A 46,965-nucleotide genomic window follows, 5' to 3' on the forward strand; every position below is an offset into this window, starting at 1 on the left:
CCCCCCCCCCCGGGGGCCCCCCCCCGGGGCGCCCCCCCGGGGGGGGCCCCGCCGCCGTTCGCTCGTACGCGGGGTGGTGCCGCGGGAACCGGGCCGGACGGGGGTGTGGCCGGCCCGGTCCCGCGCCCGGCGTCAGGAGTCGCGTCGAACAGCCTCGACGCGACGGCGCCGGAGCACCATGCCGGCCCAGCCGACGCTGATCGCGGCGGCACCCGCGAGCAGCAGCGGACCGGTGGCCGAGGTACCGCCCACGGCCGCCGAGGCGGTCGGGATCACCTGGCCGGCCGGGGAGTCCGGGTCCCCGCCGTGGCCGTGGTGGGCGACCGTGGACTTGGAGGCGTCGGCCGCGATCTGGGCGTCGCTGGGCGCGGCCGGGGCCTGGGCGGTGAGCGCCGACGCGGCGGTGGCGGAGGCGCCGAAGTCGACGTCGGAGCAGGCGTAGAAGGCCTCCGGGCTGTCGCTGCGCTGCCACACCGTGTACAGCACCTGGCGGCCGGTGCGCTGCGGCAGGGTGCCGGAGTAGCTGTAGGAGCCGTTGACGGCGTTGCGGTCGACCTGCACCTTGGCCACCGGGGTCGGGTCGAGGTCCGACCACTTCAGCGGCTTGGTGGGGTCGTAGCCCGCCTTGGTGATGTAGACGGTCTGGGTGCCGACGTGCGGCGCGGTGGTGCGGAACTGGAAGGTGAAGGCGCCGGACTTCACCGCGGTGGCCGGCCAGTCGGTGCGCGGCCAGTCCAGCGCCGCGTACTTGTCGCGGTTGGCCGAGCAGAGCTTGCCGTCCGGGATCAGCGCCTGGTGGTTGCCGTTGGCGTTGGCGATGTTGACCTCGTTCCAGTCGTACAGCGGCTGGGTGCCGCTCGCGGCGACGAGGTCCTTGCAGATCTGGGACACCGGGTGCTCGGGGCCCTCGGCGTAGCAGGCGGCGACCCGGCTCACGGGGTTGGTCATCGTGCCGTGGGCGCTGGCGGTGCCGGCGGTGGCACCGGCCACCGCGACGACCGCGGCGCCGATCACGCCGACGGACAGGGCACTTCGCTTGATGGACATGGGGTGGGGACTCCTTGACCGTCGTTCCGGGCGTGCGTGGGGGAACGGGCACGCCTGCCCGTTCGGGAGCCGCCGGCCCGGCGCGCGGCTCCCGGCCAGAGCGTAGGATTGGTCTGGACCAGAAGGCAATAGCCGCGCGTACTGTGCTTGTTGACGGACTGTAGGCCCCGGAGCAGGAGAAAGGCCCGACGGACGGCCGTGGTTAGCCGTTCCATCGGGCCCCGTTAAGGCTCCGGAAAGGTCAGTGCCGCATGTCGTGGATGATGCCGGCCTGGATCACGAGATCGCTGTTGACGGTCGAGCTGCCGCTGATGGTGTTGATGATGTAGGTCCCGCCGGGCGCCTTCTCGAACTGCCCGGGCAGGAACTCCCGGAGGATGTCGAAGAGTTCCTCGGCCGCCTGCGGGTTCGTCCGGAACAGCGCGCGCAGCCGGTTGCGAAGGGCGGCGGCCTGGTCGGCCAGGACCTCCTCGTCGCCGTCGGCCTCCAGCACCTCGGCGCGGATCACCTCCAGCTCGGCGCTCGCCTCCTCGTCCCGCTCGCCGCGCCCGAACAGCCGGGCGATCCGCGAACTGGCCTGGTTCCAGGCGGCCGTGGCCATCAGTCCGGCCACCGAGGTCGCCCCGGACCTCACCATCTCCTGCACGAGCTCGGCGTCCATGCCGCCCCCTTCACGTTCGCAGTGTCGCCACCACGGTAGGGCAAAGGCGGACGAAGCGTCAGAGGAACGTCTTCCCCTCGCCCCGGTACGTCGGCACCGTCCGCACGACCCGGTCGCCCTCGACCAGGTGCAGCTCGGCGAAGCGCTCGCACAGCTCGCCCGCCTTGGCGTGCCGGAACCAGACCCGGTCGCCGATCAGCAGGTCGTCCGCGGCCGAGCCGAGCAGCGGGGTCTGCACCTCCCCGGCGCCCTCCATCGGGTCGTAGCGCAGCCCGGCCGGCAGGTACGGCACCGGCGAGCGGTCCGGGCCGGCCGCGCCGGAGGCCGGGTAGCCGCCGCCGAGCACGGTCACCACGCCGAGGCCGGGGCGGCGCACCACCGGCTGGCCGAACAGCGCGGCCGGGCGGCCCCGGAAGGAGCGGTAGTTGTCGAACAACCGCGGCTGGTACAGCCCGGAGCCGGCCGCCACCTCGGTGACGGCGCGCTCGGCCACGGTGGACTCCACGCTGCCGGTGCCGCCGCCGTTGACGAACTCCAGGTCGGCCACCTGCCGCAGCCGTCGGACCGCCGCCGCGCGCCGCTCGGCCAGTTCGGTCCGGGACCTGGCCTGCATCAGCCGGATCAGCTGCGAGCGCACTGGCCGTCCGGGCACCCGGTCGCCCACCCCGGCGACGTGTCCCTCGTACGCCATCAGGCCGACGACCCGGAAGCCCCGGCGGCGCTGGACGAGTTCGGCGAAGGCGCCGAGGTCCTCGGGGGTGCGCAGCGGCGAGCGCCGGGCGCCGACCCGGACCCGGCCGCCGAGCAGTTGCAGCGAGGTGTCCAGCTCCAGGCAGACCCGCACCTCGGCGTCGCCGCCGCGGGCCTCGTCGATCAGGTCCAGCTGGGCCGGGTCGTCCAGGACGACGGTGATCTCGCGGGCGGCCTCCGGGTCGGCGGTCAGTTCGGCGTAGCCGGCCCGGTCGGCGGAGGGGTAGGCGAGCAGGATGTCGCGAACGCCGGTGCGGGCCAGCCAGAGCGACTCGTCCAGGGTGAAGCTCATCACCCCGAGGAAGCCGTCCACGGCGAGGGCCCGTTCCAGCAGCGCCCGGCAGCGGATCGACTTGCTGGCCAGGCGGATCGGCTTGCCGCCGGCCCGGCGGACCAGGTCGGCGGCGTTCGCGTCGAACGCGGCGAGGTCCACGACGGCCACCGGCCCGTCCAGGTGGGCGGTGGCGCGGTCGTACCGGAGGCGGTCGGAGACCGGGGCGGGTGCGGTCGCGGGCGCGTGGAGGATCACCATGGCCGCAGGGTGCCACACCGCGCTACCGGTGGGTAGGCCCCGTGCGCGGGGAGCGTGCAGGGAAATGGGGCCGCTCGCGCGCGGTGGCATAGGGTCGGGCGGGTGGACCGCAAAGACTTCTCCAACCCGGCGTTCGTCGGCAAGAGCATCCCGAATCCCGGCTTCTCCGACGACGACGGCACCGCCGACCAGGCGCTCACCGAGGCCCTCGCCCGCTGGTCGCAGGACCGCGCGGCCGAGCCGGAGGTGCTGGCGGCGCTGACCCCCACCCGGCTGATGGTCCCGATCGTCGCGATCCTCGGCGAGGTCGAGGTGGACGCGAACGGGCACCGGCACGAGAAGACCAGCGACATGGCCGTCCCGGTGCTGGAGGCCCCGGACGGGCGCCGCGCGCTGCCGGCCTTCACGTCGTTGGAGTCGCTCGCCCGCTGGCGCGCCGACGCCCGCCCGGCGCCGACCGCGGCCCCGCAGGCCGCGATGGTGGCCTTCTCGGAGCGCGCCGACACCCTGCTGATCGACCCGGCCGGGCCGGTGCCGTTCCTGCTGAGCGGTGCCCGGCTGCGGGCGCTGGCGGAGAACCGCGCGTTCCTGCCGCCGGTCCGGGACCCGGAGGTGCGCGAGGCGGTCCGCGGGCTGCTGGCGGCCGAGCCGCAGGTGGTCACCGGGCTGCTGGCGGCCTCGGAGGACTCGGACGGTGTGCTCGCGGTGGTCTTCGACCCGGCGCTGGACCAGGCCGGGCTGCAGGCGGCCGCCCAGCGGGTCGGACAGGCCGTGGCCGCCGACCCGGTGCTGCGGGTGCGGCTGGACCGGGGGCTGGACCTCGCGGTGCTGCCGGCCGGCGCGGAGCTGCCGGGGGAGCCGCTCTACAAGCGGTAGACGTGAGAAAGGAGCGGCACACGTGTGCCGCTCCTTTCCCCGTCCGGACGTCAGGAGTAGACCGGCCCGGTGAACTTCTCGCCCGGCCCCGCGCCCGGCGCGTCCGGGACGACGGACGCCTCGCGGAACGCGAGCTGGAGCGAGCGCAGCCCGTCGCGCAGCGGCGCGGCGTGGAAGTTGCTGATCTCCGGGGCGCCGGCGGTGACCAGCCCGGCGAGCGCGGTGATCAGCTTGCGGGCCTCGTCCAGGTCCTTGTCCTTGTCGCCGCCCTCGGCGAGACCGCACTTGACCGCGGCGGCGCTCATCAGGTGCACGGCGACGGTGGTGATCACCTCGACGGCCGGGACCTCGGCGATGTCGCGGGTGAGGTCGTCGAAGCCGATCGCGTCGTCGTCCGCGCCGGGGTTCTGGGTGGGCTCGCTGCTCAAGGGTGGCTCGTTCCGTTGTGCCGTGTGGGTACACGTGGAGCGTACAAGGGGGTCCGCGCCGGGGCGGAATAGCGTTCGACCGCGTGACGCTGTAAGCTTCGAGACTGACCGGCCGGGATCCCGTATGGGCACTCGGCCAGCAAGTGGAGGCTCCACTGAGGAGGCCCGAGAGGGCAACCGCGAAAGTCTCCCACCTTGTCGGCCTCGCGGCCGACGGGTCCCGGTCCGCGACGGGCGCCCCTGGCGCCGAGTCGCCGCAGCGCCCCTCACCGGGCGCAGCCCCCGGTTGTGTGGAGCCCCGCTTGTACCGAGCGGGGCTTTTTTCGTGTGGCGGTGTACGTAGCCGGACAGCGCAGCACGAATGAAGCCCCGCCCAGTGGTCGAGTCCACTACGTGCGACCGCCGTCCGACGGCCGCATCGCAGAAGGTGCAACCGAGGAGGCCCCATCAGCACCGAGCCCCGCATCAACGACCGGATTCGCGTCCCCGAGGTGCGACTCGTCGGTCCCAGCGGCGAGCAGGTCGGCATCGTGCCGCTTGCCAAGGCGCTGGAGCTCGCGCAGGAGTACGACCTCGACCTGGTCGAGGTCGCGGCGACCGCCCGGCCGCCGGTGTGCAAGCTCATGGACTACGGCAAGTTCAAGTACGAGTCGGCCATGAAGGCCCGTGAGGCGCGCAAGAACCAGGCGCACACGGTCATCAAGGAGATGAAGCTCCGGCCGAAGATCGACCCGCACGACTATGACACCAAGAAGGGTCACGTCGTCCGGTTCCTCAAGCAGGGCGACAAGGTCAAGATCACGATCATGTTCCGCGGTCGTGAGCAGTCCCGCCCCGAGCTGGGCTTCCGTCTGCTCCAGCGGCTCGCCGACGACGTCCAGGACCTGGGCTTCGTCGAGTCCTCGCCCAAGCAGGACGGCCGTAACATGATCATGGTTCTTGGCCCGCACAAGAAGAAGACCGAGGCGATGGCCGAGGCCCGCGCCCTCGCGGACGCCCGCAAGGCCGAGCGTCAGGGCCGCACCGGCGGCCCCGACGCCGCTGCGGACATCGAGGACGAGGACGTCGTGACCGACGTCGAGGACGTCGTGACCGAGGCCGAGGACGCCCCGGCCGAGGCGCCGGCCGTCGAGGCCGACGCTCCGGTCGAGCAGCCGGCCGCCTCCCAGGGCGCCTGAGCCCTCACCGGCCAGGAGGCCCGGGAGACCGGCCCCCAGGGTGACGGGGCGTCCCGCCCGGTCACCGCAGATCCATCCAGTTCACGCCCGCGCGGCGCACGTCGCGCGGGCGCGGACGGGACTGACGAGGAGATACGGCGAAATGCCGAAGCAGAAGACGCACAGTGGCGCCAGCAAGCGCTTCAAGATCAGTGGCTCTGGCAAGGTGCTGCGCGAGCGCGCCGGCCGCCGCCACCTCCTGGAGCACAAGCCCTCGACGCTGACCCGCAAGCTGGCCGGGACCGTCGAGCTGGCCCCCGCTGACGCCAAGAAGATCAAGAAGCTTCTCGGCAAGTGATCGCCCTCCCGCCCGGCGCGAGCCGTGAGCGGGGCAGCTGATCCTTCCCGACCCATTCGAATGACGGACCACGTGAAGTAGTCCGTGGTCCAACCCAAGGAGTAATCAAGTGGCACGCGTCAAGCGGGCAGTCAACGCCCACAAGAAGCGCCGGGTCATCCTGGAGCGCGCCAGCGGCTACCGTGGCCAGCGTTCGCGCCTGTACCGCAAGGCCAAGGAGCAGGTCACCCACTCGCTGGTCTACAACTTCAACGACCGCAAGAAGCGCAAGGGCGACTTCCGTCAGCTGTGGATCCAGCGCATCAACGCTGCGGCCCGTGCCAACGGCATCACCTACAACCGCTTCGTGCAGGGCCTGAAGGCCGCCAGCGTCGAGATCGACCGCAAGATGCTGGCCGACCTGGCCGTCAACGACCCGGGTGCGTTCGCCTCCCTGGTCGAGGTCGCCCAGAAGGCGCTGCCGGCCGACGTGAACGCCCCGAAGGCCGCCGCGGACGCCGCCTGATCTTCCGAGATCGGTTGAGCTCTGACCGGACCCGCAGGCTCGCCTGCGGGTCCGGTCCTGCTTTCGCCCCCCTCCTTCAGCGCCCTCAGAGATCGAGACCATGCCGAGCACCGACACCCCCCTGCTGACCTCCCTGCGCTCGCCGCGCGTCGTCGCCGCCCGTCGGCTGGCCAAGCGAAGCCAGCGCGGCAAGGAGCGCCGCTTCCTGGTCGAGGGCCCGCAGGCCGTCCGGGAGGCCGTCGCCTTCGGCAGGCTGCCGGGCAGCGGCGAGCACGCCGTGGTCGAGGTCTACACGACCCAGGAGGCCGCCGAGCGGCACGCCGGCATCGTCGAGGCCGCCCTGGCGGAGGGGCTGCCGGTGCTGACCGCCACCGACGAGGTGATCGCCGACATCTGCGACACCGTGACCCCGCAGGGCATCGTGGCGCTCTGCCGCTTCATCGACACCCCGTTCGACGAGGTGCTCAGGGCCCGCCCCAAGCTGGTCGCGGTCCTCGCCCACGTGCGCGACCCCGGGAACGCCGGCACGGTGCTGCGCACCGCCGACGCGGCCGGCGCGGACGCCGTGGTGCTCACCGACGCCTCGGTGGACCTCTACAACCCGAAGGCCGTCCGGGCCTCCGTGGGCAGCCTGTTCCACCTGCCGGTGGCGGTCGGCGTGCCGGTCGAGGAGGCCGTCGGCAGGCTGCGCGAGGCCGGTGTCCGGGTGCTCGCCGCGGACGGCGCGGGGGAGCGCGACCTGGACCAGGAGCTGGACGAGGGCACGCTGGGCGCGCCCGGCGCATGGGTGTTCGGCAACGAGGCGTGGGGGCTTCCGGAGGAGACCCGCGCGCTCACCGACGAGGTCGTGCGCGTTCCGATCCACGGCCACGCCGAGAGCCTCAACCTGGCCACGGCCGCGGCCGTCTGCCTGTACGCCTCGGCCCGGGCGCAGCGTTCGCCCGGCGGCTGCCGCTCGAACGCCTGACGCACCCGGGGGCGCACCGGGATCTCCCCGTTGCAAGCCCTACTACACCCGCCTGGGAGACGCTAGGGTCTGCCTCTGTGGGGGGAACGGCACGGTGGGTAATCGGGGAGGCAACCCATGGTCGGCAGCGGGCCAGAGCTCGACCCGGACGACCTGCCGGACGGCCTGGTGGTCGCCGACGCGCTGGGCCGGGTGGTCTGCTTCAACCGGGCCGCGGCCCGGCTCACCGGCGTGCTCCCGCAGGCCGCGCTCGGCAGCGGGCTGGAGGACGCCCTCCCGCTGGAGGACCTGGACGGCCGCCGCTGGTGGCAGCTGACCGACCCGTACGGCGGCCTGGCCATCCGCACCGGCCAGCCGGAGCGCAACCTGCTGCTGCCCGGCGGGCGTGAGGTGCTGGTCTCCGCCCGGTACGTGCGCGGCGCCCCGGGCGGGCCGCTGGAGCGCCTGGTGATCGCGCTGCGCGGCACCGAGGCCCGGCGCCGCACCGAGCGCAGCCACGCCGAGCTGATCGCCACCGTGGCGCACGAGCTGCGCTCCCCGCTGACGAGCGTCAAGGGCTTCACGGCGACGCTGCTGGCCAAGTGGGAGCGGTTCACCGACGGGCAGAAGCGGCTGATGCTGGAGACCGTGGACGCCGACGCTGACCGGGTCACCCGGCTGATCGCCGAGCTGCTGGACATCTCCCGGATCGACGCCGGTCGGCTGGAGCTGCGCAAGCAGGTGGTGGACCTGGCGGCGGCGGTGCGCCGGCACGTCGAGCGCAAGGTCGCCACCGGCATCCCCGAGGACCGCTTCGACATCCGGATCAGCGAGCCGCTGACCGTCCTGTGGGCCGACCCGGACAAGGTCGACCAGGTGCTGGCCAACCTGCTGGAAAATGCGGTGCGGCACGGTGAGGGAACTGTCACGATCGAGGTGGCACCGGCCAAGGAGGTCGTCGAGGCGCCCGTCTGGGAGCGCAACGGCACCCCGCCCCGCATCGTGGAAGGTACGGCGGTCACCGTGAGCGACGAAGGCAGCGGCATCCCCGAGGAGGCGGTGCCGCGCGTCTTCACCCGCTTCTGGCGCGGCTCCAAGCGCGGCGGTACGGGCCTGGGCCTCTACATCGTCAAGGGCATCGTGGAGGCCCACGGCGGCTCGATCCGCGTCGACCGCGCGCCCGGCGGCGGCGCCCGGTTCCGATTTATCCTGCCCGCCGGGGTGCCCGACTTCATGCTCTGAGAAAGTGCGTGAACGCCATGCACAGCCTGCTTCGGGATCCCGAGCAGGTCGGACGTCGTTCCCCCCGGACGGGCTTCGCGGCAGCGGTGATACACGCTGCGACTACACTCGACCTTTGGCGTTGGCCCAAAGACCTTGAGCACGGACGAGCAGGAGCACGGGAAAGATAGAGATGTCGGCACCCAACAAGTCGTACGACCCGGTCGAGGTCGAGGCCCTCAAGCCCGAGGTGGTGGAGCAGGCGCGGGACGAGGCGGTCGCCGCGTTCGCCGCCGCCGGCTCCCTGGACGAGCTGAAGCAGGCCAAGGTCGCCCACACCGGCGACCGCTCCGCGCTCTCGCTCGCCAATCGCGAGATCGGGGCCCTGCCCCCGCACGCCAAGGCGGCCGCCGGAAAGCTGATCGGTCAGGCCCGCGGGGCCGTCAACAAGGCCCTCGCCCAGCGGCAGGCCGAGCTGGAGGCGGAGCGGGACGCCCGCGTGCTGGTCGAGGAGGCGGTGGACGTCACGCTGCCGTACGACCGCGCCCCGCGCGGCGCCCGGCACCCGCTGACCACCATGGCCGAGCGCATCGAGGACACCTTCGTCGCGATGGGCTACCAGGTCGCGGAGGGCCCCGAGGTCGAGGCCGAGTGGCTCAACTTCGACGCCCTCAACCTGGGCCCGGACCACCCGGCCCGCTCGATGCAGGACACGTTCTGGGTCCAGGCCCCGGACGGCTCCGCCGACTCCGGCGTGGTGCTGCGCACCCAGACCTCCCCGGTCCAGGCCCGCACCATGCTCGACCGCGAGCCCCCGCTCTACGTGGTCTGCCCCGGCCGGGTCTACCGGACGGACGAGCTGGACGCCACCCACACCCCGGTCTTCCGCCAGGTCGAGGGCCTCGCGGTGGACGAGGGCATCACCTTCGCGGACCTCAAGGGCACCATCGAGGTGCTGGTCGAGAAGCTGATCGGCGGCGGCCTGGAGCTGCGCTGGCGCCCGTCGTACTTCCCGTTCACCGAGCCGAGCGCGGAGATCGACCTCCAGTGCTTCGTGTGCCGCGGCGAGAGCGTCGGCAACCCGGACCGCCCGTGCCGGACCTGCTCCTCCGAGGGCTGGATCGAGCTCGGCGGCTGCGGCGTGGTCAACCCGCGGGTGCTGGTCGCCTGCGGTGTCGACCCGAACCGCTACAGCGGGTTCGCCTTCGGCCTGGGCCTGGAGCGGATCCTGATGAATCGTCACAACGTCGCCGACATGCGCGACATGGTCGAGGGTGACGTCCGCTTCACCCTCCCGTTCGGGATGGAGATCTGATGCGCGTCCCGCTTTCCTGGCTGCGCGAGTACGTCGACCTGCCGGCCGGCGAGACCGGCCGTGACGTCGCGGAGCGCCTGGTCCGGGCCGGCCTGGAGGTCGAGACCGTCGAGCAGATCGGCGCGGACTTCAAGGGCCCGCTGGTGGTCGGCGAGGTGCTCTCCATCGAGGAGCTGTCCGGCTTCAAGAAGCCGATCCGGCACTGCTTCGTGAACGTCGGCGACGCCAACGGCACCGGCGACCCGCAGGAGATCGTCTGCGGTGCGACCAACTTCGCCGTCGGCGACAAGGTCGTGGTCGTGCTCCCGGGCGCCGTCCTGCCCGGCCCGTTCCCGATCGCGGCCCGCAAGACCTACGGCCACACCTCGGCCGGCATGATCTGCTCCGCCCGCGAGCTGGGCATGGGCGACGACCACAACGGCATCATCGTGCTCCCGCCGGAGTACGAGCCCGGCACCGACGCCATCGAGCTGCTCCAGCTCGTCGACGAGGTGCTCGACATCGCCGTCACCCCGGACCGCGGCTACTGCCTGTCCATGCGCGGTGTGGCCCGTGAGGCCGCCGCCGCGTACGGGCTGCCGCTGGCCGACCCGGCGCTGCTCGACGTGCCGCCGGCGAACTCCTTCGGCTACCTGGTGAAGGTCAACGACCAGACCGGCTGCGACCGCTTCGTGGCCCGTACGGTCATCGGCGTCGACCCGAACGCCAAGTCCCCGATCTGGCTGCAGCGCCGGCTCCAGAAGTCGGGCATCCGCCCGATCTCGCTGACCGTCGACATCACCAACTACGTGATGCTGGAGGTCGGCCAGCCGCTGCACGCCTACGACAAGCAGCGCGTGGACGGCCCGATCACGGTCCGCCGGGCGGCGCAGGGCGAGACCCTGACCACCCTCGACGGGGTCGAGCGCAAGCTCTCCGCCGAGGACCTGCTGATCTGCGACAACAGCGGCCCGATCGGCCTGGCCGGCGTGATGGGCGGCGCCTCCACCGAGATCCTCGACCCGGCCGCAGGCCCGGGCACCACCGAGGTGATCATCGAGGCGGCGCACTTCGACGCGGTCGCCATCGCCCGCAGCGCCAAGCGGCACAAGCTGCCCTCCGAGGCGTCCAAGCGCTTCGAGCGCGGCGTCGACCCGGAGGCCACCCGCGCCGCCGCGCAGCGCGCCGTCGACCTGCTGGTCCTGATCGCCGGCGGCACCGCCGAGGCCGGGGTCACCGACATCGCGGCCCCGCACCCGGTGCGCACCATCACCATCGCCGCCGACCTGCCCGACCGGGTCGCCGGCACCGGGTACGGCCGCGAGACCGTCACCCGGCGCCTGCAGGAGATCGGCTGCTCGGTCTCCGGCGCCGACATCCTGGAGGTCACCCCGCCGACCTGGCGGCCCGACCTCACGGACCCGTACGACCTCGCCGAGGAGGTCATCCGGCTGGAGGGCTACGACAACGTCCCCGCCCGGATGCCGAACGTCCCCCCGGGCAAGGGCCTGACCGAGGCCCAGCGGGTGCACCGTCGGATCGGCGTCGCGCTGGCCGCGGCCGGCTACGTCGAGGTCAACAACTACCCGTTCCTCGGCGAGCCCGCCTTCGAGGCGCTCGGCCTGGAGGCGGACGACCGGCGCCGCCGCACGGTGAAGCTGGTCAACCCGCTGAACGACGAGGAGCCGGCGCTGCGCACCACGCTGCTGCCGGGCCTGCTCGGCGCGCTGCGCCGCAACGTCGGCCGGGGCAACACCGACCTGGCGGTCTTCGAGACCGGCACGGTCTTCCTGCCCAAGGGCGAGCTGAGCGTGGCCCCGCGTCCGGCGGTCGACCACCGGCCCAGCGACGAGGAGCTGGCCGCGCTGGACGCCGCGCTGCCGGACCAGCCGCGCCGGATCGCCGTCGCCCTCGCGGGCGAGCGGCTGCCGTCGGGCTGGTGGGGCAAGGGCTCCCAGGCCTCCTGGGCGGACGCCGTCGAGGCGGCCCGCACGGTGGCCCGTGCGGCCGGCGTCGAACTGACCGTCCGCCAGGGCCAGTTGGCGCCGTGGCACCCGGGCCGCTGCGCCGAGCTGCTGGTGGCCGGCACCGACCGGGTGGTCGGCCACGCCGGTGAGCTGCACCCGCGGGTGGTCAAGGCGCTCGGGCTGCCGGCCCGTACCGCCGCGATGGAGATCGACATCGACCTGCTGACGGCGGACGGCGCCGAGCGCGTCAACGGCCCGGCGGTCTCCGGCTTCCCGGTGGCCACCCAGGACGTCGCGCTGATCGTCGACACCGCCGTCCCGGCGGCCGAGGTCGAGGCCGCGCTGCGGGCCGGCGCGGGCGAACTGCTGGAGGCCATCCGGCTGTTCGACGTGTTCACCGGCGAGCAGGTCGGCGAGGGCCGGAAGTCGCTGGCGTACGCGCTGCGCTTCCGCGCGGTCGACCGCACCCTGACCGCCGACGAGGCCACCGCCGCCCGTGAGGCGGCCGTCGCCGAGGCCGTCGCCCGCACCGGCGCGGTGCTGCGCGGCGCCTGACGCGGCAGCGCCCGAGGAGGGCCCCGTCCCGGACCACGCGTCCGGGGCGGGGCCCTCTCCGTTTCCCCGGTGTTGTCCCGGCCGTTTCCCCGGCTCGACCGGACGGTCGCCCGGGCGTCGCGACCCGGCCGCCGGCCTTCAAGATCTCTTGAAGAGGTTCGGTCAAAACCCTTGCGGGAGCCGGGCCGAGAGCGTTTCCTTTTTCTCGTTAGGAAAGTTTCCTAACCCCACGAGGAATCGGAGCGTCCCATGCGCCCTCAGCCCCGTCGTGCCCTCCGCATCGCCCTCGCCGCCGCCCTGGTGGCCGCGCCGCTGACCCTCGCGGCCACCTCGGCGGCCCAGGCCGCCCCGTCGCCCGCCGCCGCCGTCCAGCTCAAGGGCGTCGGGCTGGACGACCCGCACAAGAAGGACATCGCCATGCAGCTGGTGTCCAGCGCGGAGAACTCGTCGCTGGACTGGAAGGCCCAGTACAAGTACATCGAGGACATCAAGGACGGCCGCGGCTACACCGCCGGCATCATCGGCTTCTGCTCCGGCACCGGTGACATGCTGGACCTGGTCCAGCACTACACCGACCTCAAGCCCGGCAACATCCTGGCCAAGTACCTGCCGGCCCTGAAGAAGGTCAACGGCAGCGAGTCGCACGCCGGGCTGGGCTCCGCGTTCGAGAAGGACTGGGCCACCGCCGCCAAGGACACCGTCTTCCAGCAGGCCCAGAACGACGAGCGCGACCGGGTGTACTTCAACCCCGCCGTCAACCAGGCCAAGAGCGACGGCCTGCGCGCGCTCGGCCAGTTCGCCTACTACGACGCCATCGTCATGCACGGCCCGGGCAACAGCTCGGACAGCTTCGGCGGCATCCGCGCCGCCGCCCTGAAGAAGGCCAAGACCCCCGCCCAGGGCGGCGACGAGGCCACCTACCTCAAGGCCTTCCTGGACGCCCGCAAGGTGGTCATGAAGAAGGAGGAGGCGCACTCCGACACCAGCCGGGTCGACACCGAGCAGCTGGTCTTCCTCAACGCCAAGAACTTCGACCTCAACCCGCCGCTGAAGTGGAAGGTCTACGGCGACAGCTACGCCATCAACAGCTGACGCCGGCAAGGCGAAAGGGCCCGGCGGCTGGTTCACAGCCGCCGGGCCCCGCCGTTCGGTCGCGCCGGGGTGTCAGGCGCTCGCGGTGTAGTCGTAGAAGCCCCGGCCGGACTTGCGGCCCAACAGGCCCGCGTCGACCATCCGGGAGAGCAGCGGGGGAGCGGCGTACAGCGGCTCCTTGTACTCGTCGTACATCGACTCGGCGATCGAGACGATGGTGTCCAGGCCGATCAGGTCGCACAGCCGCAGCGGGCCCATCGGGTGGGCGCAGCCGGCCTCCATGCCCTTGTCGATGTCGGAGGCGGTGGCCACGCCCGTCTCGAACATCCGCACCGCGGACAGCAGGTACGGCACCAGCAGCGCGTTGACCACGAAGCCGGCCCGGTCGCGGGCGCGGATCGGCTCCTTGCCGAGCACCTGGGAGGCGAAGGCCTCGACCCGCTCGGTGGTGGTCGCCGAGGTGGTCAGGGTCGGGATGACCTCGACCAGCTTCTGCACCGGCGCCGGGTTGAAGAAGTGCAGGCCGATCACCTGCTCCGGGCGGGTGGTGGCGGCGGCCAGCTTCACGATCGGGATCGAGGAGGTGTTGGAGGCGAGGATCGCGTCGCGGCGCTCGACCACCCGGTCCAGGGTCTCGAAGATCTTGACCTTGACGTCCTCGCGCTCGGCGACGGCCTCGACCACCAGGTCGCGGTCGGCGAAGTCGGACAGCTCGACGGTGAAGGACAGCCGGGCCAGCGCCTCGTCCCGCTGCTCGGGGCTCAGCTTGCCCCGCTTGACCGCCGTCTCCAGGGAGTTGGTCAGCCGGGTGCGGCCGAACTCCAGCGCCTCACCGCTGGCCTCCGACACCAGGACGTCCAGCCCGGCCCGGGCGAAGACCTCGGCGATGCCCGACCCCATCAGACCGCAGCCGATCACTCCGACGCGCGCGATGTCACTCACTCAGTTGCCCTTCGACGGTGCTGGGGGTCGCCCAGCTTTCGGGTGGCCCAGCGAGCTGCTGGACGACGGGCCGGTGTGCCGGAATGGGTGCACCGGTCACCGCCCCGACGACGTTACTACTCCGTACCGGCCAGTAGGTCACCCCCTCCCCGGCGTAGTGCCAGGGTCGGGCTTCACCCGAACGAGTGAGGCAGCGGCCCCGGACCCGTGTGCCCGGGGCCCGCTCCGCCCGGCTGCCGACAGAATGCCGCAGACGGGGGCCGGGGGCGGACGCGGACAGGGCCGGGGACGTGAAGGGAGCACAGGGTGTCGACGGGATCGCTCGCAGGACAGGTCGCCCTGATCACCGGCGCGGGCCGGGGGATCGGCCGGGAGCTCGCCATCGGCCTGGCCGCCGAGGGGATGTCCGTCGGCCTGGTCGGCCGCACCCACGAGACGCTGACCGACACGCTCAAGGAGTGCGTCAAGCGCGGCTCCCGGGGCGTCGCGGTGACCGCCGACGTCACCCGCCCCGGCTCGGTGCGCGAGGCCGTCCGGCTGGTCGAGCGCGACCTCGGGCCGATCGACCTGCTGGTCAACAACGCCGGCCTGGTCGACCGCGCCGAGGTGCCGATCTGGGAGACCGACGCGAACCAGTGGTGGCAGGTGATCGAGACCAACCTGCGCGGCCCCTACAACCTGCTGCGCTGCGTGCTCCCCGGCATGGTCGCCCGCCGGAGCGGCCGGGTGGTCAACCTCAACTCCGGCTTCGCGCTGCGCCCGGACGGCAACTACACCGCGTACGCCACGTCCAAGGGCGCGCTGCTCCAGCTCTCCGACAACATGGCGGACTCGCTCGCCCGCAACGGCGTCGTGGTCCTCGACGTCAGCCCGGGCGCGGTGGCCACCGACATGACCGCCGCGATGCCGATGTTCAAGGAGACGACGACCTGGGGCTCCATCCCGTACATGGTCGCGGTCACCGTGGACGCCGCCCGGGGCCGCTTCGACGGACTGCACGGGCGGTTCATCCACGCCGGCCGGGACGACCTGGAGGAGCTGGTCAACCGGGCGGACGCGATCCGCGCCGCGGACGCCCGTACGCTGCGGCTGCGCCCGTACAAGGACGACGATCCGATGGTCTGACCTGGGGCGTTCCCTGGGGCCCGTCAGACCGGTCCCGGCCGCTCAGGCGCAGAGCTGGCTGGCGGTCACCGGCTTGAGCCCCGCCTTGGCCAGGCCGTCCAGGACACCGGGCAGCGCGTCCACCGTGCACTGGTGCCCCATGTGCAGCGCCACCACCGAGCCGCCGCGCACCGAGTTCAGCACCCGGCGCTGCAGCTCGGCCGCCGAGGGGTCGTTGTAGTCGCGCGGGTCGACGTCGAAGGACAGCACGTGCTCGTACCCGACCGCCCTGGCCTGCTCGCGCACCATCGGGGTGGCGTACTGCGCGGCGGAGGGCCGGAACCAGCGGCCGATCGAGCCGGTGAGCCGCTGCAGGCGCTCCGCGCACTGGGCGATCTCGGCGCGCGCCTGGTCCGGTGTCATGGCGGAGATGTTGAGGTGGTTCTGGGTGTGGTTGCCCAGCTCGTGGCCGCCGTCCAGGATCCGCCGGGCCATCTGCGGCTGCTGGTCGAGCCAGCTGCCGACGACCATCACGGTCAGCTTGGCGCCGCGCTGCTCGGCGATCTCCAGCAGGGCGGTGGCCAGCTTCGGGTCGCCGCTGCCGTGGACGGTGAGCGCCACGTTCTTCCCGGTGCGCGGCCCGTACGCGACCTCGACCGGGGTGCCGGGCGCGAGCGGCGGCAGCGCGGGCGGGGCCGGCGGGGCGCTGGGCTGGGCGGCGGCCGCGGCGGCGGTCGGCTCGGCGTCGGGCCGGGGCTCCGCCGGGGCGGTGGGCTCGGGGGAGGCCGGGCCCTCGCCGCCGTTCCAGGCCGGGTCGGTGGTGTGCTGCGGGTCCACCGTGCCGGGGTGCGCGGCGAGTGCCCCCGGGTCGGCCCGGCGGAGCGTGCCGGTGCCGCAGGCAGCCAGCAGCCCCCCGGTGGCGGCGAGGGCGGCGAGTCGGGCAGTGGTGCGCAGCACGCTGCGGCGGTCGGCAGTCATCGGCAGCCAGCATAGAGAGGACGGCTCGGGCGGGCGATCCGGGCCGAGCGTCCGGACCCTTCTTGACGTGCACACACTCCGTCACCGGGTGTTGCGTAAACCTGAACTCCCGCTGTTTCCACGGCGTGTCCTTGGATACGATCACCGCGCACCGCGTGTGGACGGGCGGTGGCCGAACTCTTCCGGCATGGCGCATTGGGGGCGGACAGGATGTACGAGGACAGCGCGGCGACCGGCCGGAGCACGGACACCGAGTGGGACTGGGGCAGGACCGGCGACTGGCAGCCGCCGAGCGAGCTGGACACCGGCGTCCCGCACACCGCCCGGATGTACGACTACTACCTCGGAGGCAAGGACAACTTCGAGGCCGACCGCAAGGCCGCCCAGGCCGCGATAGCCGCCTACCCCGCGCTGCCGCTGCTGGCCCGCACCAACCGGCAGTTCCTCGGCCGCGCGGTGGAGTACGTGGCCGGCCGGGGCGTGCGCCAGTTCGTCGACATCGGCACCGGCATCCCGGCGGTCGGCTCCACCAGCGAGGTCGCCCAGCGGGTCGCCCCGGACGCCCGGGTGGTGTACGTGGACAACGACCCGATCGTCGCCACCCACGCCCGCGCCCTGCTGGCCGGCCACCCCGCCGGGCACACCTCGGTGATCGAGGCCGACCTGCGCGACCCGGCCACGATCCTCGGCCACCCCGGGCTGGCCGGCGCCGTCGACCTCTCCCAGCCGGTCGCGCTGATGCTGGTCGCCGTCCTGCACTTCATCCGCGACGAGGAGGGCGCCCAGCAGATCGTCCGCACCCTGCGCGACGCGCTCGCCCCCGGCAGCGCGCTGATCCTCTCCCACGGCAGCCCCGACTTCGCCTCCCGCGAGAGCGCCGCCGAGGGCACCCGCATCTACCGCAGCGCCAGCGCCCCGCTCGTGCTGCGCCCGCGCTCCGGCGTCGAGCCCTTCTTCGGCGACTTCGACTTCGTCGGCCCCGGGCTCGTCCAGCTCCCGCTCTGGCGCCCCGTCGCGGGCCACGTGCCGACCTCCGAACTCCCCGAGGGCTGGCAGGACGTCTCCGCGTACGCCGGCGTCGCCTTCAAGCGGTAGTCGTCCGCTTGGAACGGCAGCCGTCCGCCTCGAACGGCAGCCGTTCGCGCGCCCGGTCCCGGCGCCTCCCTCCTACGCCGGGACCGGACCGTCGAAGGCTACGGAACCCCACTGACAACCCCTCACCCCCGCGGCTACCCTGCGGCGTGACCACCACCGCCCTGCCGCCGCTGCCCGCCGACGTCGCCGAACTGCTGCGGGCCGTCGACGCCCCGCCCCGCCTGGTCGCCCACCTCGCGCTGGTGCACCGGGTCGCCGAGGAGATCGCCGGGTTCTGCGCCCGCGAAGGCCTGGCCTTCGACCGCGCGGCCGTCCTCTACGGCGCCGCCACCCACGACATCGGCAAGACCGTCCACCCTGAGGAGCTCTCCGCCCCCGGCTCCCGGCACGAGCCCGCCGGGCACGCCCTGCTGCTCGCCCACGGCGTCCCCGAGCACCTCGCCCGCTTCGCCCGCACCCACGCCAGCTGGGACGAGCCCGGCACCACCGTCGAGGACCTGCTGGTCGGCCTGGCCGACAAGGCCTGGAAGAACAAGCGGGTCCAGGACCTGGAGGACCTGGTCGTCGACCGCCTCGCCGCCGCCGGCGGGAAGGAGCGCTGGGAGGCCTTCCTCGCCCTGGACGACCTGCTCACCCGGATCGGCGAGGACGCCCCGCGCCGGCTCGCCGTCCAGGCCGCCCACCCGGTACGGACCGGGTGAAAACGGCGCGACAGGCCCGGCCGGCCGGTGTTAGCGTCCGCGGCATGGAACCCCTGAGCGAGAACGAGATCCGCGCGTCCTTCGTCAACTGCTCCAAGGGCGAGGCCCGCCGGCTCCACCTGCCCCGGGGTCTGGCCGAACTGCCCTGGGAGCAGCTGGACTTCCTCGGCTGGCGGGACCAGGGCGCGCCCGACCGGGCGTACCTGGTGGCGCCGTACGAGGGCGAGCCGGTCGGCGTGACGCTGCGCTCCTCGGTGATCCGGCGCAGCCTGACCAAGACCAACGTGTGCTCGCTGTGCATCACCGCGCACGCCGGGTCGGGGGTCGCGCTGCTCGCCGCCCGCCGGGCCGGGGCGGCCGGGCGCGAGGGCAACACGGTCGGCACGTACATCTGCGCCGACCTGGCCTGCTCGCTCTACGTGCGCGGGCTGAAGAAGTCCACGCTGGTCACCCGGCCCGACGAGTCGCTGCCGCTGGAGCTGCAGATCGACCGTACGGTGGGCAACCTCGGCGGCTTCCTCGCCAAGGTGCTCGCCACCGCGGACGTCGCGTAGCGGCTCCGCGCCGCTCAGTGCCCGCGCAACTGGTCCAGGTCGCGGCGCTCCCGCTTGGTCGGCCGCCCGGCCCCGCGGTCCCGCGTCCCGGCCGCCGCGACGAACTCGCGCGGCGGCCGCGGCGGGCTGTTGTCGACCAGGCACTCCGCCGCGACGACGGCGCCGACCCGCTTGCGGATCAGCTTGCTCACCACCACGACCCGTTCGTGGCCCTCCTCGCGGAGCCGCACCTCGTCCCCGGGCTTCAGCGTCTGGGCGGGCTTGGCCCGCTCGCCGTTCACCCGGACGTGCCCGGCCCGGCAGGCGGCCGCCGCCAGCGCCCGCGTCTTGACCAGCCGGACCGACCAGATCCAGCTGTCCACCCGCACGCTTCCCTCGTGTTCAGCCATCCTGGGAGCCTACCCAAGGACGGCCTGCCCGCCCGCGGGCGGCGCCTCCTGGATCGCCCAGCCGTTCCCGTCCGGGTCGTTGAAGAACAGGAAGTTGTTCCACGCCTCGCCGTGCCCGTCCACCCGGGCCCCGGCCACGAAGTGCTGGACCGGGCTGACCTGCACACCGCGGGCCACCAGTTCGGCGTGCGCCTTCTCGATGTCCGGCACCACCAGCTGGAGTCCCTTGACCGATCCGGGCGGCGAGTCGATCACCCCCTTGCCCACCACGATGGAGCAGGCCGAACCCGGGGGCGTCAGCTGGATCACCCGGATCCCGTCCCGCAACAGGGTGTCGTGGTCGACGGTGAACCCGGCCTGCTCCTCGTAGAAGAGCTTCGAGCGGTCCACGTCGGAGACCGGGACCACCACGACTTCGAGTTTCCACTCCATCGCCCTCACCTCTCTCGGCCGGGCCCTTCCAGTATCCGTCCGTAACCGCCCCCCGGGCCGTCGGATAGCCTGAGAACACGATGAATCCCCAGACCACGCCCGCCGCGACCCCGCCGGACACCTCCTTCACCACCCCGTGGGGCGCCTTCGCGCTCACCCGCTTCCCCGAGGACCCGCGCGAGCGGCTGCGGGCCTGGGACGCCGCCGACGAGTACCTGCTGCGCCACCTCGCGGGCGAGGCCGACAGTGCGGACGGCACCGCGACGGAGCTGGCCGGCCGGACGGTCGCCGTCCTCGGCGACCGCTGGGGCGCGCTGACCACCGCGCTCGCCGAGTACCGGCCGGTCCAGATCACCGACTCCCACCTCGGCCGGCAGGCCACCCTGGCCAACCTGGCCCGGGCCGGCGCCGCCGTCGACGAGTCCCGGCTGCTCACCACCCGTGACACCCCGCCGGAGCGGATCGACGTGCTGCTGGTGCGCGTGCCCAAGAGCCTGGCCCTGCTGGAGGACCAGCTGCACCGGCTCGCCCCCGCCGTCCACGAGGGCACCGTGGTGATCGGCACCGGCATGGTCACCGAGATCCACACCTCCACGCTCCGGCTCTTCGAGCGGATCCTCGGCCCGACCCGCACCTCGCTGGCCGCCCGCAAGGCCCGGCTGGTCTTCTGCACCCCGGACCGGGCGCTGGACCCCGGCCCCAACCCGTGGCCGCACCGCTACGCGCTGCCGCAGGACATCGGCCCCGCCTCCGGCCGTACGGTCGTCAACCACGCGGGCACCTTCTGCGCCGACCGGCTCGACATCGGCACCCGCTTCCTCCTCGCCCACCTGCCCGTCCCCGCCCCCGGCGCCCGGGTGGTGGACCTCGGCTGCGGCAACGGCGTGGTCGGTACGGCCGCCGCGCTGGCCGGGCCCGGCGCGGAGCTGGTGTTCGTGGACGAGTCGCACCAGGCGGTGGCCTCCGCCGAGGAGACCTTCCGCGCCAACCTGGGCCCGGACGCCCCGGCCGAGTTCCTGGCCGCCGACGCCCTGGCCCGGGACGTGGTCGCCCCCGGTTCGGTGGACCTGGTGCTCAACAACCCGCCGTTCCACTCCCACCAGGCCACCACCGACGCCACCGCCTGGCGGATGTTCACCGGCGCCAAGCGGGCGCTGCGCCCCGGGGGCGAGCTCTGGGTGGTCGGCAACCGCCACCTCGGCTACCACGTCAAGCTGCGCCGCCTCTTCGGCAACTGCCAACTCGTCGCCGGGAACCCCAAGTTCGTGGTGCTGCGGGCCGTCAAGCGCTGACCCGGGCACCCCGCCCCGGCGGGGGTCCGGCGCAACCTCCTTGCATGAATTTTCCGTCACGCGTATATTCATGCCAAGACTAAGGAGGAACGCCATGGCATTGCGAGTCGCCGTCGCCGGCGCGAGCGGTTACGCGGGCGGCGAGGTGCTGCGCCTGCTGCTCGGCCACCCGGAGATGGAGATCGGGGCGCTGACCGGCGGCTCGAACGCGGGCACCAGGCTGGGCCAGCTCCAGCCGCACCTCCGCCCGCTCGCCGACCGCGTCCTCGAAGCCACCACCCCCGAGGTGCTGGCCGACCACGACGTGGTGTTCCTGGCCCTGCCGCACGGTCAGTCCGCCGCCGTCGCCGAGGAGCTCGGCCCGAACGTCCTGGTGATCGACTGCGGCGCCGACTTCCGGCTCAAGGCCGCCGCCGACTGGGAGCAGTTCTACGGCACCGCGCACGCCGGCACCTGGCCCTACGGCCTGCCCGAACTCCCCGGCCACCGCGCCGCGTTGAAGGGCAGCAACCGGATCGCCGTACCCGGCTGCTACCCGACGGCCGTCTCCCTGGCGCTGTTCCCCGCCTACGCCGCGCAGCTCGCCGAACCGGAGGCCGTGGTGGTCGCCGCCTCCGGCACCTCCGGCGCCGGCAAGGCCGCCAAGCCGCACCTGCTGGGCAGCGAGGTGATGGGCAGCGTCAGCCCGTACGGCGTCGGCGGCGTCCACCGGCACACCCCGGAGATGGCGCAGAACCTCTCCCCGGTCGCGGGCGAGCCGGTCACCGTCTCCTTCACCCCCACCCTCGTCCCGATGCCGCGCGGCATCCTCGCCACCTGCTCGGCCAAGGCCAGGCCCGGGGTGACGGCCCGGAGCCTGCGCGCCGCCTACACCGAGGCGTTCGCGGACGAGCCCTTCGTCCACCTGCTGCCCGAGGGGCAGTGGCCGCAGACCAGCAGCGTCTACGGCGCCAACACCGCCCTGGTCCAGGTCGCCCTGGACGCCGCCGCCGGGCGGATCATCGCGATCAGCGCGATCGACAACCTGGTCAAGGGCACCGCCGGCGGCGCGGTGCAGAGCATGAACATCGCCCTGGGCCTGCCCGAGGAGCTCGGCCTGCCCGTGAACGGAGTCGCACCGTGAGCAAGAGCACCGACGTCGGAGTGACCGCCGCCAAGGGCTTCCGGGCCGCCGGTGTGACCGCCGGCATCAAGGCCTCCGGCACCCCCGACCTCGCCCTGGTGGTCAACGACGGCCCCTCGCTCGCCGCGGCCGGCGTCTTCACCGCCAACCGGGTCAAGGCCGCGCCGGTGCTCTGGTCCGAGCAGGTCCTCAAGGGCGGCCAGGTCTCCGCCGTCGTCCTCAACTCCGGTGGCGCCAACGCCTGCACCGGCCCGCTCGGCTTCCAGGACACCCACGCCACCGCGGAGAAGGCCGCCGCGGAGCTGGGCCTCAACGCGGGCGAGGTCGCCGTCGCCTCCACCGGCCTGATCGGCGTCCGGCTGCCGATGGACCTCCTGCTGCCCGGCGTCGCCCTGGCCGTCGGCGCGCTCGGCGAGGACGGCGGCGAGGCCGCCGCGATCGCCATCAAGACCACCGACACCGTGCACAAGACCGCCCAGTACACCAGCCCGGCCGGCTGGACGGTCGGCGGCATGGCCAAGGGCGCGGGCATGCTCGCCCCGAGCCTCGCCACCATGCTGGTCGTCCTCACCACCGACGCCGACCTGGACAGCGCCGCCCTGGGCGACGCGCTGCGCGGCGCCACCCGCACCACCTTCGACCGGATCGACTCCGACGGCTGCATGTCGACCAACGACACCGTGCTGCTGCTCGCCTCCGCCGCCTCCGGCACCGTCCCGGACCGGGCCGAGTTCGCCGAGGCCGTCCGCACGGTCAGCGCCGACCTGGCCCGCCAGCTGATCGGCGACGCCGAGGGCGCGAGCAAGGAGATCCGGATCGACGTCACCGGCGCCGCCACCGAGGACGACGCGGTCGAGGTCGCCCGGACGATCAGCCGCAACAACCTGCTCAAGTGCGCCATCCACGGCGAGGACCCCAACTGGGGCCGGGTGCTGGCCGCGATCGGCACCACCTCCGCCGCCTTCGACCCGGACGGGCTGGACGTCGCCATCAACGGCGTCTGGGTCTGCAAGTCCGGCGGCGTCGGCGAGGACCGCGACCTGGTCGACATGAAGGGCCGCGAGGTCGTCATCACCGCGAACCTCAACGCCGGTACGGCGGGCGCCACGCTGTGGACCAACGACCTGACGGCCGACTACGTCCACGAGAACAGCGCCTACTCGACCTGATCCGCGCCGCTCCACCCGAGCCCGCCTGATCCGCGACATCCCCCCGGCCCGCGGCCGGGGGGACCCCCATCGACGAGGGAAACCCGTGCAGATCGCACCCAAGGGCGAACAGGCCCGCAACAACACCGCGTTGCCCAAGGCCATGACGCTGATCGAGGCGCTGCCGTGGCTGGAGCGCTTCCACGGCAAGACCGTCGTGATCAAGTTCGGCGGCAACGCCATGGTGGACGACAGCCTCAAGTCCGCCTTCGCCCAGGACGTCGTCTTCCTGCGCTACGCCGGGCTGCACCCCGTCGTGGTGCACGGCGGCGGCCCCCAGATCAGTGCCCAACTCGACCGGCTGGGCCTGGAGTCGAGCTTCACCAACGGCCTGCGGGTCACCACCCCGGAGACCATGGACGTGGTCCGGATGGTGCTGGCCGGCCAGGTGCAGCGCGAGCTGGTCGGCCTGCTCAACGAGCACGGCCCGTTCGCGGTCGGCATGACCGGCGAGGACGCCCACACCATGACGGCGGTCAAGCGCTACGCCGTGGTGGACGGCGAGCAGGTCGACATCGGCCTGGTCGGCGACATCGTCAACATCGAGGCCGGCGCCGTGAAGGCGATGATCGCCGACGGCCGCATCCCGGTCATCTCCTCGATCGCCCGCGGCACCGACGGCCACGTCTACAACATCAACGCCGACACCGCCGCCTCCGCCCTCGCGGTCGCGCTCGGCGCCGAGATGCTCGTCGTCCTCACCGACGTCGAGGGCCTCTACAAGGACTGGCCGGAATCCGACGACGTGATCAGCCAGCTCAGCGCGAGCGAGCTGGAGGAGCTGCTGCCCGAGCTGGCCAGCGGCATGCTCCCCAAGATGGAGGGCTGCCTGCGGGCCGTCCGCTCCGGCGTGGGCACCGCCCGCGTCCTGGACGGCCGGGTCCAGCACAGCCTGCTGCTGGAGATCTTCACCGACGAGGGCATCGGCACGATGGTCGTGCCGGACGACGAAACGACCGTGACCGGGGGACTGGCATGAGCGGCACGACTGGCACCGACAGCACGACCGGCGCGACAGGTACGACGGGTACGACGGGTACGACGGGTACGACGGGTACGACCCACAACGAGCAGCTCGCCGAGCGCTGGCAGCACGCCTTCACCGACAACTACGGCACCCCCCGCATCCCGCTGGTGCGCGGCGAGGGCAGCAAGCTCTGGGACGCCGACGGCAAGGAGTACACCGACCTGCTCGGCGGCATCGCCGTCAACGCCCTCGGCACCGCCCACCCGGCCGTCGTCGAGGCGGTGAGCCGGCAGATCGCCACCCTGGGCCACGTCTCCAACCTCTTCATGGCCGAGCCCACCATCGCGCTCGCCGAGCGGCTGCTGGAGCTGGACGGCCGCCCGGGCGGCCGGGTGTTCTTCTGCAACTCCGGCGCCGAGGCCAACGAGGCCGCCTTCAAGATCAGCCGGCGGACCGGCCGCACCCACCTGGTCGCCCTCCAGGGCGCCTTCCACGGCCGCACCATGGGCGCCCTCGCGCTCACCGGCCAGCCCGCCAAGCAGGACCCGTTCCGCCCGCTGCCCGGCGACGTCACCCACGTCCCGCTCGGCGACGTCGAGGCGCTGCGCGCGGCCGTCACCACCGAGACGGCCGCCGTCTTCCTGGAGCCCGTCCAGGGCGAGAACGGCGCGATCCCGCTGCCCGAGGGCTACCTGAAGGCGGCCCGCGAGATCACCCGGGCCACCGGCACCCTGCTGGTGCTGGACGAGATCCAGACCGGCGTCGGCCGCACCGGGCACTGGTTCGCCCACCAGGCGGACGAGGGCGTGGAGCCGGACGTGGTCACCCTGGCCAAGGCGCTCGGCGGCGGCCTGCCGATGGGCGCGGTGCTCGCCTTCGGGCCGGCCGCCGAGCTGCTCACCCCGGGCCAGCACGGCACCACCTTCGGCGGCAACCCGGTGGCCGCCGCGGCCGGGCTCGCGGTGCTGGACACCATCGAGTCCGAGGGCCTGCTGGAGCATGTCCGCAAGCTCGGCGAGCGGCTGCGGCAGGGCGTCGAGGCGCTCGGCGACCCGCTGGTCTCGCACGTGCGCGGGGCGGGCCTGCTGCTCGGCATCGTGCTCACCGAGCCGGTCTCGGCGCAGGTCCAGGCGGCCGCGCAGGAGGCGGGCTTCCTGGTCAACGCGGCCGTCCCGGACGCCGTCCGGCTGGCCCCGCCGCTGGTGCTGACCGAGCAGGAGGCGGACGCCTTCCTGGCCGCGCTGCCGGGCATCCTCCGGACGGTGCGCGAGGGCGCCCCGGCCGATGCGAATTGACCGTCGTCCGGGAGAATAATCACATGACCGCTTCCCACTCCGGCCCGTCCGCCGCAGGCCCGACGCCGCAGGTCCCGCAGACCCGCACCGCGCGCCACCGGCGGATCGTGGACCTGCTCACCCGCCAGCCCGTGCGTTCGCAGAGCCAGCTCGCCAAGCTGCTCGCCGACGACGGACTCGTGGTCACCCAGGCCACCCTCTCCCGGGACCTGGACGAGCTGGGCGCGGTCAAGATCCGCAACCGGGACGGCGCGCTGATCTACGCCGTCCCGGCCGAGGGCGGCGACCGCACGCCGCGCGCGCCGATGGGGGAGTCGGCCAGCGAGGGCCGGATGGCCCGGCTGGCCGGCGAGCTCATGGTCTCCGCGACGGCCTCCGGCAACCTGGTGGTGCTGCGCACCCCGCCGGGCGCCGCCCAGTTCCTGGCTTCGGCGATCGACCAGGCCGAGGTGTTCGAGATCATCGGCACCATCGCTGGCGACGACACCGTCCTGCTGATCAGCCGGGACCCGGCCGGCGGGCAGGCGCTCGCCGACCACCTCATGCAACTCGCCCAGGCGAAGGCGCAGTAGCACCTCGAACGCGCGAAACCCCGGCCGACGGAGACCGTCCGGCCGGGGTTTTGTGTTTCATACGGCGTCGTGCATACTTATGCCACCCACTGCACATGCATGAAGGAGCCACCGCGATGACCGCCGAGCAGTCCTCCGACGTCCGCCTCTGGGGTGCGCGCTTCGCCGACGGCCCGTCCGAGGCGCTGGCCAGGCTCTCGGCCTCGGTCCACTTCGACTGGCGCCTCGCGCCGTACGACATCGCCGGCTCCAAGGCCCACGCCCGGGTCCTGCACAAGGCCGGCCTGCTCTCCGAGGCGGAGCTGGCCGGCATGCTGGCCGGCCTGGACGAGCTGCTCGCCGACGTCGAGGCGGGCACCTTCACCGGCACCGTCGCCGACGAGGACGTGCACACCGCCCTGGAGCGCGGCCTGCTGGAGTGCCTCGGCCCCGACCTCGGCGGCAAGCTGCGGGCCGGACGCTCGCGCAACGACCAGATCGCCACCCTGTTCCGGATGTACCTGCGGGACCACGCGAAGACCATCGGCGGCCTGCTGCTCGACCTCCAGCAGGCCCTGGTCGGCCTCGCCGAGGCGCACCCGGACACCGCGATGCCCGGCCGCACCCACCTCCAGCACGCCCAGCCGGTGCTCTTCGCCCACCACGTCCTCGCGCACGTGCAGGCCCTCGGCCGGGACGCCGAGCGGCTGCGCCAGTGGGACGCCCGCACCGCCGTCTCGCCGTACGGCTCCGGCGCGCTGGCCGGCTCCTCGCTCGGCCTCGACCCGCAGGCCGTCGCCGCCGACCTCGGCTTCGAGGGCGGCTCGGTCGGCAACTCCATCGACGGCACCGCCTCGCGCGACTTCGTCGCCGAGTTCGCCTTCGTGACCGCGATGATCGGCATCAACCTCTCCCGGATCGCGGAGGAGGTGATCATCTGGAACACCAAGGAGTTCGGCTTCATCACGCTGCACGACGCCTTCTCCACCGGCTCCTCGATCATGCCGCAGAAGAAGAACCCGGACATCGCCGAGCTCGCCCGGGGCAAGTCCGGCCGGCTGATCGGCAACCTGACCGGCCTGCTGGCCACCCTCAAGGCGCTGCCGCTCGCCTACAACCGGGACCTCCAGGAGGACAAGGAGCCGGTCTTCGACTCCTGCGACACGCTGGAGGTGCTGCTGCCCGCGTTCACCGGGATGATGGCCACCCTCACCGTGCACCGGGAGCGGCTGGAGGAGCTGGCCCCGGCCGGCTTCTCGCTCGCCACCGACATCGCCGAGTGGCTGGTCAAGCAGGGCGTGCCGTTCCGGGTCGCGCACGAGGTGGCCGGCGCCTGCGTCAAGGTCTGCGAGGCCGAGGGCATCGAGCTGTCCGACCTGACGGACGAGCAGTTCGCCGCGATCTCCGGGCACCTGACGCCCGAGGTGCGCTCGGTGCTCAGCGTCCACGGTGCCATCGCCTCCCGCGACGGGCGCGGCGGAACGGCCCCCTCGGCGGTCGCGGTCCAGCTCGCCGAGGTGAAGGCGGACCTGGCGCGGCAGCAGGAGTGGGCGCGGGGCTGATCCCGGACGGCGGGGCCGGTCCCGGACGAGGGGCCGGACCCCCGCGACGGGGCCGATCCCCGGCGCGACGGGGGAGGGGCGCGGCGGTCCGACCGGCGCGCCCCTCCCGCGTCCGTGCCCCGGCCCGGGCGTAACCGGCCCCGCCCCGGGCCGTCATGCACGGTGTGTGCACCGCCCTCCCCTTCGCCCCCTCCGCCGAGGACGTCTACCTCGACGAGTGTCGCCGCCGCGCGGTCCGCGAGACCGTCGCCGCCCTGCCCGGCCGCTGTCCGCAGCTGATGGCCGCGCTCGCCGAGGATCCGCCGCCCACCTACCGTGAGCTCTCCGAGCGGCTCGGCATGCCGCGCGGCTCGATCGGCCCCACCCGCTCCCGCTGCCTGGCCTGCCTGCGGATGCTGCTCCACACCGAGCGCTACCCCTGAGCGCAAGCCCGTGCGACCGAGCGGAACGTGTGCGGCACGGGAGGTGACCCTCCTCACGTCCGCCCCCGCGAAGGTTGAGGGAAGCTGACACCCGGGTAGAGCGCTGGCGAACGCAGCCCTTGACGGTGGCGCGATCACTCGGATACTGAGCGTGAGCGCGCCTACCCTCCGCGCGCCGCGCACGACGACTGGGGAGGCCCCTCCACATGGGCATGAGCGTGATCATCTCGGCCGCGGAGGCCGAGGACGCGGAGCAGATCCTCAAGCTCCAGTACCTCGGCTACCAGCCCGAGGCCGAGCTGTACGGCGACTGGGCGATCGAGCCCCTGACGCAGAGCCTGGAGAGCCTGCGCGCCGAACTGTCCGAGCAGCACTTCCTGGTCGCCCGGCTGGGCGACGAGGTGGTCGGCACCGTCCGCGGCCACGTCGGCGCCGACGGCGTCGGCCGGATAGGGCGCCTGGTGGTCCATCCGCGGATGCAGCGCCACGGCCTCGGCGGCCGACTGCTGGACGCGCTGGAGCGCCGCCTGGCCCAGGACGGCCGGGTGAGCGCCTACCGGCTGTTCACCGGCCACCGCAGCCTGGGCAACCTGCGGCTGTACGCTCGGCAGGGGTACCGTCAGACCCGGGTCGAGCAGGTCAGCACCCGGCTGAGCTTCGTCCACCTGGAGAAGGCGGCCGCCGAGCCGCTCGCCGCGACGGCCTGAGCCCGCCGCTCCCGCGCTTTCCCGGCGCCGCCACCATCCGGACCACCGGTGGCGGCGCCGAGCCGTATCCGCGCTGGTCAACGGGGGTGAGTGTCCGCAATGCGGACAGCTTCGGGAAACAATTGGGCAGGAATCAACCCATCTGTTTTACTGGCTCACATGACTGCGACGACGAACTGGACCCCCACCGGCACCCTGCCGGCAGGTGAGCGTGCCATGTGTCGTCGAATGTGTCACTGCTGAGGGCCACCGCCCCCGGCGCCCCGCTGAGGGCGCCTCCTCCTCGCGCCCCGAAGCGAGACTCCGGCGCCGCTCCCGCCCGTGTGAGCGCGCCCCTCCTCCCGGACCCCTCCCTTTGCCGTGCCCGCCGACCCGCGGGCCCGGGTGACTCGTTAGGGCCACGCCGTCGCGCGGCCCGGCCGTCCAGCGGCCACGATCAAGGGGCGGCAGGTCCGGACCCTCCCGGCGCAGCGCCGTAACGCCGCCGCCGGCCGCAAGCCGGTCGGGCGGTCGGACCACGCCGCCCGCCCCCGACCCACGGAAAGCCGCTGTGATCACCACCACGGACCTGACGAAGGTCTACCGTTCCCGAGGCCGCGAGGTGACCGCCCTCGCCGGTGTCGACCTGCACGTCCGCCCGGGCGAGGTCTACGGAGTCGTCGGCACCAGCGGTGCCGGCAAGTCCACCCTCATCCGCTGCGTGAACATGCTGGAGCGCCCGACCTCCGGCACGGTCACCGTGGACGGGGTCGAGCTGACCGCGCTGTCCGGCGGCGAGAACCGGGCCGGCCGCGAACTGCGCGAGGCCCGCCGCCGGATCGGCATGGTCTTCCAGCACTTCAACCTGCTCTCCTCGCGGACGGTGCAGCAGAACGTCGAGCTCCCGCTGGAGATCGTCGGCCTGGACCGCACCGAGCGCCGCCGCAAGGCCGCCGAGCTGCTGGAGCTGGTCGGCCTCGGCGACAAGGCCCGCAGCTACCCCAACCAGCTCTCCGGCGGCCAGAAGCAGCGCGTCGGCATCGCCCGCGCACTGGCCGGCGACCCGAAGGTGCTGCTCTCCGACGAGGCCACCTCGGCGCTCGACCCGGAGACCACCCGCTCGATCCTCAAGCTGCTGCGCGACCTCAACCAGCAGCTGGGCCTCACCGTCCTGCTGATCACCCACGAGATGGACGTCATCAAGTCCGTCTGCGACTCCGCCGCCCTGATGCGCGGCGGCCGGGTGGTGGAGTCCGGCGAGCTGACCGACCTGCTGGCCAAGCCCGGCTCGGAGCTGGCCCGCGAGCTCTTCCCGCTCAGCGAGTTCGGCACCGGCCACCCCGGCTCGACCGTGCTGGAGATCACCTTCCAGGGCGACAGCTCGGCCCAGCCGTTCGTCTCCCAGCTCGCCCGCACGTACCAGATCGACATCAACATCCTCGGCGCCGCGGTGGAGACCATCGCCGGCCGGATGGTCGGCCGGATGCGGGTCGAGCTGCCGGGCGGCCACCAGGACAACGTGGTGCCGATCGGCTACCTGCGCGAGCAGGGCCTGCAGGTGGACGTGCTCGGTACGGCGAACGGAGCGGTGGCATGACCTGGGACCAGATGTGGGAGCTGATGTGGCCCGCCACCCAGGAGACCTTCCAGATGGTCGGGGTGTCCGCGCTCGTCACCGTGCTGCTCGGCCTGCCGCTGGGCGTGCTCCTGGTGCTCACCGACAAGGGCGGCCTGCTGGCCAACCGGGCCGTCAACAAGGCCATCGGCTTCGTCGTGAACATCGCCCGTTCGGTGCCGTTCATCATCCTGATGATCGCGCTGATCTCCTTCACCCGCTGGCTGGTCGGCACCTCCATCGGCTGGCAGGCGGCGACCGTGCCGCTGACCATCGGCGCCATCCCGTTCTTCGCCCGCCTGGTCGAGACCTCCGTCCGCGAGGTCGACAAGGGGCTGGTCGAGGCGGTCCAGTCGATGGGCGGCAGCACCTGGACGATCGTCCGCAAGACCCTGCTGCCCGAGGCCCTGCCCGGCATCGTGGCCTCGGTCACCACCACGGTCATCACCCTGGTCAGCTACTCCGCGATGGCCGGCACCGTCGGCGGCGGCGGCCTCGGCACCCTCGCCGTCAACTACGGCTACCAGCGCTTCGAGACCGCCTTCATGTGGGTCATCGTGGCCGAGCTGGTGATCATCGTCACCGCCGTCCAGCTGATCGGCGACTTCGCCGTCCGGCGGCTCTCCCACCGCGGCCGCACCGGCGGCCGGACGCGGCTGCTCGGCCGCACCCCGGCGGCTCCCGACAAGGACCTCGCCGCCTCCTAGACCTCCCTCGTCCGACCCCGGACGCGGCTCCCCGTTCCACGCAGAAAGGCACTTTTCGTGCGCAACGCCCTGAAGTTCACCAGCATCCTCGCCACCGCCGGCGTCGCCCTCTCGCTCGCCGCCTGCGGCAGCTCGGGCTCCTCCTCTTCCTCGGACGCGAACGCGCCGCTGAAGGTCGTGGCCAGCCCCACCCCGCACGGCCAGATCCTGAAGTACGTCAAGGACAACCTCGCGGAGAAGGCGGGCCTCAAGCTCGACATCAAGGAGGTCACCGACTACGTGACCCCCAACACGGCGGTGCAGGACGGTTCGGCCGACGCCAACTACTTCCAGCACGTCCCGTACCTGGAGGACTTCAACAAGAAGCACGGCACGAACATCGTGTCGGTCGAGCCCGTGCACCTGGAGCCGCTGGGCCTCTACTCCAAGAAGGTCAAGGCGATCGGCGACCTCGCGGACGGCGCCACCATCGGCCTGCCGAACGACGCCACCAACGAGGGCCGGGCGCTCAAGCTGCTCGCCGACAACAAGCTGATCACCCTCAAGGACGGCGTCACCACCACCGCCACCCCGGCGGACGTGACCGGCAACCCGAAGAACTTCAAGTGGAAGGAGCTGGAGGCCGCCCAGCTGCCCCGCTCCGTCGCCGACCTCGACGCCGCCGTCATCAACGGCAACTACGCGATCGACTCGGGCCTGAAGCCGGCCACCGACGCCCTGGTGCTGGAGAAGGCCGAGGGCAACCCGTACGCCAACATCCTCGCCGTCAAGAAGGGCAAGGAGAACGACCCGCGGGTCAAGAAGCTGGCCGAGCTGCTGCACTCCGACGAGGTCAAGAAGTACATCGACGACACCTTCCAGGGCTCGGTCATCCCGGCCTTCTGATCGTCGTACGGTCATACCTCGTAACGCCCGACCGGGCCCCCCACCGCACCGCGACGGGGGCCCGGTCGGGCAGTATGCAGCAGGGACACTCCGACCGACCGCGTTCTGACGTACCGTCGTGCGGGCAGCGCACCGCGTGGCACCCGGGGCACGCCGGAGGCGTACGGTGTTGTGTTCACGACCCGGCGAGGAGAGACGGCATGGCAGCGAGCTTCCCCGAGACCGCCATCAGCACCGAACGGCTGCTGCTGCGACCCCTTGCGGAGGACGACGCCCCCGGCCTGGCCACGATGATGGCCGACGACCTCGTGCTCGCCTGGACGGACCTGCCGCACCCCTTCACCGAGGAGTACGCGGCCGAACTCGCCCGCACCCTCGCCCCCGCCCACCGGGCCGCCGGCCGCGGCATCGTCTTCGCCGTCACCGAGCACCTCACCCAGCGCCTGGTCGGCCTGGTCGAGCTGCGCAACACCGACTGGCGGCTGCGCAGCACCGAGATCTCCTACGTCACCGCCGTCTGGGCGCGCGGCGAGGGCTACGCCCCGGAGGCCGTCCTCGGCGTCGCCCAGTGGCTGTTCGAGGACCGCGGCTTCCTGCGCCTGGAACTGCGCACCGCCGCCGGCAACACCGCCGCCCAGCAGGTCGCCCAGAAGATCGGCGGCATCAGCGAGGGCGTGCTGCGCAGCGCCTGGATAGTCCGCGGGGAGTCCGGCGAGGTGCTTCAGGACAGCCGCAGCGACCTCATCCTGTGGAGCCTGCTCCCGGAGGACCTGGAGTCCCCCGAGCTGCACCGCGAGGGCTGGCACGGCGACCACCGCTACGTGCTGCGCGACTGAGACACGCCGCCTGTTCACCCGGCGCGGACATGTGTGCGAGATGTCGGGCTCCGGCCGACCGCACCCGGTAGCCTCTGGACCGGTGCCGCACGACGGCGGATCGAGTGGCGCACCGAGTCGAGGGAGAACGGCCGCAGATGGCTGACCGGATCACGGTCATCGGGTGGGACGGCACACCGCTGACCGAGGCCGCCGGCGCGGCCCTGGCCGCGGCGACCCTGGTCGCCGGCGCCCCCTACCAACTGAACGCCCTCCCGGTGCCGGAGGCCGCCGAACGGATCGCCCTCGGCAACGTCCGGCAGGCCGCCCGCAGGATCGCCGAGCACCGCGGCGCCGCCGTCGTGGTCGCCGAGGGCGACCCGGGGTTCTTCGGGGTGGTGCGCACCCTGCGCCGCCCCGAGTACGGCCTCGAACTGGAGGTGCTGCCCGCCGTCTCCTCGGTGGCCGCCGCCTTCGCCCGGGCCGGCATGCCCTGGGAGGACGCCCAGGTGGTCAGCGCGCACGGCGGACGGCTGCGCCGCGCGGCCAACATCTGCCGGGCCCACCCCAAGGTCGCGGTGCTCACCGCGCCGGGCGCCGGGCCCGCCGAACTCGCCCTGATGCTGCGCGGGGTGCACCGGACCTTCGTGGTCTGCGAGGCCCTCGGCACCCCCGACGAGGACGTCACCGTCCTCACCTCCGACCGGATCGCCGACCACGTGTGGCGCGACCCCAACGTGGTGCTGGTGATCGGCGGCGGCGCCCGGACGGGGGCGGTGGACGAGGCGGCCGGCTGGCTCGCCGGGCGCCCGGTCGGCTACCCCGGCGTGGAACGCGGCTGGGCGCTCCCCGGTGACGCCTACGCGGGCGCCGGGCGCACGGAAGGCGAGCCGGGCGCACCGGAGGCGCTCCCCGCCCACGTGCGCGCCCTGGTGCTGGCCCGGCTCGGCGCCCGCCCCGGGGACCTGGTCTGGTCGGTCGGCGCCGGCAGCGGCGCCCTCGCGGTGGAGGCGGCCCGGTTCGGCGCCGCCGTCGTCGCGGTCGAGGGCTCCCGCTCGGCCTGCGCCCGGCTGACCGTCAACGCCCGCCGCTACGGCGTCGAGGTGGAGGCGGTGTACGGGAGCGGCCCCGAGGTGCTGGGCGGCCTGCCGGAACCGGACGCGGCGGTGGTGGAGTCCGGCGGCCTCGACGTGGTGCGCGCGGTGCTGGCCCGCCGGCCCGAACGGTTCGTCGCGCTGCCCCGGACCCTCACCGAGGCCGAGGAGGTCCACCGGGCGATCGCCGGGGCCGGCTACCGGGCGGACGGCGCGCTGCTCCAGGCGAGCCCGTTGCGGCCGGTGGGGGAGGGCGACGGGCTGGCGCTGGGAGCGGGCGGAACCGGCGCGCTGGTCCTCTGGGGTGAGCAGATCGTGTGAAGGCCGTGGGCCCGTCCGGGGCCCGCGCCGGGATCGTCCGGTGGCGCCGACGGTGATCCAGGTCGCATCCGGACACCGATTCGAGAGGTGACCGCGCGGTGCCGGTAGTGTGACGTCCTGGGCGACTGCAAGGGTAGGCGACCCACCCGATTCAGTCGGTTTGTCACCTTTTTGACGCGGTGCAATCCGGTTCCGCTCGAAGTGTGGGCAATTCGACGGGCCTCGTGCCGGACCTGGAGAATGCCGTAGGGTCCGGTGCGGTCGTGCCGGTTGCTCCGGGTTGTCGTTGTTTCAGACGATGCGCCGCCCCCTACGGGCGGTGCGCCGGACCGGGGTGCCGCAGCGCGCCGGATGGACTTGGGCCGCAGCGCCACGGCGCGGCGGCCGCGTGTGGTTAGGGGCGGGCCGGTGCTGGTTCGGCCCGTGCGGATGGGCGCTGCGATCGGTGATCGTGTCGCCGAGGGCGCGGCAGCGGCCTGGAAGGAGCTTTGACAATGACCGATGGCGGCCACGTTCCGGGCGAGGGAACGCCGGAGCACCTGCACGGCGGGCCGGGCCCGCTCGGCGGACCGGAGGGCGTCGCGGGCGTTGCACCCCTCCAGGGCGTCGCGACGGACGGCGGGGCGATCCCCAACCCGGCGGCCCCGATCGGCGGTGTCCCCGGCGCGGTGCCCCCGGGCGCGGGCGGCATCCCGCCGCAGGGCCAGTACGGCTACGGCGTTCCCGGCGTGCCGCAGCCCGGCCAGCCCGGCGAGGGCTGGGGCGTCGACCAGGGCGCCCCGCGCCCGGCCTTCCACTTCCTCGACCAGCCCGACACGCCGGACGGCCTGGACGACGAGGACGACGTGCTGCTGATGCCCGGTCCGCAGGGCTCCTGGGGCGAGCCGCTCGCGGCCGTCCCGGCCGAGCAGGTGCCGCTCGCGCCGCAGCACGACGGCACGCCGGTCGAGCCGTCCTGGCCGCCGGTGGACCCGCCGGTGCTCGGCGCCGAGCACGGCGTCCAGCAGCACCCCGTCCAGCAGCCGCAGCAGCCGATGACGCAGGCTCAGCAGCCGCGCCGGCCGCTGCACGCCGGTCCGCCGATCCCGGACCCGTCGCTGATGACCGGCCAGGTGCCGGTCCGCTCGCTGGCCGACCGCGGCCCCTCGCAGGGCGGCACGCCGGCGCACGGCATCCCGGTGGTCGGCCGCCCGCCGATGGCCGAGGCCGCGGCTCCGGCCGTCGCGCCGCAGGCCGTCCCGGCCGCTCCGGCGGCCCCGGTCGTGGAGGGGCAGCAGCTGCCGCAGGCGCAGGACTTCCCGCAGGCCCAGCAGGCTCCGCAGGCCCACGGGGCCCAGCAGGTGCCGCTGGGCGTGCCGCCGGTCGAGACCGTGCTGGCCGTCGAGACGGTCGGGGCGATCGAGGTGATCGAGGTCGTCGAGACGCCGGAGGCCGCCCAGGCCGTCCCGGCGCAGCCCGTGCAGGACGTGACGGTTCCCCAGGCCCCGCAGGCCCCTCAGGCCGCCGAGGCCGTGGAGACCGCCGTCGCGGCCGCGCCGCAGGCCCCCGTGGCCGAGCCGGCTCCGGCCGAGGCCGCCCAGCCGGTGGCCGAGGCGGCCGACGCACCCGTCGCCGAGCCCGTGGCCGCCGAGACCGCCGTCGCTCCCGCCGCTCCTGAGGCCGTCGCCGCCGAGGGCGCTGCCGCCGACGGCGCCGCCGTGCTGGCCGAGCAGCCCGAGGCCGCGGCCCCGGCCGGTCAGCCGCGCCGGATCTCCGCCTTCCTCGCCGCACCCACCCCGCACGGCCTGCCCAAGGTCGGGGCGGCCGGGCAGGCTCCGGTCGTCGAGGAGACGGCCCCGCAGCAGCCCGCGCCCATAGCGGCCGCCGACGCGCCGCAGGCCGTCGAGGTCGTCGAGGCTGCTCACGTCGCCGAGGCCGTGGCGGGCGCCGAGTCCGCCCCGGTCGCCGAAGCCGCCGAGGTCGCCGAGGCCGCGCAGCAGGCCGAGGTTCCGGCCGAGGCTGTGTCGGAGGCCGTCGCCGAGCCGGTGGCGGAGACCGCCGCGGGCACCGGTGAGATGCCCTCCGGCCAGGCCGTCACCGAGCCCGCGGCCGAGGGCGAGCAGCCGCAGCAGCAGGCCGAGGTCCCGGCCGAGGCCGTCGCCGAGCCGGTCGCGGAGCAGTCCGTGGAGGCGCCGGCGGAGGCCGACGCCGCCGCAGCTGTCGAGCCGGCCGCCGAGGCTCCGGTCGAGGCCGCCCCCGGGGCGGAGGCGGAGCAGCCCGCCGAAGCCGTGGAGGAGCCCGCCGCCGAGGCCGCCGAGGTTGCCGCGCCCGCCGAGGCCGTCGCCGATCAGCCCGTCGCCGATCAGCCCGTCGCCGCCGCTCCGGAGTCCGAGGCCCTCGCGGAGCCGGCCGCCGAGCAGGTGCAGGCCCCGGCCGAGCCCGAGGCCGCCGCTGAGCAGCCCGTCGCCGTCGAGGAGCCCGCCGCCGAGGCGGAGCCCGTCCAGGAGCAGGCCGCCGAGGCCGCCGCCGAAGCCGCCGAGCAGCCCCAGGCCGAGCAGCCCGCCGCCGGGACCGTCGAGTCCGGCGAGGTCGCCGAGGTCGCCGAAGCCGGCGAGGCCACGGAGCCCGCCGAAGCCGCCGAGGCCACCGAGGAGCAGCCCGTGGCCGAGGAGCAGCCCGCCGCCGAGGCCGCCGAGGAGCAGCCGGAGCCGCAGCCCGAGGAGCCCGCCGAGCCGCGCGGCCCGGCCGCCCCCGGCTACGACGAGGCCGGCCGCGAGGCCGTCCACCAGGTGATCCGCGAGCGCCGCGACGTACGCAACGGCTTCCGCCCGGACCCGATCCCGCACGAGGTGCTGATCCGCGTCCTGGAGGCCGCCCACACCGCGCCCAGCGTCGGCTACTCGCAGCCCTGGGACTTCGTGGTGATCCGCTCGGCGAAGACCCGCAGGCGGATGCACGCCCTGGCCGAGCGCCAGCGCGAGGCGTTCGCGGACTCGCTGCCCAAGGGCCGGGCCAAGCAGTTCAAGGAAATCAAGATCGAGGCCATCCTCGACACCCCGGTCAACATCGTGGTGACCGCCGACCGCACCCGCGGCGGCCGGCACACCCTGGGCCGGCACACCCAGCCGCAGATGGCCCCGTACTCGGCCGCCCTGGCCGTCGAGAACCTCTGGCTGGCCGCCCGCGCCGAGGGCCTGGGCGTCGGCTGGGTGAGCTTCTTCGACGACGAGGAGCTGGTCCGCGAGCTCGGCCTGCCCGAGCACCTGGAGGTCGTCGCCTACCTGTGCGTCGGCTTCGTCGACGAGTTCCCGGACGAGCCCGAGCTGGAGCAGCAGGGCTGGGCCAAGAAGCGCCCGCTGTCCTGGGTCGTCCACGAGGAGCAGTACGGCAACCGCGCGCTGCCCGGCGAGGAGCCGCAGAGCCTGCTCGCCGACACCCTGCGCGGCATCCGCCCGCTGGACGCCAAGGCGCTCGGCGAGGCCTGGGACCGGCAGAAGCGGATGACCAAGCCGGCCGGCTCGCTCGGCATGCTGGAGATCATCTCCGCCCAGCTGTGCGGCCTGTCCCGCAAGTGCCCGCCGCCGCTCCCGGAGCCCGCCTGCGTGGCGATCTTCGCCGGCGACCACGGCGTGCACGCCCAGGGCGTCAGCCCCTGGCCGCAGGAGGTGACCGCCCAGATGGTCGGCAACTTCCTGGCCGGCGGAGCGGTGATCAACTCCTTCGCCAAGCAGATCGGCACCGAGGTCTGCGTCGTCGACGTCGGCGTCGCCGCCGAACTGCCGGACGCCGTCCAGCAGGGCCGCGCCACCGGCCTGCTGCCGCGCAAGGTCCGCCCCGGCACCGCCGACATGACCCAGGGCCCGGCGATGACCCGCGAGGAGGCCCTCAAGGCCATCGAGGTCGGCATCGAGACCGCCCGCGACCTGGTCGCGGCGGGCAACAAGGCACTGGTCACCGGCGACATGGGGATCGCCAACACCACCGCCTCGGCCGCCCTGATCTCGGTGTTCACCGGCCTCGACCCGGCCGAGGTCACCGGCCGCGGCACCGGCATCGACGACGAGACCCACGCCCGCAAGGTCGAGGTCATCCGCGCCGCGCTGGCCCTGCACCAGCCCGACCCGAGCGACCCGATCGGCGTCCTCGCCGCCGTCGGCGGCCTGGAGCACGCCGCCCTGGCCGGCTTCCTGCTGGGCGCCGCCTCGCTGCGCACCCCGGTGATCCTGGACGGCGTCATCGCCGGTTCCGCCGCGCTGGCCGCCAAGGCCATCGCCCCCGAGGTGCTGGCCGCCTGCATCGCCGGCCACCGCTCCGCCGAGCCCGGCCACCAGGCCGCGCTGGCGAAGCTCGGCCTGCGCCCGCTGATCGACCTGGACCTGCGGCTGGGCGAGGGCACCGGTGCCCTGCTGGCCCTGCCGCTGGTGCAGAGCGCGGCCCGGGCGATGCACGATGTAGCGACCTTCGACTCCGCCGGGGTCACCGAGAAGGCCTGACGCACCCCGTCACCGCTCCGCGGACCGGCCCGAGGGCGCGCCGGACCGCGGAGCGGTGACGTGCCGTACCGTCCCCACACCCTCATCCCCGATCAGGAGCACCGCCGATGACCGCGCCCACCCCGCACCCGAGCACCGAGGGCCGTACCCCCTACCCGGTGGGCCTGCTGCTGGCCGGCCGCCGCGTCGTCGTGGTCGGCGGCGGCCAGGTCGCCCAGCGGCGGCTGCCCGCCCTGATCGCCTCCGGCGCCGACCTGCACCTGGTGGCGCCCGCCACCACCCCGGCCGTCCAGGCCATGGCCGACGCCGGCGAGCTCACCTGGCACGCCCGCCCGTACCGGGACGGCGACCTCGCCGACACCTGGTACGCCCTGGTGGCCACCGACGACCCGGCCGTCAACGCGGCGGTCAGCGCCGAGGCCGAGCGCGAGCGGGTGTTCTGCTCCCGCAGCGACGACGCCGCCGCGGCCACCGCCTGGACCCCGGCCAGCGGCCGCGACGCGGGCGCCACCGTGGCCGTCCTCACCGGCGACCCGCGCCACTCCGCCGCCCTGCGCGACGCCATCGTGGACGGCCTGCGGGACGGCTCGCTGGCCGCCCGTCAGTACCGGTCGCACGGGGCCGGCGTGGCCCTGGTCGGCGGCGGCCCCGGCGACCCGGACCTGATCACCGTGCGCGGCCGCCGGCTGCTCGCCGACGCCGACGTGGTCGTCACCGACCGCCTCGCCCCGCGCGAGCTGCTCGCCGAACTGCCCGAGCACGTCGAGGTGATCGACGCCTCCAAGATCCCTTACGGCCGGTTCATGGCCCAGGAGGCGATCAACCGCACCCTGGTCGAGCACGCCAAGGCCGGCAAGTTCGTGGTCCGGCTCAAGGGCGGCGACCCGTACGTCTTCGGCCGCGGCGGCGAGGAGCTGCTGGCCTGCGCGGAGGCCGGGCTGCCGGTCACTGTGGTGCCCGGGATCTCCAGCTCGATCAGCGTCCCCGCCGCGGCCGGCGTGCCCGTCACCCACCGCGGCATGACCCACGAGTTCACCGTCATCTCCGGCCACGTCGGCCCGGACGACGAGCGCTCGCTCACCAACTGGGAGGCCGCCGCGCGGATGAGCGGCACCCTGGTGCTGCTGATGGCCGTGGACAAGATCGGCGCGATCGCCGCCCGGCTGGTCGAGTACGGCCGGCCGGCGGACACCCCGGTCGCGATCGTCCAGGAGGGCACCACCGCCGCCCAGCGCCGGGTGGACGCCACCCTCGGAACCGTCGCCGCGGTGGTCGAGGCCGAGGGGGTCAAGCCCCCGGCGGTCATCGTCATCGGCGACGTCGTCAACGTGCTGGCGGCCGCCTTCCAGCGGTAGGCCCGCGGGGGAGTGGGAAGTCGGCCCGGCCGACTTCCTACTCCAGCGGCTGCTCCGTCCAGATGACCTTCCCGGTCGCCGTGTAACGCGTCCCCCAGCGGTCCGCGAACTGCGCGACCAGGAACAGCCCGCGCCCGCCCTCGTCCTCGGTCGCCGCGTACCGCAGGTGCGGCGAGGTGCTGCTGCCGTCCGACACCTCGCAGATCAGCGAACGGTCCCGCAGCAGCCGCACCCGGATCGGCCCTGAGCCGTACCGGATCGCGTTGGTCACCAGCTCGCTCAGGATCAGCTCGGTGACGAACGCCGCCTCCGCCAGCCCCCAGGCCGTCAGCCGCTCCGCCACCGCGGCCCGGACCTCGCGCACCGCCGCCGGGTCGGAGGGCACCTCCCACTGCGCCACCTGCTCCGGCGCCAGCACCCTGGTCCGCGCCACCAGCAGCGCGATGTCGTCCTGCGGGTGCTCCGGCAGCATCGCCCCGAGCACGTCCGCGCAGGTCTGCTCGGGCGTGCGCGGCGGCCCGGCCAGCGCCGCCCGCAGCAGCTCCAGCCCCTCGTCGATGTCCCGCTGCCGGTCCTCCACCAGCCCGTCCGTGTACAGCACCAGCCGGCTGCCCTCGGCCAGCTCCAGCTCGGCGGTCTCGAACGGCAGCACCCCCAGCCCCAGCGGCGGCCCGGTCGGCAGCTCCGGGAACACCACCCGGCCCTGCGGGTCCACCACCGCCGGCGGCGGGTGCCCGGCGGTGGCCAGGGTGCAGCGCCGCGACACCGGGTCGTAGATCGCGTACAGGCAGGTCGCCCCGGCCACCCCGGCGCGCTCGCCGCCCGCCGCCTCGTCCTGGTCGATCCGGCTCACCAGCTCGTCCAGGTGCCCCAGCAGCTCGTCCGGCGGCAGGTCCAGGGTCGAGAAGTTGTGGATCGCCGTCCGCAGCCGGCCCATCGTCGCCGCCGCGTGCAGCCCCTGCCCCACCACGTCCCCGACCACCAGCGCCACCCGCGCGCCCGGCAGCGGGATCACGTCGAACCAGTCCCCGCCCACCCCGGCCTGGGCCGGCAGGTAACGGTGCGCCACGTCCAGCGCCGTCTGCTCCGGCAGCTTGCGCGGCAGCAGGCTGTGCTGGAGCGTCACCGCCATCGCGTGCTCCCGGGTGTAGCGGCGGGCGTTGTCGATGCACACCGCCGCGTGCGCCACCAGCTCCTCGGCCAGCGCCAGGTCCTCCGCCTCGAACGGCTCCGCCCGCTGCGCCCGCCAGAACCGGGCCACCCCCAGCAGCACCCCGCGCGCCCGCAGCGGCACCCGCACCAGCGAGTGCACCCCGTACGCCAGCACCCGCGCCGACCGCTCCGGGTCCTGCTCCCGCCACCGGCCGGCCTCCGCCAGCCGCGGCTCGATGGCCGGCTCCCCGCTGTGCAGCGCCCCGGCCAGCGGGGTCTCGGGCACCACGTCCAGCACCGTGCCGACCGGGTAGAACGGCGCGTCGTCCCGTACCCCCGTCACCGCCGTACGGCGCATCCGCCCCAGCGAGGGGCCCGGCGGCGGCTCCTCGCCGGTCAGCACCTGGTCCGCCAGGTCCACCGTGACGAAGTCCGCGAACCGCGGCACCGTGACCTGCGCCAGCTCCTCCGCCGTCCGCGTCACGTCCAGCGTGCTGCCCACCGTCACCCCGGCGTCGTACAGCAGCCGCAGCCGCCGCTGCGCGCGCTCCGCCCGGCCGGACAGCGCCGCCAGCTCCGTGGAGTCGCGCAGCGTGGCGACCCGGCCGGGCGGGCCGCCCGGCTGGTCGATCAGCCGGACGTTCACCGCCAGCAGCCGCTCCCCGGACAGCACCACCTCGTCGGTCACCGGGCGCTCGGCGGTCAGCAGGTCCAGCGGCCGCTGCTCCAGGCCCAGCCCGGCCACCGGGCGGCCCTCGGCGTCCGGCGGCAGGTCCAGCAGCCGGCGCGCCTCGTCGTTGCAGAGCAGCAGCCGGCCGTCCCCGCCGAGGATCATCACGCCCTCGCGCACCGCGTGCAGCACCGCCGCGTGGTGCTCGTACATCCTGGTCATCTCGACCGGGCCCAGCCCGTGCGTCTGGCGCCGCAGCCTGCGGCTGACCAGCGCCGTCCCGAGCGTGGCCAGCCCCACCGCGGCCGCCGCCGCGCCCAGCACCACCGGAAGCTGGCGCTCGCTGGCGCTGCTGACGCTCTTCAGCGTCACGCCCGCCGAGACCAGCCCGACCACCGAACCGTCCGGCGCGTACACCGGGACCACCGCCTGCACCAGCGAGCCGAGCGTGCCCGAGACGCGCTGGGTCACCACCTGCCCGTGCAGCGCGGGCTCGTAGGTGCCGACGAACTTCCGGCCGATCAGCGCCGGGTTCGGGTGGGTGTAGCGGATGCCCTGGTTGTTCAGCACGACGATGAAGTCCACGCCCGCGGCGACCCGTGCGGACTGCGCCCTCGGCTGCAGGACGGCCGTCGGGTCGGGGGAGCGCAGCGCGTCGACGATGCCCGGCGAACTGGCGAAGGTCTGCGCCACCGCCACCGAACGGTTGCGCGCCTCGTGCTCGGCGTCGTTGCGCGACTGCACCACCAGCGCCACCGCGGCCGCCACCACCAGCAGCAGCACGACCAGGATCTGGAGCGCGAACACCTGCCCCGCCACCGACCGGTGCCACACGGGCCACCGCGGCTTCGCGTGCGGCAGCTGCGGCCGACCGTGTGGGCACCCACCGGGGGAGCCGGCGGAGCCAGTGGCGCCAGAGGCCGACGGAGCCCAGGATCGGCCCGGATTTCGGGCCATACGGTCATATTTGCACTACGGCCAGCCGGGGACCACCCGCCCCCTCCGCCGTTTGGCCTTCCCCGCCCGGGCTTGGCAAGATCGCAGGGTGTCCGAACCCCGCACCATCACCGACCCGGCCGACCCCCGCCTCGCCGACTACACCGGCCTCACCGACGTCGAGCTGCGCCGCCGCCGCGAACCCGCCGAGGGCCTCTTCATCGCCGAGGGGGAGAAGGTCATCCGCCGCGCCCTCGCCGCCGGCTACCGGATGCGGTCGATGCTGCTCACCTCCAAGTGGCTGGAGGTGATGGGCGACGTCATCGCCGAGGCCGACGCCCCCGTCCACGTGGTCGAGCCCGCCCTCGCCGAAGCCGTCACCGGCTACCACGTGCACCGCGGCGCCCTCGCCTCGATGGAGCGCAAGCCCCTTCCGGACGCCGCCGAGGTGCTCGCCGGCGCCCGCCGGGTCGCCGTCCTGGAAGGCCTGGTCGACCACACCAACCTCGGCGCCATCTTCCGCAGCGCCGCCGCCCTCGGCATGGACGCCGTCCTGCTCTCGCCCGACTGCGCCGACCCGCTCTACCGGCGCGCCGTCAAGGTCTCCATGGGCGCGGTCTTCGCGGTCCCGTACGCCCGCCTCGACCCCTGGCCCGCCGCCCTCGACACCGTCCGCGAGGCCGGCTTCACCCTGCTCGCCCTCACCCCCGCCGACACCGCCGTCGACCTCCACACCCTCGCCCCGCACAGCCTCCCCAAGGCCGCCCTCATGCTCGGCGCCGAGGGCGACGGCCTCACCCCCCGCGCCATCGCCGCCGCCCACCACCCCGTCCGCATCCCGATGGCCCACGGCATCGACTCCCTCAACGTCGGCGCCGCCGCCGCCGTCGCCTTCTACGCCGTCACCACCCCCTGACCCCCTCACCGGCGCGCGAGAAGTCGCCCTACCCGACTTCCCGCGCGCTGCCCGGCTCCTGATACCGCAGCCACGGCCCCATCCCCGAGAGTCGGCCCACCCGACTTCCCACGCCGCGCCCCGCCCACTCGTCACCTCGCCAGGTGCCGCCGCACCACCAGAAGTCGGCCCGCCCGACTTCTCGCGCATGCCCGTTCTTGCCGGGGCCACCTGCCGGGCACCCGGCCACAGCGAGGCCGGGGGATCACCCGACACCGGAAGTCGGCCTGCCCCACTTTTCGTGCCATGCCCCGCCTGCGCACGCCTTCGCAGCGGCCGCCGCACAACCGGAGGTCGGCTGGCCCGACTTCCGGTGCAAGGCCGGGAGCCGGCCCGGAGGCTTCAGCTAGTGGGGGAGGTGGGCGGGGCCGGGGCGGCGGCGGGGGGCGGGGTGGTGGCGGCGCCGGTCCAGGATTCGTCGAGGGTGCCGTCGGGGCGGACGGCGTAGCGGGTGGAGGTGACGGTGCCGGTGGCGGCCGCGCGTTCCTCGCGGACGACCGTGCTGCCGTCTAGTCGCCAGCTGGCCGTCGCCTGCGGGTCCGCCACCGAGGTGCGGGAGGTGGTGGCGGCCGGGGCGTCCCCGGTGAAGGTGTAGAGCTGGACGAGGTCGACCGGGGCAGAGCCCTCCACCCGTCGCAGGACGACCACCGCGGCCGGCAGGCCCTTGTACCGGGCCGGCAGCACCGCGCTCAGCGCGACCTGGGGCCCGGCGCCGACCGAGTGCCCGTTCTGCAGGGCGATGGCCGGCCCGCCGGCCCCGTCGGGGTAGCTGCGGTTGGGCCAGTCCACGGCCGGCAGCGGCGCCTGGGGGGCCGTCAGCCCGCCGTCCGTACCGCCGCGTGCCGCTGCCGGGAGGGGGGTGGTCGAGGCCTGCGGCGCGACGTCCGCCGATGTCCCGGGCACGGCCTGCTCGCCGCCGGAGCCGGTGTTGGTCACCACCGCGGCCGGTGGCCGCACGCTCCGGTTGTCCCGGTTCTCGCACCCCTGGGCCGCCGCGATGGCCAGCGCCACCCCGATGGTCACGGTAACGAAGACGACCAGCCGCTGCCGGAGCAGCCGTTGCCGCGCGGCGCCGGGCCGCCCGCCGGGGGCGGGGGTGTGCTGGCGGTCCCGGGGACGCACCCGCTCGCGGGCGTCGCGGGGGTCACGGGTCTCGCGGGGCCCGGGCCGGGCCGGGGGTGGGGTCTGCGGTCGGTCCGGGCGTGCCCGCAGCGGCCGGGTGACCGGTGTCGGCTCGGGCCGGGGGAGTGGGGCGCCCGGTCCCTGGGGGCGCCGTCCGGCGGCCCCGGCGGCCTGTGCGCCGGCGCGGCCCGCCGCCGCTCGGGCCCGGGCCGCGGCGGGTGGTTCGGGCGAGCGCCCGGGGGCGGGCACGCCCGGCCGGCCGTTCTCCTGCGGGGCCTGGGCCGGGGCGGGGACCGGCGCGGGGCCGCCCCGGCCGGCTCGCGCCGCGCGGGTGGTGCCGGAGGCCCCGGCCGCGGTCCCGCGCGCGGCCAGTTCGCTGAGCCGCTCGTGCAGTGCGGCGGCCCCGGGCCGTTCGGCGGGTTCCTTGGCCAGGCAGGCCCGGATCAGAGGCGCCAGTTGCGGCGGTACGGCGGCGAGGTCGGGCTCCTCGTGGACGACCCGGTACAGCATCACTTCGGAGGAGGCCCCGGACCCGAACGGGGTGTCCCCGGTGAGCGCGTAGGCGAGGGTGGCCCCGAAGGCGAAGACGTCGGTGGCGGGGGTGACGGCGGCCCCGCGCACCTGCTCGGGCGCGAGGAAGCCGGGGGAGCCGACGGCGGTGCCGACGTGGGTGAGCGTGCTGGCGCCGCGCGACCACGCGATGCCGAAGTCGATGATGCGCGGGCCCCGGGGCGAGAGCAGGATGTTGGAGGGCTTGAGGTCCCGGTGGACCACTCCGGCCTCGTGCACCTTGACCAGTCCGTCGGCCAGCGCGGCCCCGATCCGGGCGGCCTCGGGCCAGTTCAGCGGTCCTTCGTCGCCGACCCGCTTGTACAGCGAGGGCCCGGGGACGTACGCGGTGGCGAGCCAGGGCCGTTCGGTCTCGATGTCCGAGCCGACCACGCGCGCGGTGCAGCCGCCCCGGATCCGGGAGGCGGCGGCGATCTCGCGGGCGAAGCGGGTGCGGAACTCCTGGTCCTCGGCGAGTTCGGCGCGGATCAGCTTGAGGGCGACGCGCTGCCCGCGGCGGTCGGAGCCGAGGTAGACCACGCCCATGCCGCCGGCGCCCAGTCGCCGGTGCAGGCGGTACGGCCCGACGATGCGGGGGTCCTCACGCCTCAGCCGCATCATCGCCATGTTTCGTTCCCCGTCAGCCGGTGGGTGAGGCCCCGTCGGTTGGGCCATCGTCAGTTTCTGTCTGGCACAGCTTACGGACTGCCCGCTGCGGTGTGCTGATACGCAACACCCGTAGCCACCGTGCGATTGTCGGATCTTGCGCTGACCTGCAGGTCACAGGGCCGTCGGAGGGCCTCTCGGGGTTGCCCCTCAGGGTTCCCCCGGGGGTCGGATGAGCCCGCTGTCCCCCTGCGGTAGTAGGCCTCAAGTCCGATCGTCATCCTCCGGGACGTCCGAGGAACAGTACGACGGCATGACGCCCGGAGGGGCCCCCGACCAATAGCGTTGTGCTCAGCGGTGGACGGGGAGCTCGTCCCCCGAGGTAAGCCGTCCACCGCGCCAACTCGACCGGATCAGGAGCCAGGACATGCCACCGCAGCTCACGGGAACCCCCCGCCGCCGTCGGCAGGCCTCCCTCCGGACGGGGTCCGCCGAGCAGCCCACGCGGCACCCCGCGGTGGCGTTGGCCATGGCCCTGCCGTGCGCCGTGCTGCTGGTGCTGCTCTTCGGAGGGTGGGAGCAGATGGCGAACCAGGCTCAGGCCGTCGCCGATCTGATCGCCCGCTGAGCAGGGGAAAGAAGGACACCGGCCCCGAGGCCGGTCGAAGACGGGCACCGAACCCCTGGGGACGGGGAGCGGTGCCGCCGGGGAGGCCGCGGCCGCGATGACACGCGGACGGGCGTGGGCGGTGCGCAGAGCGCCCCGGCAGGCGGAGACGCCGCGTACGGACGTCGGTGAGGGCGTCCGTACGCGGCTCTTCTCTTTTCCCGACGCTTCCCCGCCGGAGGCCCGGCTCCCGGAACCACCCGAACGGGACGACAAAAGGCCGGGGCCGCGATCCTTACGGATCGCGGCCCCGGCCGTTACTGTGCGCGATACTGGGATTGAACCAGTGACCCCTACCGTGTCAAGGTAGTGCTCTCCCGCTGAGCTAATCGCGCCTGATGTGGCGGCCCTGCA

At 74.0% G+C, this 46,965-nt stretch carries 40 protein-coding genes, 1 tRNA gene and 1 pseudogene; 31 read left to right on the forward strand and 11 right to left on the reverse strand.

Translation table 11 applies throughout. The features are described from left to right. Positions 1-132 precede the first annotated feature (132 nt). The 3 genes from ACFVU7_RS12195 to ACFVU7_RS12205 all read right to left on the reverse strand — a co-directional run bounded on the left by ACFVU7_RS12195 (position 133) and on the right by ACFVU7_RS12205 (position 2,990). Positions 133-1,047 carry a lytic polysaccharide monooxygenase gene (locus tag ACFVU7_RS12195; RefSeq protein ID WP_049649876.1) on the reverse strand — a complete coding sequence of 305 codons (915 nt, stop codon included), beginning with the start codon at positions 1,045-1,047 and terminating at the stop codon, positions 133-135. 241 nt (positions 1,048-1,288) lie between these two features. Next, positions 1,289-1,708, reverse strand: coding sequence for a hypothetical protein (locus ACFVU7_RS12200; RefSeq protein ID WP_049649875.1), 420 nt, complete (start codon positions 1,706-1,708; stop codon positions 1,289-1,291). A gap of 58 nt (positions 1,709-1,766) precedes the next feature. Continuing rightward, complete coding sequence (locus ACFVU7_RS12205; protein WP_388045005.1) at positions 1,767-2,990, reverse strand: amino acid deaminase/aldolase; 1,224 nt, start codon at positions 2,988-2,990, stop codon at positions 1,767-1,769. Between the two features lie 102 nt (positions 2,991-3,092). Between ACFVU7_RS12205 and ACFVU7_RS12210 the strand changes: the two genes are divergently transcribed. Then, a complete protein-coding gene (locus tag ACFVU7_RS12210; RefSeq protein WP_049649873.1) occupies positions 3,093-3,866 on the forward strand; it encodes an SseB family protein in 774 nt (257 codons plus the stop codon). 50 nt (positions 3,867-3,916) lie between these two features. Here ACFVU7_RS12210 and ACFVU7_RS12215 read toward each other — a convergent pair whose 3' ends face one another. Then, positions 3,917-4,294: a DUF1844 domain-containing protein gene (locus ACFVU7_RS12215; RefSeq protein ID WP_049649872.1), complete on the reverse strand. Its 378-nt coding sequence runs from the start codon at positions 4,292-4,294 to the stop codon at positions 3,917-3,919. A 446-nt stretch (positions 4,295-4,740) separates the two neighbouring features. Here ACFVU7_RS12215 and infC point away from each other — a divergent pair, with 446 nt between their 5' ends. The 8 genes from infC to ACFVU7_RS12255 all read left to right on the forward strand — a co-directional run bounded on the left by infC (position 4,741) and on the right by ACFVU7_RS12255 (position 13,389). Then, positions 4,741-5,472 (forward strand): translation initiation factor IF-3, encoded by a 732-nt coding sequence (infC, locus tag ACFVU7_RS12220; protein WP_074002347.1) that lies wholly within the window; start codon positions 4,741-4,743, stop codon positions 5,470-5,472. A gap of 142 nt (positions 5,473-5,614) precedes the next feature. Next, positions 5,615-5,809: a 50S ribosomal protein L35 gene (rpmI, locus tag ACFVU7_RS12225; protein ID WP_030055648.1), complete on the forward strand. Its 195-nt coding sequence runs from the start codon at positions 5,615-5,617 to the stop codon at positions 5,807-5,809. A 109-nt stretch (positions 5,810-5,918) separates the two neighbouring features. Continuing rightward, positions 5,919-6,314, forward strand: a complete 396-nt coding sequence (gene rplT, locus ACFVU7_RS12230) for a 50S ribosomal protein L20 (protein ID WP_030055649.1) — start codon at positions 5,919-5,921, stop codon at positions 6,312-6,314. A 100-nt stretch (positions 6,315-6,414) separates the two neighbouring features. After that, complete coding sequence (locus ACFVU7_RS12235; protein WP_049649870.1) at positions 6,415-7,281, forward strand: RNA methyltransferase; 867 nt, start codon at positions 6,415-6,417, stop codon at positions 7,279-7,281. A gap of 117 nt (positions 7,282-7,398) precedes the next feature. Next, a complete protein-coding gene (locus tag ACFVU7_RS12240; RefSeq protein ID WP_049649869.1) occupies positions 7,399-8,502 on the forward strand; it encodes an ATP-binding protein in 1,104 nt (367 codons plus the stop codon). A gap of 172 nt (positions 8,503-8,674) precedes the next feature. Further along, positions 8,675-9,796 carry a phenylalanine--tRNA ligase subunit alpha gene (gene pheS, locus ACFVU7_RS12245; protein ID WP_049649868.1) on the forward strand — a complete coding sequence of 374 codons (1,122 nt, stop codon included), beginning with the start codon at positions 8,675-8,677 and terminating at the stop codon, positions 9,794-9,796. Next, on the forward strand, positions 9,796-12,297 hold the full coding sequence (gene pheT, locus ACFVU7_RS12250; protein WP_388045006.1) for a phenylalanine--tRNA ligase subunit beta: 2,502 nt from the start codon (positions 9,796-9,798) through the stop codon (positions 12,295-12,297). Before pheS ends, pheT begins: the two co-directional genes overlap by 1 nt. A 249-nt stretch (positions 12,298-12,546) precedes the next feature. Beyond that, positions 12,547-13,389, forward strand: coding sequence for a chitosanase (locus ACFVU7_RS12255; protein ID WP_388045007.1), 843 nt, complete (start codon positions 12,547-12,549; stop codon positions 13,387-13,389). A 72-nt stretch (positions 13,390-13,461) separates the two neighbouring features. On the opposite strand, the gene ACFVU7_RS12260 is transcribed toward ACFVU7_RS12255, so the two are convergent. Next, positions 13,462-14,331, reverse strand: a complete 870-nt coding sequence (locus ACFVU7_RS12260; RefSeq protein ID WP_049649865.1) for a 3-hydroxybutyryl-CoA dehydrogenase — start codon at positions 14,329-14,331, stop codon at positions 13,462-13,464. Between the two features lie 306 nt (positions 14,332-14,637). On the opposite strand from ACFVU7_RS12260, the gene ACFVU7_RS12265 reads away from it, so the two are divergent. Then, entirely contained in the window at positions 14,638-15,456 is an 819-nt protein-coding gene (locus ACFVU7_RS12265; protein WP_049649864.1) for an SDR family NAD(P)-dependent oxidoreductase, read from the forward strand. Positions 15,457-15,498: 42 nt separating this feature from the next. Here ACFVU7_RS12265 and ACFVU7_RS12270 read toward each other — a convergent pair whose 3' ends face one another. Beyond that, on the reverse strand, positions 15,499-16,413 hold the full coding sequence (locus tag ACFVU7_RS12270; protein WP_388045008.1) for a polysaccharide deacetylase family protein: 915 nt from the start codon (positions 16,411-16,413) through the stop codon (positions 15,499-15,501). 210 nt (positions 16,414-16,623) lie between these two features. Between ACFVU7_RS12270 and ACFVU7_RS12275 the strand changes: the two genes are divergently transcribed. The 3 genes from ACFVU7_RS12275 (at position 16,624) to ACFVU7_RS12285 (ending at position 18,763) form a co-directional block, all read left to right on the forward strand. Further along, positions 16,624-17,508 carry an SAM-dependent methyltransferase gene (locus ACFVU7_RS12275; protein WP_079272094.1) on the forward strand — a complete coding sequence of 295 codons (885 nt, stop codon included), beginning with the start codon at positions 16,624-16,626 and terminating at the stop codon, positions 17,506-17,508. 146 nt (positions 17,509-17,654) lie between these two features. After that, positions 17,655-18,209, forward strand: a complete 555-nt coding sequence (locus tag ACFVU7_RS12280) for a phosphohydrolase (RefSeq protein ID WP_049652076.1) — start codon at positions 17,655-17,657, stop codon at positions 18,207-18,209. A 44-nt stretch (positions 18,210-18,253) separates the two neighbouring features. Continuing rightward, the gene (locus ACFVU7_RS12285; RefSeq protein ID WP_049652075.1) at positions 18,254-18,763 is read left to right on the forward strand and encodes an FBP domain-containing protein; all 510 of its coding nucleotides are present in this window, start codon (positions 18,254-18,256) and stop codon (positions 18,761-18,763) included. 14 nt (positions 18,764-18,777) lie between these two features. Here ACFVU7_RS12285 and ACFVU7_RS12290 read toward each other — a convergent pair whose 3' ends face one another. Both ACFVU7_RS12290 and ACFVU7_RS12295 read right to left on the reverse strand, forming a co-directional pair. After that, positions 18,778-19,152, reverse strand: coding sequence for an RNA-binding S4 domain-containing protein (locus tag ACFVU7_RS12290; RefSeq protein WP_074002351.1), 375 nt, complete (start codon positions 19,150-19,152; stop codon positions 18,778-18,780). A gap of 9 nt (positions 19,153-19,161) precedes the next feature. Further along, complete coding sequence (locus ACFVU7_RS12295) at positions 19,162-19,584, reverse strand: VOC family protein (RefSeq protein ID WP_074002352.1); 423 nt, start codon at positions 19,582-19,584, stop codon at positions 19,162-19,164. An 80-nt stretch (positions 19,585-19,664) separates the two neighbouring features. Here ACFVU7_RS12295 and ACFVU7_RS12300 point away from each other — a divergent pair, with 80 nt between their 5' ends. From ACFVU7_RS12300 to cobA, 16 genes are all read left to right on the forward strand, one after another. After that, on the forward strand, positions 19,665-20,876 hold the full coding sequence (locus tag ACFVU7_RS12300; RefSeq protein WP_388045009.1) for a methyltransferase: 1,212 nt from the start codon (positions 19,665-19,667) through the stop codon (positions 20,874-20,876). Positions 20,877-20,970: 94 nt separating this feature from the next. Further along, positions 20,971-21,999, forward strand: coding sequence for an N-acetyl-gamma-glutamyl-phosphate reductase (argC, locus tag ACFVU7_RS12305; protein WP_380741456.1), 1,029 nt, complete (start codon positions 20,971-20,973; stop codon positions 21,997-21,999). Then, a complete protein-coding gene (gene argJ / locus ACFVU7_RS12310) occupies positions 21,996-23,168 on the forward strand; it encodes a bifunctional glutamate N-acetyltransferase/amino-acid acetyltransferase ArgJ (protein ID WP_388045010.1) in 1,173 nt (390 codons plus the stop codon). The genes argC and argJ overlap by 4 nt, the downstream gene beginning before the upstream one ends. Positions 23,169-23,310: 142 nt before the next feature. Next, positions 23,311-24,186 (forward strand): acetylglutamate kinase, encoded by an 876-nt coding sequence (argB, locus tag ACFVU7_RS12315; RefSeq protein WP_049652078.1) that lies wholly within the window; start codon positions 23,311-23,313, stop codon positions 24,184-24,186. Beyond that, complete coding sequence (locus ACFVU7_RS12320; protein WP_388045011.1) at positions 24,183-25,469, forward strand: acetylornithine transaminase; 1,287 nt, start codon at positions 24,183-24,185, stop codon at positions 25,467-25,469. Before argB ends, ACFVU7_RS12320 begins: the two co-directional genes overlap by 4 nt. A 23-nt stretch (positions 25,470-25,492) precedes the next feature. Beyond that, complete coding sequence (locus ACFVU7_RS12325; RefSeq protein WP_049652068.1) at positions 25,493-26,041, forward strand: arginine repressor; 549 nt, start codon at positions 25,493-25,495, stop codon at positions 26,039-26,041. A gap of 116 nt (positions 26,042-26,157) precedes the next feature. After that, complete coding sequence (gene argH / locus ACFVU7_RS12330) at positions 26,158-27,582, forward strand: argininosuccinate lyase (protein ID WP_388045012.1); 1,425 nt, start codon at positions 26,158-26,160, stop codon at positions 27,580-27,582. Positions 27,583-27,746: 164 nt separating this feature from the next. Further along, on the forward strand, positions 27,747-28,004 hold the full coding sequence (locus ACFVU7_RS12335) for a sigma-70 family RNA polymerase sigma factor (protein WP_053112078.1): 258 nt from the start codon (positions 27,747-27,749) through the stop codon (positions 28,002-28,004). Between the two features lie 206 nt (positions 28,005-28,210). Beyond that, positions 28,211-28,711, forward strand: coding sequence for a GNAT family N-acetyltransferase (locus tag ACFVU7_RS12340; RefSeq protein WP_049652066.1), 501 nt, complete (start codon positions 28,211-28,213; stop codon positions 28,709-28,711). 550 nt (positions 28,712-29,261) lie between these two features. Continuing rightward, positions 29,262-30,287: a methionine ABC transporter ATP-binding protein gene (locus ACFVU7_RS12345; protein WP_049652065.1), complete on the forward strand. Its 1,026-nt coding sequence runs from the start codon at positions 29,262-29,264 to the stop codon at positions 30,285-30,287. Further along, the gene (locus ACFVU7_RS12350) at positions 30,284-31,012 is read left to right on the forward strand and encodes a methionine ABC transporter permease (RefSeq protein ID WP_049652064.1); all 729 of its coding nucleotides are present in this window, start codon (positions 30,284-30,286) and stop codon (positions 31,010-31,012) included. The genes ACFVU7_RS12345 and ACFVU7_RS12350 overlap by 4 nt, the downstream gene beginning before the upstream one ends. A 57-nt stretch (positions 31,013-31,069) precedes the next feature. After that, positions 31,070-31,897, forward strand: a complete 828-nt coding sequence (locus ACFVU7_RS12355; protein WP_074002360.1) for a MetQ/NlpA family ABC transporter substrate-binding protein — start codon at positions 31,070-31,072, stop codon at positions 31,895-31,897. Positions 31,898-32,097: 200 nt separating this feature from the next. Beyond that, the gene (locus ACFVU7_RS12360; RefSeq protein WP_049652062.1) at positions 32,098-32,733 is read left to right on the forward strand and encodes a GNAT family N-acetyltransferase; all 636 of its coding nucleotides are present in this window, start codon (positions 32,098-32,100) and stop codon (positions 32,731-32,733) included. A gap of 137 nt (positions 32,734-32,870) precedes the next feature. Continuing rightward, positions 32,871-34,127 carry a precorrin-6y C5,15-methyltransferase (decarboxylating) subunit CbiE gene (cbiE, locus tag ACFVU7_RS12365; RefSeq protein ID WP_107418731.1) on the forward strand — a complete coding sequence of 419 codons (1,257 nt, stop codon included), beginning with the start codon at positions 32,871-32,873 and terminating at the stop codon, positions 34,125-34,127. A gap of 494 nt (positions 34,128-34,621) precedes the next feature. Continuing rightward, entirely contained in the window at positions 34,622-38,599 is a 3,978-nt protein-coding gene (gene cobT / locus ACFVU7_RS12370) for a nicotinate-nucleotide--dimethylbenzimidazole phosphoribosyltransferase (RefSeq protein WP_388045013.1), read from the forward strand. Between the two features lie 107 nt (positions 38,600-38,706). Further along, the gene (cobA, locus tag ACFVU7_RS12375) at positions 38,707-39,954 is read left to right on the forward strand and encodes a uroporphyrinogen-III C-methyltransferase (protein ID WP_380779124.1); all 1,248 of its coding nucleotides are present in this window, start codon (positions 38,707-38,709) and stop codon (positions 39,952-39,954) included. 37 nt (positions 39,955-39,991) lie between these two features. Here the strand turns inward: cobA and ACFVU7_RS12380 are convergent, their stop codons facing one another. Continuing rightward, on the reverse strand, positions 39,992-42,733 hold the full coding sequence (locus tag ACFVU7_RS12380) for a SpoIIE family protein phosphatase (protein WP_388045014.1): 2,742 nt from the start codon (positions 42,731-42,733) through the stop codon (positions 39,992-39,994). Between the two features lie 88 nt (positions 42,734-42,821). Here ACFVU7_RS12380 and ACFVU7_RS12385 point away from each other — a divergent pair, with 88 nt between their 5' ends. Continuing rightward, complete coding sequence (locus ACFVU7_RS12385) at positions 42,822-43,628, forward strand: RNA methyltransferase (RefSeq protein ID WP_049658657.1); 807 nt, start codon at positions 42,822-42,824, stop codon at positions 43,626-43,628. Positions 43,629-44,642: 1,014 nt separating this feature from the next. Here the strand turns inward: ACFVU7_RS12385 and ACFVU7_RS12390 are convergent. Then, a pseudogene (locus tag ACFVU7_RS12390) lies at positions 44,643-45,965 on the reverse strand (protein kinase); the annotation flags it as partial. 406 nt (positions 45,966-46,371) lie between these two features. Between ACFVU7_RS12390 and ACFVU7_RS12395 the strand changes: the two are divergent. After that, on the forward strand, positions 46,372-46,572 hold the full coding sequence (locus ACFVU7_RS12395) for a hypothetical protein (RefSeq protein WP_049656200.1): 201 nt from the start codon (positions 46,372-46,374) through the stop codon (positions 46,570-46,572). Between the two features lie 302 nt (positions 46,573-46,874). On the opposite strand, the gene ACFVU7_RS12400 is transcribed toward ACFVU7_RS12395, so the two are convergent. Continuing rightward, positions 46,875-46,946, reverse strand: a tRNA-Val gene (locus ACFVU7_RS12400). Positions 46,947-46,965 lie beyond the last annotated feature (19 nt).

The organism is Kitasatospora sp. NPDC058046 (assembly GCF_042885595.1).
Lineage (GTDB): Bacteria > Actinomycetota > Actinomycetes > Streptomycetales > Streptomycetaceae > Kitasatospora.

What these genes read in the sequence shown, in the direction of transcription:
- ACFVU7_RS12350 (WP_049652064.1), top strand. Translation starts at nt 30,284, where the DNA reads ATGACCTGGGACCAGATGTGGGAGCTGATGTGGCCCGCCACCCAGGAG.
- ACFVU7_RS12395 (WP_049656200.1), top strand. Translation starts at nt 46,372, where the DNA reads ATGCCACCGCAGCTCACGGGAACCCCCCGCCGCCGTCGGCAGGCCTCC.
- pheS (WP_049649868.1), top strand. Translation starts at nt 8,675, where the DNA reads ATGTCGGCACCCAACAAGTCGTACGACCCGGTCGAGGTCGAGGCCCTC.
- ACFVU7_RS12320 (WP_388045011.1), top strand. Translation starts at nt 24,183, where the DNA reads ATGAGCGGCACGACTGGCACCGACAGCACGACCGGCGCGACAGGTACG.
- rpmI (WP_030055648.1), top strand. Translation starts at nt 5,615, where the DNA reads ATGCCGAAGCAGAAGACGCACAGTGGCGCCAGCAAGCGCTTCAAGATC.
- ACFVU7_RS12255 (WP_388045007.1), top strand. Translation starts at nt 12,547, where the DNA reads ATGCGCCCTCAGCCCCGTCGTGCCCTCCGCATCGCCCTCGCCGCCGCC.
- argC (WP_380741456.1), top strand. Translation starts at nt 20,971, where the DNA reads ATGGCATTGCGAGTCGCCGTCGCCGGCGCGAGCGGTTACGCGGGCGGC.
- cbiE (WP_107418731.1), top strand. Translation starts at nt 32,871, where the DNA reads ATGGCTGACCGGATCACGGTCATCGGGTGGGACGGCACACCGCTGACC.
- argH (WP_388045012.1), top strand. Translation starts at nt 26,158, where the DNA reads ATGACCGCCGAGCAGTCCTCCGACGTCCGCCTCTGGGGTGCGCGCTTC.
- ACFVU7_RS12270 (WP_388045008.1), bottom strand. Translation starts at nt 16,413, where the DNA reads ATGACTGCCGACCGCCGCAGCGTGCTGCGCACCACTGCCCGACTCGCC.
- ACFVU7_RS12285 (WP_049652075.1), top strand. Translation starts at nt 18,254, where the DNA reads ATGGAACCCCTGAGCGAGAACGAGATCCGCGCGTCCTTCGTCAACTGC.
- ACFVU7_RS12240 (WP_049649869.1), top strand. Translation starts at nt 7,399, where the DNA reads ATGGTCGGCAGCGGGCCAGAGCTCGACCCGGACGACCTGCCGGACGGC.
- ACFVU7_RS12195 (WP_049649876.1), bottom strand. Translation starts at nt 1,047, where the DNA reads ATGTCCATCAAGCGAAGTGCCCTGTCCGTCGGCGTGATCGGCGCCGCG.
- argB (WP_049652078.1), top strand. Translation starts at nt 23,311, where the DNA reads ATGACGCTGATCGAGGCGCTGCCGTGGCTGGAGCGCTTCCACGGCAAG.
- ACFVU7_RS12275 (WP_079272094.1), top strand. Translation starts at nt 16,624, where the DNA reads ATGTACGAGGACAGCGCGGCGACCGGCCGGAGCACGGACACCGAGTGG.
- cobT (WP_388045013.1), top strand. Translation starts at nt 34,622, where the DNA reads ATGACCGATGGCGGCCACGTTCCGGGCGAGGGAACGCCGGAGCACCTG.
- ACFVU7_RS12200 (WP_049649875.1), bottom strand. Translation starts at nt 1,708, where the DNA reads ATGGACGCCGAGCTCGTGCAGGAGATGGTGAGGTCCGGGGCGACCTCG.
- ACFVU7_RS12295 (WP_074002352.1), bottom strand. Translation starts at nt 19,584, where the DNA reads ATGGAGTGGAAACTCGAAGTCGTGGTGGTCCCGGTCTCCGACGTGGAC.
- ACFVU7_RS12205 (WP_388045005.1), bottom strand. Translation starts at nt 2,990, where the DNA reads ATGGTGATCCTCCACGCGCCCGCGACCGCACCCGCCCCGGTCTCCGAC.
- ACFVU7_RS12290 (WP_074002351.1), bottom strand. Translation starts at nt 19,152, where the DNA reads ATGGCTGAACACGAGGGAAGCGTGCGGGTGGACAGCTGGATCTGGTCG.
- ACFVU7_RS12300 (WP_388045009.1), top strand. Translation starts at nt 19,665, where the DNA reads ATGAATCCCCAGACCACGCCCGCCGCGACCCCGCCGGACACCTCCTTC.
- ACFVU7_RS12360 (WP_049652062.1), top strand. Translation starts at nt 32,098, where the DNA reads ATGGCAGCGAGCTTCCCCGAGACCGCCATCAGCACCGAACGGCTGCTG.
- ACFVU7_RS12235 (WP_049649870.1), top strand. Translation starts at nt 6,415, where the DNA reads ATGCCGAGCACCGACACCCCCCTGCTGACCTCCCTGCGCTCGCCGCGC.
- cobA (WP_380779124.1), top strand. Translation starts at nt 38,707, where the DNA reads ATGACCGCGCCCACCCCGCACCCGAGCACCGAGGGCCGTACCCCCTAC.
- ACFVU7_RS12340 (WP_049652066.1), top strand. Translation starts at nt 28,211, where the DNA reads ATGGGCATGAGCGTGATCATCTCGGCCGCGGAGGCCGAGGACGCGGAG.
- pheT (WP_388045006.1), top strand. Translation starts at nt 9,796, where the DNA reads ATGCGCGTCCCGCTTTCCTGGCTGCGCGAGTACGTCGACCTGCCGGCC.
- ACFVU7_RS12380 (WP_388045014.1), bottom strand. Translation starts at nt 42,733, where the DNA reads ATGGCCCGAAATCCGGGCCGATCCTGGGCTCCGTCGGCCTCTGGCGCC.
- ACFVU7_RS12325 (WP_049652068.1), top strand. Translation starts at nt 25,493, where the DNA reads ATGACCGCTTCCCACTCCGGCCCGTCCGCCGCAGGCCCGACGCCGCAG.